The following is a 51,719-nucleotide window of genomic DNA, read 5'->3' as shown; positions in this document are numbered from 1 at the left end:
CAGCCCCGGTGCCGAATGCACGCGGATACGCCCCGATGGCTTCTGGGTGGCGTTGCGCGCTTCGTCCGTCGCGTTGTCGAGTTCGCCGAGGATCGCCTTTGCGCGCTCGTAAAACCGTGCGCCCACGTCGGTCACGGAAAGGTGGCGCGTCGTGCGATGCAATACGACCGCCTGCAATTCCTCTTCCAGCGAAGACACGGCGCGGGAAATCTGGGCAGCGGTGGAGTCGTTCTCTTTTGCGACCGCGGTAAACGACCCTGCCTCAACGACACGAACGAATATGCGAAGGTGATTCAGGAAGTCGGCCATACTGGAGGACCCATTTTATTGCTCGACTAGCCAAAGAGAGCGTCACCTGGCTGGTCACGCAACCAAGCCGCTAATCTAAAGCGTTGTGGAGTTAACACAACGCAGAGTCAGGACCGATTCTCCTTACGAGCCAGAATTCTCTGCGTCATCGGGCGAGCGTTGATCCTCATTCCGTATGCGCGACGGCGTCATGCCGTAGCGGCCCGATATGACGCGGCTGAAATGCGACGGATCGGCGAATCCAGCGCGCCGGCCTATCTCCGCAAGGCTTAGGCGACGGCCGACGCTCGAGCGAATCATCCGCACAGCGACCGCCGCCCGGCGGTCGATCAGGAGCTTGCCGAACGTCTCGTTGTGTGCCGCGAGCGTCCGGTGCAAACTACGCACTGAAATATTGAGTTCCCTGGCGATGTCGGCGGCGCAGACACCCTGCTCGGCGCTGCGCTGGGCGATGCAGTCGCGAATGCGCCGAAGCAGCGAGTCGTCGCGGCGCTGCGCAACAGCGGCTGGTAGATCGCGCTCAGCGGCGATCAGCGCCAGCAGGGCGCCAATGTGATCGGTCAGGACTGACACGGGCAACGGCGCTGCCTCGATCACCTCGGGCGAAAGCTCGGTCAGATAGACACCCAGCGCACGCCCCCATCCCGAAGTCGAAGCAATACGGCGCCCAACCAGCGCTTCAGGCGCCGGTATCCACTGGCGCAGCCAGGCCGGCGAAAATTTGAAATGGGCGACGTCGTAACGACCGGCAATCTCGACCATAAAATCCAGGCGCGAGTCCACAATCATCATCTCACCGGGCAGCAGGCGCACGAGTTCACGATGGCGTGTATTCCATGCGGACGACAGATTGACTATCAAATGCCACGAGTGCTCGAGAGCGCGGTCAGCGTGGAACGGGTCCCGGCGAACACTGTGCGAAGACCCGCTTTGCCGGATCACGGAGACGGGGCCTACTGATGCCGCGGTCATGTGTGATTCGAATGTGCGCGGGTCTCCGGCAATCAGCCGCATCGGCGTAAGTGCAGTGGATAGTGCGTTCGCATAGTACTCAAACCGCATGGCTGGTTCGACTTCGCTGGTCGACCAATGGCAAAGAGAAGTGTTTGTCGTGATTGTCATCTCGGGCCCCAAGGCTACTCACGCTACACGAATATCATGCGGAATCGAGTATAGAGCGTCTTCGCACTTCGATGGGACATGTGCGCATCATTTGTCGGACAATATCTGCCACCTCCGTGGCACGTTCAGTCAACCGTTGCCCGCCTAAATGGCACCCAGCGACCAGAAATGCCGCTGGCCAGCCGATACGATGAACTCGCATCACTGCTTTTCCGCTATCAAGTCACGAACGCACCTGCGAGCTGGATGGTGTCGCGCCCGTTCGCTGTGTCCGACTCATTCGACGGGCTGCAGCCGAACTTCTGCGTGGACTTCTGCCGACCATATCATCGTTGCTTCCGACCATGGCAGGCAACTACTTCATGGTCGCGATAGTCCGACTTCACCAACGTCAGACAGCAGGGTTCGCACCGATCTTGAGTTATGCCAGGTTATCTCCAGAGACCCGAGGATCGAACTGCAGGACACGTCGAACACCCCGGGGCTTCGAGCTAACTCACCGCCAGTTGCCTGAGACCAGCCATGAATGAACGGTTACCTGCCGATGCCTGGGGTTACGCGCTTGCCCTTTTGGCGCAAATGTTGGAAGTCTCCGGGGGTTGCCAAGGCGCACGGCGTGCGGCCGCAGGACATCGGCCGATGGCTCAGACTCCGACAAAGACCGCACCAGCGACCAGCAATGTAACCGTTGTAGGACGCCACTCGGACGTCCTGATCGCGGTCTGCCTGAAGGATTCCACTGCAGGTTGTTACGGAGAGCAGCCCTGGCGCTTGACGCGGGCCCGAGGGCGCGGCGTGTGCGCTTTAACAAGCGCACCAATCAGACGTGGGGATCTCGTCTACCGACCTTCCGTGCGTGGTCACGTTCCCGTAAACGCAGCGTGGATGTTGCTCGCATCTGCGATCCCATGCGTCGCAAATGATTGACAGGCAGCAGGCGCCGCAAAGCTCGTTGAACCGCACCGGATTTTGTGGAGGCTCCAACCCTTGAGACAATGGAGCCATGAACAGAACAAGAAGGCAATCAAGTTTTCCCCTGAGGTTCGCGAGCGTGCAGTACGTCTGGTGCGCGAGCAGCGTAGCGAACATCCATCGATGTGGGCAGCGGTCGAATCGATTGCACCGATGATCGACTGCACGCCGCAGACGCTACATGATTGGGTCAAGCGCGACCAGGTTGACCACGGTGAGCGCGAGGTTAAAACGGCACTGCTAGCCGAAGGTTTGCTTGATGGCCGCGGCGATTGTTGATGATCCACCCGGCCACCTTGAGTGGCCGTTCATGGCCGATTGGGTGAGGTCGACAACGACCGCTTACTGGCACTCCGGTTCGCAAAACCTGAATCTGCTGATTGACCGTTATGGAGGAAGTTATCTGACCGGTGTGGGTCGGCTACGGAAGTTCAATGTCACGGCGCCCCGATACTCGGATCGTCGCCCCCTACTTCCGGGTACCGCCATCTACGGTTGTTGATGCCCCCTTCACGCCGCCATTCAAAAGTCGGATTCACTCTTCGTAACGGACGTATACATACCGATGGTTTCAGTCGCATCTTCGGGCATGCCATGCGTTCGATCTCAAACCGGAACTCCCCCTGCCGAATGGCAGCGTTCGACCAGATCGAACGAGTGATATCGGCCAAGCTCCAAGGCGCCGACGAGACGACCGTACGCTCGATTGTGGCCGACTAGTGATACCGTTCTCAGTATCGGCACAAAGATAGCCCCAAACACCAACGAAGCGAGAGCGCATCGAGATCATGCCCTACGGAAAATGTCGCTTGTGCGAAGCGGAAGCCAATTTACAGCTTAGCCACATCCTGCCAAGTTTTGTATTTCGTTGGCTTAGAGAGTCCGGCGGAGGCAGTCCACTCAGAAATTCCCGGGAGCCGAATCAGCGAACGCAAGACGGCGAAAAAGAATACTGGCTGTGTCAAACGTGCGAAGGACTGCTCAGTCGCTCGGAACGAACCTTTTCTAATAAGCTCTTCCATCCGTATTTTTCAGACCCGACGAGGCGATTTTCCTACGGCCCGTGGCTACTGCATTTTTGCACCTCGGTTTCCTGGCGCGCACTTTTGTATTTCATGGAGAAAACCGCCCATAGGGATTCACCCCTAGGCCAAGATGCAAATGTACGCGCAGCCGAAGCGGTTTGGCGCGAATACCTTCTTGGCTCGCGCCAGCATCCTATGCATTTCCGCCAGTATATCTATCCACTTGATCAGATCGCCACAGCGCGGGGCGAACTCGCCCCTAACATAAATCGCTATCTTATGCGGGCGATTGATATGGATTTGTGCGGAAGCACCTCGTCGACGTTTGTCTACTCGAAACTAGGTCGGTTCATCATCCTCGGTTTCATTTCGCAGTCGAATGCAGATCGTTGGCGTGGTGGAAAGGTTCATGCGAAGGAGGGAGTAGTCGAGTCGCGTAGGTATGTGATGCCTTCTGCCTTCGGCAGCTATCTAAATTCCCGAGCGAAAAAGATGGACGAGGCCTTGGCTTCAGTATCCGACCGTCAATATCAGAAGATGGAGGAAGGCCTGAAAGCGAACGCTCACAACTATGTCACAAGCGATGCGTTTGTTGCTATGCAGGCCGATGTCGAAATGTTCGGCGATGACGCGTTTCTTGTTCGAAACCCAAGAACCGATACGAAGAAATAGCGAAACGATCCGGCGATACCGGAGTTAAGCCAATTAATTTGCAAGTTGACACAGGCAAACAACATGGAAACGATCCGATTTCACGGAAGAGTAATTCCGGAGACAATGCAAGTCTCCATCGGTTTCTCGCCACTGATAAGGTGGAAGGCCGAAGAGATCGGGGTCGAAATGGAGTTCGTCTGTCGGATTGAAAAGTCGAAAATTGAGGTTGAATGCCGCGCGGTGAAATGGCGCCCGGAGCACTTTGCAGAAGTTTATAGGCGAGCATTGGACATCTGTCGAGCGAAAGTGGATCTCGTAGCCTTCAAATTGGGTTGGGGCCTCACCGTGATTTTCGATACATATGTTGTGCCCGCCGGTGAAACGGTCCCGATAATCCACACGATGCATGAGCTTGATGGTATCTGCACAGCATATTCGCTGGACTGCCACTTCGATGAAGTATGTGCGCAGGTTCTTCAACGTCCTTTGTTGTTCATGGCGCTTCGAGAACTGATTTCTGCTATCTCGTTGCCGCATGTATCGCCTGTTGAGTGCGCCCGCGCGATGGACCGGTTGAAACACTTGATTGCGCGCCCCGGATCTACAGACAAATCCGCGTGGCATCAAATGCGTGAAGCACTTCACGTTGAAGAAGCCTACCTGAGGTTCATCACCGACCACTCCGCAAACCCCCGTCACGGTCAGCCTGGGCATACTTCTGGGGCGGTGACAACGGAGGTCACCCGGCGTGCATGGGTCGTCATGAATCGATACCTTGAATACCTGCGGCGTGGCGCTCTTGAGCTTGATCCAATTGCTTTTCCGCTTATAGCGTCTTGATTTCAGTGGCGATTCTGGCCAGTGATTTGTCTAGCACCTGGGAGTCTGAAGGACAGTAGTACCGCAGGAAGCGGCCGATTAGATAACAGATGGTCGCCGTCCCTTGTGCGGTCACGGCCTGTCGCAGGTGGCGTGAGTCGGCCATGCGTGGCAACTCCGCCCAGCCAATCTAACAGCAGCCATGCTTGCCAACGGCCGTCGCCTGCCCAATCCCGGGTAGCTATCGTTGGTTGCTCCCTGAGAGACGGCCTCCTCACCAAAGAGCTGTGGACATTGGTAGTGCTAGTTCGCTCCTTCTCTGACAAGCCTTTGACTAGTGTCCATGGGTGTCCAATTCGCGGTTGTAAGGACGACATCGAAGCTCTCGGGCTGCTCAAAATCGACGTCCTCGCACTCGGCATGCTCTCGGCGGTACGCCGCGCGCTCGACCTGATCTCGGAAAAGCGCGGCGAGGTGTTCGAACTGCAGGACATTCCTGCAGAAGACGCTTCGACATACGAGATGATCTGCCGCGCGGATACGGTGGGCGTGTTCCAGATCGAGTCGCGTGCACAGATGAGCATGCTGCCGAGACTGCAGCCACGCCAGTTCTATGACCTTGTGATCGAAGTGGCAATCGTGCGTCCCGGTCCGGTTCAGGGTGGCATGGTTCACCCGTATCTGCGCAGGCGTCAGGGTATCGAGCCGGTGACGTTCCCGAGTCCGCAGATGGAGCAGGCCCTCGCCCGTACGCTGGGCGTGCCGATCTTCCAGGAGCAGGTGATGCAGGTCGCGATGCTTGCTGCGGGCTTCTCTGCAGGCGAAGCTGACCAGTTACGCCGTGCGATGGCTGCGTGGCGTCGCAAGGGAGGTCTCGGCGTCTACTACGACCGCATCGTCAACGGCATGCTCGAACGCGGTTACGAGCGCGAGTTTGCTGAACAGATCTTCGCGCAGATCCAGGGCTTCGGCGAATATGGATTTCCGGAAAGCCACGCGGCCAGTTTCGCCCTGATGGTCTACGCGAGCGCCTGGCTGAAGTGCCACGAGCCAACGGTGTTCGCGTGCGCGCTGCTCAACTCCCAGCCGATGGGGTTCTATTCGCCGTCGCAGCTTGTCCAGGATGCAAAACGGCATGGAGTGCGTGTTCTGCCCGTCGACGTCACCGTGAGCAACTGGGATTGCGCGATTGAAGGTCCCGTGACGCGCGATCCATTGCGGTTAGGCATGTCGCTTGTTCGGGGCATGAAGGCGGAAGCGGCAGCGCGCATCGAGATGGCTCGTGCGGTCCGGCCATTCCGCGACGTCTCCGATCTCGCACGCCGCGCACAACTTGATCGACGCGACCTTGAGGTGCTCGCCGCCGCGAACGCCCTGCTCTCTCTGGCGGGCGAGCGGCGCGCAGCGCTCTGGCAGGCCGTTGCGGCAGTCCCCGATCGTGACCTGTTGCGCGGCGCCACTGACGACGACGAGACGCCGGAGCTTGCCCCAATGAGCGAAGGTCAGGAGATCGTGAGCGACTACCGCGCGACGGGTCTCACGCTTGGCCGTCATCCGCTCGCCCTGCTCCGCCCTCGCCTCGCAAAGATGCGGCTCGTGCCTTCAAATGTACTCATGCGCTATCGCAATGGTCAGCTGGCGCGCGCATGCGGCATCGTCACTGTCCGGCAACGCCCAGGCACGGCGAAAGGCGTGATGTTCATGACGCTGGAAGACGAGGCCGGCAGCGTGAATATCATCGTCTGGCAGTCAGTGCTGGAGAAGTTCCGCCGCGAGGCGCTCGGCTCGTCGTTGCTAGCGGTCTATGGCGTTTGGCAGCGTGAGGGTGAAGTACGGCATCTCGTGGCAAACCGCCTCGTTGACGTTACCCAGCTGCTTGGCGAGCTTCCAACCGTGAGTCGTGACTTCTGCTAGCGGAGAACACTCGATGAACATCCATGTGGGCATCGCGCCATATCAGGGAACTGGATGCCGCGCGAGGTAGCGTCGGCTAAGATGAACGCTTAGCAAGGGTACGGAGTGACCCATGTGCACAATGACGCGGCCGCGCGCCGCGCCGTCGCAATAGTCACGACCATGCAAGTGACTAGTACCTTCATGATCCTATCCCTATTTTTGACATTAGCGTAGACGCAAATCTCGTGCGCAAGGAATGCGTCACCGCGCGGTTCGACAATTACCCGGTGAAATGCATTTTCAGTTCCGCTGGCAAGACGGCTATTGAAGCAGCACACATCGACTAGAAAGCCGTATCTGTTTGTCCCGGCAATAGTCAACCACCCGTGCGGCAGACGCACTCTTTTCGTCGCGCCTCTCACGGCTCGCTGGTTGCCAGTTTCAACTTACCCGCAGTCAGGCTGCTTTACACGGTGACGACTGCCTCTGGTAGCAGAGAAGCTACAGCATGAAGGGTCAGTGTCCCGACGGGAGCAGGCTGTCGCCTGCGCTGGGGTTTCAAAGGGGCTCGCCCCTTTTGGCACGTGATATTTTGCGCAGCGCGTAGCGTTGCGTAAACATATCCGACGTGCCTCGCCGCCGAATCATCCCTGCCTTGCATTGCGCCGACCGTAGTCCAAAGTGCGCAAAACCACGCCAAACGACTCGACACCACGCCATGCGAACGCACGGCCCACACCAAACCGGTTGAACTGTGCGCCAAACCACGCTAATCTCAAACCAAGTCTAGAAAGGCTAGGAAAAGCAAAGCTAGGAAAATCCACTGTGAATGCCAAGGAATACCTCTCGCGCATCACGCCTGCCGCGCAACGCTCCTCGCTTTCGCCGTTTCACGCAGACATTCTCGAACTGCGCGCAGCTGGCTGCACTCTCGCCCAGATCACCGAATTCCTGCGTCTCAACAACCTCGCCGTCACGTTCTCCACAGTGGGCCGCTATCTGCGCAAGTACGCGAGTCCGACCCCCGCCTCTGACGCGCCAGGCACCTCGCCCCCATGCCCAGCCAATGCGCACGGCAGCGTCGTGCCATCCGGTGTGCCCTCGGTATCCGTCACCCTCCCGTCCCCCGTCGATGGCATCAAATCCATCGAGCAGTTGCGAGCTGAGCATCCGACTACGCCTCCAATGCAACTCTCGAAACTCTACGCCCAGCAGTACGACCGCCCAGCGCTCACAGCCGAAATCATCGATGACCTGAAACGCCGGTTTCCCCACCATACAAAGGCTTGACCGTATCGTTCCGCCACGCTAGATCGGGTCTGGATGTACCGCACGACTCCACAGCAATCCGCGCAGGCCCAAAACCGCGCCGGGAAAATGGGGCGCGGCATGTCTGCTTGATTCAACCCCATCTGGTTGCGCGCACAACAAAAACCGCCCGGACCTGCGCCCGGGCGGGTGTGGGGGATTGCCTGTGATGGCCCGTATGCCCGTCAATCGATGCCGACTTCCTCCTCGCCACATGCCGACTGCGCGTCGGACACCTCGTTTGAAGCGGCTTCTGCATTATCGTTTCCTTCATCGTCCTCGCGCCATCCGTACGTCATGCGGTCCGGGACCGCGCGATTGCGCAACACTTCCGGCAACCACCCCGAATCGATCATGCGCCGTTCTGCCGCCGCAGCAGCTTCCCCCTTCTTCAACCCGCGTAGTTCGCCCGCTACCTGCGGCGATACGCTTTCTCCGACCACCGCCACAATCCGGCCTTTCGGCACGTGCTCGAAGTAGCCCGCGCGTGTTGGCTTCCAGTAACGCGTGAAATCCACAGCCAACGTATTGGCGACTTCGTTCACCGGATGCGGACGATCCGCCACACAGATCCCATCCACGGTGGCCGCGACGCAAAAAGCAAAGAGATTCGACATCACGTCCGTGTCCTGTTGCAGCAACCAAGACAGCAGTTCGTCTGCACGTCGGGGCAACATCCGCGCCCACTTTGTGCGGTCCGCTTCCAGTTCCTTCCAGGCCACGCTCTCGGCCATGTCGTCGGCACTGGACACCAGCGCATCCCGCGTCGAGCGCACATCGATCTGTACCGCATGGTCAATGTGCGTCCGTGTGTACAGGTCATCGAACACAACAGGAATCATGCGCTGCATCAGCACGGCCAGCGCTACGCCGGGTTGCAGCGCAAGCTCTACCTGAACGGCGGCAGTGCGATGCGCTGTCAACCGCTTGCACAGCTTTTCGCCGTGCAGGGGCCGCTCTTTTGGCGCACGCACCGCCCTCGCAATCGCACTGCCCGAATACGATGCAGCCGACCGCGTATCGCCCGGCGTCGCCTCACGCCGGACAAGTCCGCGCTCGATGCACACACGTCCATCTTCATCAAGATAGACATACGCCCCTGCCTCCTTCATATCCTCCGCGTCGAAAGTTTCTAGGCGCTCGGCGTACTGGTCAACTGCATACGTCGCGGTGGTGGCCGCCGCTTCCAGGCGCTCCTGCCGCGCCTCGTCGGGCTCGCCCTCATCGTCGTAATACGCGTCGAGATCAGCCTGCGCGGTGTCGCGCGTCGCGCTGAGTTCCGCGAGTTCCGCTTTCTCCTTTTTCGTGGGTTTGCGCGTGGTCGACGCGATGCGTCCATGACGCATGACTTCCGTGGGCTCGTAGCGCGTACGCGTTTCCACCCACGCCCAACCCTCGGCGGCCACCGTCTGCGATAGCTCGATAAGCCGTTCCGACGCAAGGCGGTGTAGCAGTGGAGCGTCTTCTATGTATCCAGCGTGCTCGTCGTCACTGAACAGGTCGCGGCGAACGCGACCGCCGGCCGCCTCGTAGGCATTGATGCCGACGAACTGCGCCAAGGCGCTGGTGCGCACGTCGATTTCCTCATGCGTGATCGCCGCGCGAAGTTCGCCGGGGCGGCGTTGCCAAGCATTTACGGCATCGTTCCAGATGCGCTCTTGTGTTGCGTGATCGTCGGCCAGTACGAGTGATTTGGCCTGCTCGTAGTCGAGCCGGTCTTCGCGCAGCATGTCCAGCAGTGCGGGCGCAAGGTTCGCGATTTTCAGAGCACGCCGCACGGCGAGTTCCGGGACCGCAAACAGGGCCGCGATATGCGCAACGCTCCTACCTTCCTCTGCCAGTAGCCGGAATGCCACACATTCATCAGCGATATGCATCGCTTCGCGCTCACGATTTTCGATGAGGGACGCGGACAGCGCTTCGCCCTCGCTCAGGATCAGGACTGGAACCTGATATTCGTTGTCGATCCGTCCTTGCGCGAACAACAGATCAAGGGCCGCCAGACGGCGCTGGCCCGCACATACGCCAAGCCTGACCTCCTGTGTGCGCCCTTTCATTTCGTGCGCTACCAGATTCTGCATGAGGCCGGTCTCGGCAATGGTAGCCGCGAGCGTTTCCACGCCGGTCGGCGCCTTCTTGCGGACGTTCAGTGGTGAGAGGGTCAACTTCGAATAGGCGACGTACTGTATTTGCACTGTATCGGCGCAAATGGCAACGACTTCAGACGCTTGCTTTCCCATGAGATTAATCTCCGGTGTGAGCCACAGCAGAATGCCGGGCAACGCTTAAAATATAGGTGCTAAACACCTATTAATCAAGCATACCCCATTAAATAAATATCATATCGCCTTGAAATAAAGGTTTTTTAGACCTATTATTGAATCGTTGCCCGGCGCTCTGCTGTGGCTCAAACCCGGAGATAAACCGTGAGTACTCCTGATTTAAAGATTACGTCCACTATCATTCCCGAAGAACTACGCCTTAACGTCTTGCCTCGCTACCTCGGTGGCCACTACCTGAGCGGCGAAATGATGGTCTATGACTGGGCCGCTCGGCTGTGCCGCAGATATCAAGGCGGCTATTGGAATTTCTTCGCCCTTTCCAACGGCGGCTTCTACATGGCTCCAGAGGGAATGGAGCGCATCCATGTGCGCTGGCATCTGAACGGATACAGCGACACGATGGGTGCCGATGCCTTCGGCATCACCGTCACGCTCTTCGCACTTTGTCACCTCGCAGAAAAGACGCTCGACGACGCAATCATCGAACGCTTCCAACAGTTGCGCGAGTTTGCGACGCACCACGTGGAAGCCGCCAATATCCTGCGCGCAATCGACTAACTGATCGGCCCCGGCCTTGGGGGCCGGGGCTGCTCTCCTCTTTTGGGGAACACTATGAACACTCTAGCCAGCCGCTTCAGCCGCAACGCTGTTGTGCTTCACTCGAACAGTCCGCTCACGAATGACCAGATCGCGGAGGTCGCACCTTCCATCCTCGCCAACTCCGCGCACGAGAGCCGTTCGACTCGCTACAGCTACATCCCCACCATTGATGTGCTCGATGCGTTGAGAAAGGAAGGCTTCCAGCCCTTTATGGTTTGCCAGACACGCGTTCGCAACGAGGAGATGCGGACCTACACGAAGCACATGCTCCGCCTGCGCCACGCGGAGCAGATCAACGGTCCTGAGGCACACGAAGTCATCCTCCTGAACAGCCACAACGGAAGCAGCAGCTATCAGATGATCGCCGGAATGTTCCGCTGGGCGTGCCAGAACGGCATCGTGTGCGGCAACGTGCTGAACGATATCCGCGTCCCTCACAAGGGCGACGTTATTCGTGATGTCATTGAAGGGGCATTCACGGTGCTGAAAGGATTCGAGGAACCGACCAGGCAACGCGAAGCCATGGCAGCGACCGTACTGGATGACGGCGAACAGGTTGCTTTTGCCCGCGCAGCGCTTGCGCTGCGCTACGAGGCAGACAAGCCTGCGCCAGTCACGGAGCAACAGCTTCTTACGCCGCGCCGTGTTGAGGATCGTGCACCCGACCTCTGGACCACTTTCAACCGGCTCCAGGAAAACATGATTCGCGGCGGGTTGCACGGTCGTAATGAAAACGGCAGAGCCACGACGACCCGTGCCGTCACCGGGATCGACCAGAACATTCGGCTGAATCGGGCGTTGTGGGTACTGGCTGACGAACTGCGACGCCTGCGCGGCTAACCGGCTCGCCCTGACCCACGAGTCGGGGCCGCTCCTCCAACTGGGGATATCGAATGGACACGCTGAATATGCGCCCTACCTGGCTCACCGCTCTACTTCCACTGCTGGCTGTCTGGCAGTACGGAGACCGTGACAGCGTTCGCGGTGAACTCTACCGGATGGCCATGTCGGCCGATGCAGCAGCGCATTCCGCCGAAGCGCTTAGGCGCATCGCCAACATGCTGGACCGGGATGGGAGCGCAACCGAAATGCAGTGCGACGAGTTGCGCGCGATTGCCCGCGTCGCACTTGCTAACTTCGATCGCGTTCCGCCGTCCGCACCCGTCGCGATGCTCATGGAACATTGTAGCCAGCTTCACTGACCGCGAACCAGAACGCTCTTCTATGCCCGCGCCAGGGTCGCCCGGGCCGGCGAGGCAAACATGACGAGGATTTTGACCGTTGGTGAAAATAGAACGTGCTATCAACTACAGGCGTGCGCGAGAAGTCTCCAGCAATGACGGCGCGCTCTGTGCAAGGGCGCGCATTCTCGCTGATGTATACGGTCTGATGATCCATCTGCGCGCGGAATCGGTTCATGTCTCGCGGCTGAATCCCAAACAGTTCGAGGCAATCTGTATTGCGCTCGACTATATGCGCCCGCCCTCCTGAGCACAGGGAATGTCCGGCGGCGGAATTACTTGTCCACATCAGCGTGGCTGCGCTGTCCACCCTCCTGCAAGCCACAAGGACGGATAATCATGGCGGTATCGCGCGCGCCGCGCGCCCGGATCGAGGCGCACGGGGACCCACGCAGGATGCGTGGGGAGAGCGCCGACGCGCCGCGGATCGCGGCGTGACGAGCCGGCTTGGGCCAGTGTGGGCCACCGGCCGGGGTCGTCAAGCGCCTGCAGGGCGCGTGTATCCCCCGCGGCGAAGCCGTGGGGGGTGGATAACAACCGGAAAATCTGATGAGTGAAGAACCGTTTATCAAGGTGCGCAGCGAGTGCCTGCGTCCCGCCGTCTATTGGAAAAGACCGACGGGTGCCGAGATACAGGAGGTTGTCAGGCTGGCAGGTTTTACGGGGCGACTTGCTGCCGATTACCTTGATCTCGCCGATAAGAGCGGGCGCCAGATTCGCAAGTGGATCAGCGAGGAAGCCAGGATCCCGTATGCAACGTGGGCGCTGCTATGCCACGCCGCTGGCCTTGGCAACATCTGGGAGATCGATGTCGACGAGCTTCGCCGTGCCCGCAACGATCATCCGGACGAATAGCGCCGCGACAACGCCCGCTCGAATAGTGATGCCTAACACTGGCGAGGCGCACGGCCTAACAAAAGCGAATGGCAATCCCATCTGTCCGTCGAGGAAAGTCGGGACTTCGTCGCGTTCGACAGCAGCGTGGGCACCGTCAGTCAGTCACAATCCATCTCGCCATGGTCACTGGCGAGCACGGTTCTCACGACACCCCATAGGCGGATACCATACGTTCTCGCACAAGCGTCGTACCGGCGGCGTCCCGCTCAAAGATGGTCAGCCCGACCGAAACGTTTGCGGGTAAGCAACTACCGCAGGCTTTTGACGCAACCGTCGTGGTTAGAGCCGAGCACCGAGCTTTGGGGCCGGCCACGTCGAACCAACGCGCATCGCGTGGCCTCACATTCGAGGCAGTTCGGGTGAACCTGACTGTATGCCTTGCATTCCTCATCGCGGCAATCATCGCGATTTAGTACAAAAGCCAACTGGGCGGGGCATAAGCACGCGGGTGCCGACGATTGCCAGTTGCTACAAATTACGTAATGTTCAATACACTCCATCCAACACCAGCGAGTAGGAGCCGCCGAGGCGGCCTTTCGGCCGAATTTCGTCACGCAGTGATTGATTCTCCTGTGAAACAATTGACCGAAAATCCGCTGAAAGCCCCGCTGCGTATTGCTTACCGCCGGATTCAAACCTTTACGTAGATGTTTCACGAAGCCGAATTAAGGGATCACTCGTCCATCAGTACATTTCAGGGATTCGCTTCCGCCGCCATACATCTGAGACAACATTCATAGTAGTCCGAAGTAAAATACCGTCCGCGTACGGCCTTCACCGGAATCGATTTGTCGGCCATGAGCTGTCTTACTATCGCTTTAGCCGACTGCCGAAGATTGACCCGAAGAATCCCGACGCACTGATGGGCGAACTGTTCGACCAAGACGAATGGGTCGAGAACCAGTTTCGCGTGCACCTAGGGCGCGCATCCACGAACTGTCCGAAGTCACGCCCGCGTCTGCTGTCATCGTTTAATGCCACTCAACGGCGGCGCTAGTATGTCGGAAGCGGTCCGCCACGCATTTGTGGGCCCCGCGCTGATCACGCCTGCTCGATGATCTACTGGCATCGACGAAGCTCCTGAGTGTGTGCCAGCCAGCGGCAGCCAGACCCGGCAGATTATCGCGGGCATCGTCATCTCCGTTCTCTGTTCAACTTAAGCACCCGTCGTCCTCAGGAGGGAGATGAAAAAAGAGCGTCGTCGCGTAGGCGCTCAACCGTGGCTTGACGGCCCGCCCAACGAGGCGCTGCATCGCGCCTATGAAGGGTGGCGCGTCCTTGCTCACCCGGCGCCGATCGCAACGATACGCGGCAGGCGCGCCGCGCCCGAAACCATTAGACGGCGCACCTGCCGAGCCTCAGACTCGGCGGCATTTCGCGGTGCGAGCTGCACGGGCGTGACGACACGCGGACCCTCGAGGACTACCGGGCGCGGTTTGGCCCGGAGGGCGTCTACGGTGAGGCAGAGCTGCCGGAACGCTACCCCGCAAGCGTCCCGCAGCAGGCATCACTGCGTTGACCTGACGTTTGCCCCGGAACTGCCGCCTGCTTGCCCGTCAGGGGGCAGCACTTAAGCGCTTGGAGCGCACTCGCAGAGGACCCGACGCAGGACCATCCCGTCGGGGGTGGGTTCGAACTGGGCATTGCCCCGGAGCTACAGGCGGCGTGCGTCGCGACGCCAACCGACCCGCTGATGCTGATTAAGCAACGCCGGCAGCGCTGGTACACCGACGCCGCGTTTCGCGCTAAGGGGCAGCACCTCACCGACTGGCCGGATCTGGATGCGGACTCACAGCGCGCAATCCTGTCGCGGCACGGAGTTTCCGACCGCAGTCGGCACCCGGCCCCCCTGCCCTGATGCGCCCGATGATCCTGTCCGACGTCGCACCGCTGTAGGCGTTCGCCGTCCCGCCAGAACTTGACGTCAGCGCTGGCGCCAGAAGGCGCCGAACTCACTTCCGACGTCGAGGCGATCCGCGGCTGTATACGCGTTGGGGGCGATTGCTGCAGGCACACACCACGCGGCCTTACAGGCGAGTACTAGAACGGTTGCTAGCGCGGACCGTGGTCGCAACGGGCAAGCTCGTTTCGTCGCTCCCCGGCAGCGACATTGACGCAGCTATCAACGGGTTCCCCAGCCGGGTGAGTGCCGGATCGGGCACATCAAAGTGAGCGGTTCGACCCAGCGGGCTGCCCGTTAGCCGGTTCAGTGCCAAAGGCAAACGACGAGACCTCCCGAAAAATACGGTCGGCCCCGTCCGCCTAGCTGGTGAAAATGCGCTGCCCGCTGGCCGATCCGTTCGACGCACGGCGGCACGATCTGAAGTGGATACGCATGGTCGCACGCTCACCCGCGCCCACTAGGCTCCAGGCTGCAAGCGTTCAGTGTTGGATACCGCTCATGCGCAGCATGGCGACTGCTCCGTTCTGCGCTTCGCCTACGTAACGAGCGCGCGTCACGCGGAACTGGCTTGCGCCACACTCGACTCATTCAACAGCAAGGGGCTCGGCGGGGTGCGGGAAGACACCTTCTCACCCAGGTTCGAAGGAGCGAGTACGACAGCCCGCTAGGTGCCGATACCGGAGCGGCTCAGGTGCGCGCTGCGCGGCCCTATGCCGTTTAACGTCGAAGCCGACCGCGCAACACGTCGTTACTGGCCTGCGCGACCACCGCGCGCGCCATCACAGCCCTGGGGTCGGCTATTACTTGCGGGGCTTCGCGCAGGCGGACTTGCAGGTCGAACGCAGCTATTTCGGAGCAGCTGCAGACCTATGGCGGGCCTGCACCCACTAGTTGCGCAATAGCCACGCAAACTATTCGCTCAATTCGAGTAGTGACCTGTGCGACCTTAAAAAGCCGGTTGAGCCAAGCAAGTCTTGGAACGACTCAACTTTTAGTTCAGAGTCGGCGCGATCAACCGTGTCAACATCACGAGGGCAGACGCCATCGAAGAAGTGTGCCTTTTAGGCACACTCGCAACTCCGATTTCAGATGGGCTCCTCGATTCGACCAGTTATCGCGCACGACTAGTGGGGTGTGCCTAAAAGGCACACCCCACTTCCCGTCGCTGAGCGGGCACCCGTGCGAATGGGCCCCAACCAGAGTGATTTTTACGCGCGCCCCCAAAAAAAGAAAAGCCCGCTTAGCGGGCTCTCATTTTTTTGTTCGCTTGAACGTCAGCTCGGATCGCCAGTGAACAATTCGCTAATCACCTGACGAATTCTCGCCTCTTGGACATCGGAAAGAATCCCTGCCTTGATCTTCACAGTAAATCCATTCACGTCCTTCGTAATACTCCCAGCTTGTGCGCTGCCGGAGAAAAACTTCTCGATTTTTCGGTCGGTGGCCGTTGCACGCGAGCCTCGACGCGCTACCAGCGCACCAACTGCTCCGGCGAACTTGGACTGATCAAGACTTCCGGCGACGAGATCGGACCACAGATCCTGGGCCGCCTTGATGCCTTCGTCACCGTGCTTCTTTAGCGAGGTTACGATCGCATCTGCAGCATTGCTTCCGAGCAACGTCGGGTTCAAATCCAGGTCACGCGTTATGAAGTCGGGGAGGCCCCCGAAAGCCATGTACTTATAAAGACCTCGACGGCTCAGCCCCACAGCCTCGGCGAGCCGGGTACGGTTTGGAAACTCCTGTTCCGAAGCCCGGAGGGAAACCGAAATCTCGTAGTCGGTCAAATCGTCCCGGCTGATGTTCTCGACCAAGGCCAAAACCGACATGTCCTGATCCGAGCACTCGACTACGACGGTCTTGATGGTCTCCATGTTCAACAGTTTGTGGGCGCGCCAGCGGCGCTCACCTGCAATAATCTGATAGCCGGACTCTGCACGACGGACCACAATCGGTTGAAGCAAGCCGGACTCTCTGATTGACTCGGCTAACTCTGTCAACTTTTCTTCGCTGAAGATCCGCCGCGGTTGCCACGGATTCGGCACGATCTCAGAAATAGGGAGCTCCGAGTTAGCGCCGCTGGCTTCCAGCTCTTGCACGCGCAGTTGAGCAACAGCCAACGCGCCTGCCATCCCCGGCGCGGTCTCGGTACGGGCGGCTCTGCGGCTCGCGTCCGGCGTCCGCTCAGCGGTTGAACGAACCCCTGCAGTCTTGGCCAATAGTTCTTCTCGGAGTTTACTCATGATGCTTGCTTCCATTGTTTGATGAACTGTTCGTCGACCCATCGGCAGTAGTCGATAAGCGGCTGACGAACACGTTGCAATGACTTCGCCTGGCTGTGCGTGCTGCTAATGTCAAATACCGTTGTGAACGCTAGGGCCCCCGAACTCATCACAGAACTCGCCGGAACCTCAAAGGGATCAAGCCACTGACGGTAGGCTCCTTGCGCCCAAGTTCGGACGACCGGCGCTGAAGAGGTTGGGCCGTAGTTGACACGCGTCAGCAGTACCGAAACAAAGTCGTACTTCTTATCAGCCTCGAATCGAATGAACGATTTCGCAACGTCCGAAAACAAACGCCAGAATGACAACGAGCTAAAGAAGTCGAGGTTCTCCGGCACCATCGGCATGACCATTGCATCGGCCGCCATGAGAGCGTTGAGATTCAGGTACGAGAGAGACGGCGACGTGTCGAGAATGATGTAGTCGTAGTGCTTGCGCAATGGCGCTAGGCCATCGCGCAGCACCCGCCAGAACTTAAATCCTGGCGTCCGCATTTGCATCGCTGGCAAGTGATACTCAGCCCCAACCAGCTCCGTGTGTGCAGGAATAATGTCGAGGCCATCCCAATACGTCGACTGCACTCGACTGAGCAGCCCACCTTCCACATTCTGGTCGTATATGTAGGGCAGTACGGTGGCCTCAGGGAAGACCTCTTTTTCGGCGTAGAGGCCACACAACTCAGAAAGCGATGCCTGCGGATCGAGGTCGACCACCAATACCTTTCGGCCCCGCAACGTCAAGCCTTGCGCCAAGCACATGGTAGTGGTCGTTTTTGCGCTACCGCCTTTGAGCTGGGAGGTGATAATGACCTTCCCTTGAAAATCGTCGCTTGGTCCGGCTACGAGCGGCGTCTGGTAGATGTCGGAGATACGCTGAACCCAAGCCCGCGCCTCCGCCAGAGTAAACTGACGACTCCGGCTTCGGCCTGTCCCAGTACTTTGCCCTTCCGGCAGAACACCGTCGCCTTTCGAGATCTGGTATTGCACTTGATTGCGCGTCAGCCCACACATCTCGGCAATCTCACCGGTCGTAAAGACTGGCGGGTTTTTTCGAGGCCGAGGGGCCAAAATCTGATCACGCAGTTCGCTTGCGTAATCCGTCACGACCTCAGCGAAATCGCTGATCTCTTCAAGAGTGACCGTGCGGTCGATTGGAAGTGGTTGACTTACATTGGCCATTTTCAGAGTTTTCCAGCAAAAATTTGGCTAAACGCAGAATACAGCAATTGACGGAAAAACTGGTGCATTCACCGCACCTTCCGCGAAATATCGCTTCTCCGACTGCTTGATTCCATTCCTTTTAGGCTTCCCGCACGGTAGTCCACTGCAAAAATGTAGAACCAGAGTACAAACCGTCTCACCCTCGGGAAGGGCAACCTGAACCTAAGGTGAGAGATTTTGTACAATTTTTGGGCGCGCAGGGGAGCACTGTAAGCAATTCATCCACCGAATCTGCTTCAGCACCCTGCGTGGAGCAGGCTTGTGCCCGGAAGGTGAGACAATTTGTACCCCGACGCGCCCAAATACGCGCCGAGGAGGCCCCTTGCGGCCTCTTGTCATCAGAAACACGCGGTCAAGCACGTATTTTGTTAGCGAACGCGTGAAACTGCGACGCCCTGACCCTGATGTCTTGCGTTGTTCGTTAGTCGTTTTTATATAAAACAACACACAGACAAACATACAGCGTTCCATGTATTTCTTTTAAATTCATATACTTACAATTAAAAGGTGAGATCTGTTGTACCTTGGGTGAGAGATTCTGTCCCTCAATGGTGAGAATTGATGTTCCCCGCGGTGAGAAAGTCTGTCCCAGAGCGGTGAGAGATGTTGTGCCGAGTCCGAGAAGTGTCCTGGACGACCATCATTCCCTGTGGAAAACTGAAAAAAGATAACTAAATCCAGCGACTTAGCCCACGTAGCAAGGCCCGAAGGTGAGAGATTTTGGGCTCTACGGTGAGAGTTCCTGTTCGGCGTAGCAGATCAGAAGCTTCAGGTGAGACGCTTTCTTGGCTATCTCACCATGCCGTGCTAGAGTGCGCTCATTCGGGGCGAGAACAACTGGAGTGAGGGGATAGGCGATGGCGAGCAGCATTGAGAGAAGTGTGACACCACTCCAGTATGCGCTCGACCTTTTTGTCGAAAGCGCTCCGGCTCGTCGTGGCATCCACGAGCTTGAAGCGAATTCGGATATCGGCTACCAGAAAAATCAGGTTTTCGCGCGGATCGTTGGCCTAGGTTTATCCGCGAGGCGGTTCGTTGATGCTGCCTATTTCATTGTCGCTCAAGAGGCAGAGATCAAGGAGGCTTACGACGTGACCTTGAGCTTCTTTAAGTGGCTCATGCGCTACGACAGCAAGAATCGAGAGCACTTTTCAAACGTCATACGAAGCGTCAAATCATCAATGCTTGAAGTCACCAGCGCTCCGGTCATCTCCGTTGACCAGAAGGGTCGACTTATCGAGGACGCGAAAGATGACGTGGATCTTGATGATGATTCCGTTCCCCCCGAGCGGAACGGCGAGAGTGCGGTCACGTCAACCGAGGATGGGGACTGGCTGGAGCTGATTGGCCGTGTGAGCGTGCGTAACGGCCGCATCCGATTCAGGGTGCCGATTGAGCTTCAGCGGCTCATAAAGGACCCTCAAAACTCGTATTGGACCAGCCTCCTGGTAACCTCCAGGTTCACCGTCATTTACGCGCGCGCCATCTACGATCACGTTTTGCCGACGTTGTCATCCGGCACCACCGGCTGGCTACCGATCGAAGTGGTCCGAAACCTGCCCGGTCGCTCGTGGGCGAATCATGCAGAGTTCAAGTATTTCAAGCGGGACTATCTGGAGCCCGCAGTGAAGCAAATCAATGAGCTTTCGGACATTGATCTGTTGTACGAGACAAGGGCGGGCACGCCCGGTTCACGCAAGCAAGACCAGATTCGACTGCGTTTCAAACGCAAAGAGGGCGCCTTGGCAGTAAAGGCGGCGATGCTCAATTCCGTAGCACTTTTCCAAACGCTTCAAAACGAGTTCGGACTGAGCGACAAGCAATTCGAGCGAATTGAGAGTAACCGCGCGACATGGACGGACGATCGCATTCAGCAGGCGATCGAATACACCCGCTGGACAATCAGGCAAGGCACTAAGGTCAAGCGAGCGTCCGCCTATCTTATGAAGTCGCTTGCAGAGAATTATCGGGTAGCGGATGCTGACAAACAGGTGGAAGCAATTCAGCAGCAACTAGCCGTACAGTCGGTTGCAGAGAACGACGCGAAGGAAGCGGCACGCAATGCTGCGGTAGCGAGTGTTGTCGCCGCCGATAAAGCCGCCGACCAACGTCGTTCCGAAGAAATCCGCAATGCGCGGGAGACCTTCGCCGCTCTTAGCGGCAAGGAGCGCGAAGGGTTTGTACGAAAATTTACTGCTCATAACAACAGTCTCGGCATTCGCAGTATCGAACGCCAGGGGCTAAAGCCCGCGGAGATCAACGAGGCAAACGTCTTGCAATGGCCCAGCATCGCGGATACGTTCTGTCTGTTCGTGGCTGGCGAACTGCGCAAGGCGAAGCGGACAAAGGCGCCTGCTGCCTAAGTTCCAGTCTCCTACCGAACACGAAGATCAAGTTCGCAGATTTGCAATTCGCGGTTCGAGTGATCGTCTCTGTCATCCTCTTCCCGCGAGCGGCGCTTTGTAATTGAAGCGCTCCGTCGACGCAGGTTGATGACGTCGGCACACTCTCAACTCGAAGGGCGGGCGCCCATGTATCGATTCGAAGAGTACGACCTGATCATCGACGCGCGCTGCGAGCGGGAATTTGCGGAGGATCATATTCCCGGCGCAATCAACCTGCCGGTCGTCAACAACGACGAATACGCGGAAGTGGGAACCTTGCATCGGACCGACAAGATGCAGGCGTACCTGATCGGTGTGGCGTATTCGCTCAAAAATATTGCGCGCCACCTCGAAGGCGTGATCGCGAAGCGTCCTCGCCGCGACAGAATCCTCGTGTACTGCTTTCGCGGTGGAAAGCGGAGCCGTCTATGGTTCGACGCTCTCGATACGATCGGTTACAAGGTACAGCGGTTGCCAGGAGGCTGGAAGGGCTATCGTCGTTGGGTCAACGAACAACTGGAAACTTACCCGCGCGAGTTCTCCTATGTCGTGCTTTCTGGTCCGACCGGCTGCGGGAAAACGCGTCTGCTAAACCAGCTCGAGACCGAAGGCGCACAGGTGCTCGACCTCGAAGCGATTGCCGCTCATCGTGGCTCGGTGATCGGAGCGATACCTGGAGTTTCACAACCGACCCAGAAGTACTTTGATAGCTTGCTTCTTCAGAAGCTTTCGACGTATTCCAGGGACCGTACTGTTTGGGTCGAAGCCGAAAGCAAGAAGATAGGTGATGTTCAGCTACCGCCGGCGCTGCTCGAAACGATGCACTCGAAAGGGATTCTCCTGCAGGTCAGTGCTCCCATGGCCGAACGCGTACGGCTTTGGCGCGAAGACTACGCGCATTTCGAAAGCGATCCGGATGCGCTGGTTGAGCGGCTTGCTTATCTACGTAGCCTCGTGGGCGGGAAGGAATTTGACCTTTGGCGTGGTTTGGCTGGAAGCCGAAAGATTCCCGAATTATTCGAACGACTAATGATCGCACACTATGATCCTTCGTACTCGCGCTCGATGAAGCGAAACTATCAAATGCACGCCGACGTACCTCGAATCGAACTCTGTGACCTGAGACCGGCCGCGTTGAATCAGTGCGCTCGGATTCTGATCGGTCGTCTTGGTTGATTTGTGGAATATAGCCAAGTTGGCTGGACGAATGCACCTTACCTGTTCAGTAATTGTTTCCGATTTTATTGATTCCGCATATACGAGTAATTTTTCTTCTCTGAAAAATGCCGCGTGAATTCACTATGCTCGGGAGACTATTTCGGAATGTAACAGAGGTAGTGCGCCGCAATATCGGAGCGGTATTTTCATATCAATGCGTCTCGCTCCTACCATCCTGGATAAGGGTGCGTGTCGAAGAAGCGCTTCGGCTTTCCGTTCGCGAGCTAGGACTGTTATGGGCATGCGCCGGTTGCGCCCACGCCACGCTGCGCAGGGCTTCGGGGACGCAGATACCAGTTCGTGAACTCGCGGGCCGGCGTCGTTCGTCATAAGGAGCGCTGCCCGTACATCGCTAGCCGGATGTGATGCGTGCTCACTGCTGCCTTATCGGCACCAAACTGATGGGTGAGAAACTATGAGTCAGCCAATCAGCATCGTTTGTCCGGCCTGCGGAAACATATTCGGCGATGACCCGTGGGACTGTTTGCCAGAAGACGAGGTTCATCAATTGACGTGTCAGGCATGTCGGGCCCAATTTTTCATGAGCCTGTTCGAATGCGAAGCCTGCGTCTCGGACAATGTAATTACCTCCATGTTGTCGAATGACTGCGTCGATCGCACGTGCAGAAAGTGTGGTTTTCACCCAGGCGCCATTGGTGAGGACTATGAGGAATCTCTTGTTTGAACGTTATATTGCCGCGTCGACCGAACAAGTCGGCATTAGGCTGTACCGCGTCGAAACCGGGTTCATCGCCGAGCGGTTTGTCGTTCAAGGGAAGCAGATGGTCGCCGTGCAGGTACTTCCGATGTTTGAACTGGCTGACTTCGAAGGCTTCGCGTCGTCCGATCCTCACTATTCGATGATGCGAGCCATTTATAGCGAAGTGCGGCAGTTGGTGTGGGGAAGGTAAGGATAGTGCAGCGCATGGAGTAGGGTGGCTGTCATGGAATTTAGCGTTGATGATCTCCAGAATGCGGCTGACGAGATGGAATTGATTCCACTCGTTAAACGCACCGTCCAGACCTACGGTGCAGACTGGTTTGTATTCGTCACCTTGCATCCTTCCGACTATTCCGACAGTCGGTCAACCTACCGATTCCTGATCGGTTGTCGCCCCGAGTGGTGCCAGCTGTATAACGCAAACCGTTGGTATCTGACAGACCCGTGCCTGGAATATGCGCGCTCTAACACAGCACCCGTGCTAGGTTCCGCGCTGCCGGTCCAGACCGCTGGGCAGCGGCGCATGCTCGTTGTTGCTGCGGAATACGGATTCCGGAGTTTCTATATCGTTCCTGTCCACACGAGTGAGAGAGGGCGCATCGGCATTCTTTATCTTGGGTCCGAGCAGGCACCCGAACAGATGGAGCCACGATTCCACGACGCACGCCCTTTCTATCGCGCGCTGGCAATGGAACTCCTGGATTGGTCCTCGGGTGCCGTGAGGGAAGAAGCTCTACAGACAACTGGCCTGACGCACGAAGAACTTCGGATCTTGCGGCTGGTAAAGGCCGGATTCACCGCCACAGACATTGCCGCGGAGCTGAAGGTATCGTCCATGACGGTCTATCGTCAGTTCCAGCGCATCAATGAGAAGCTCGGCGTTGCACGCATCACTGCGGCAGTGAAATTCGCGGACGAGCATGATCTCCTGGCGTGAAAAACCTGGGTGGTACTGGTTGTCGTCGACACTGCCAGCTTCAGCCATCGTCGCTTTTCAGTACGATCACCCATGGGTGTACCTCGGTTGCATGATCGCTGCAATTCTTGTCTTCGATACGATGCTCGGTGAGCATGTCGCCGTGGAAAATCAACAATGCGATGTTGCATCGGCGCGGATCGCTGTTCCCATCGGTTTCATTTGCTTGTGGTTGCTCGCGGTCCTGGATTCGACTTCCCGAATCAAGCAGGTCGCAGTGCCGGAATTTGTGGGCCTTACTGTTGTATGCGGCGTTCTAGGCGCGTTTGTAATGGCGCACATTCACGAGGTGATGCACCGCGATAGCCGCTGGGCAAGAAGAGCTTCCGATGTAGCGATGACACTCGCAGGCTATCCACACTATCGATTGGTACACGAACTGCATCACGCACATGTAGGCAATCCCCAGTTCGGGTCAACTGCACCCATCGGACTGTCGCTTTGGAGGCATGTGGGGCGTTCCTTCGGCAACTCACTGATTGCGGTTCTTGCCGACGATCGCCGACGACTAGCTCAAGGGCGAAAGCGCAGGCTTTGGTTTCCTGTCTCTGTGTGGCTCGGAATGGCGGTGCTATTCGTGTCCTTTTGTGGGCCCCGCGGCATACTGTTCTACGTGGGGCAATGTGCGATCTCTATTTTCGTTGTCGAAACGATCGGCTACATACAGCACTACGGGCTCGTTGATGTCGGTGATCCTGTCGCCTGGAACTGCCATTCGTGGCTGTCAAATCGACTGTTTGTGAATAACGGTCTTCACGCCCATCACCACCTCGAACAAACACTTTCCTATGAGCACCTCAAGCGCGGCGCTGCAATGCTGCCTGCAGGTTACATTCACATGTTCTTCCTCGCGCTCATTCCACCGCTTTGGTTCTCGGTCATGAAACGCCACGCCATCAGAAGCGCTGGCGAATCGCCATAGCATCAACGAGTGCAGAAAACAAGAATAAACACGCCTCTTGAACTTATCAGGGTGTTTCAACGAGAGTGTCAGTGCGGTGTCGATTGAGTGTTGCCTTCGACGATCGATGTGACAGGTAGCACGACGAAAGTACGTAAGGGGAGGTGGGAATGAGTGACGTCGTTCGCTCGCAGTGTCGATTACCCAAGGAATTAAACGATTGGTTGGCCGAGCGCGCAAAGCGTGAGTCACGCTCGAAGAACGCGCAGCTGATCGTTGAGCTTCGTGCCCGGCACGCCGAAGTGGAGGGAAAGCGGCTGGTGTGCTTTCGCGCCGTCTGCACACGGTAACGTTCGCACAGGCGCTTAATCCGCGAGAGTGATATGACCTCGCGAGGGCACTTACTTGTCACTAGCGAGCAGTGCCTGTAGTCGCTTAGCGACCGTATCTAATTCTTTTGGGGTCAGCAGGTTCCGCAGGCCGATATGCCCTAGAACCTGGGAGAGTTGGTCGGTTGTCAAGGGAGAGGGAGCAACCTTCCCCAATGCGACCTCGTCGCTTGGTGTTAACAGGGCGTTGCTGAGCTGTGCCACCAATTCGCCGTTTAGAGACCGCCCGCTCGCCGCCGCCGCCGCTTTAAGTTGGAGGTAGACCGGCCACGGCAGCCGGAACTGGGAGCGAAATGTGTCATCCATAGGTGCAACATTTGACACTACGTAGACACTAACGTATAGTGACGCGTAGTGTCACTCGGAGTGTCACTATTGAGTGACATATTAAGGCAGGCCGCGTTCACGTACGGAAACGAGTGCTTGATGTCCCTGTTGGAATCCTGCACGGTAGCCAGTGAGGAAAATGGGCATGACTAATGGTTCGCGTCAATCGCCGAAGTTTTCGAGGTTGCCATGATGTCGATAGATTTCGATACTCTCGCACAACAGTGTGCTCCGGCTGTTCATCCGATCACACTCCAGGCGATCGTCCGTACGGAATCCGATTTCAACCCTTATGCGATTGGCATTGTCGGTGGCCATCTGGTGCATCAGCCCCGCAATCGCGCGGAAGCTTTTGCGACGGCAAAAGCACTGGATGCACGCGGCATCAACTTCAGCTTGGGGCTAGGCCAGATCAACAAGGTCAATTTGACCCGCTACGGCCTGACGTACGAAACCGTATTCGACATGTGTGCGAATTTGAGCGCTAGCGCGGACATCCTGCGTCGCTGCTACGAACGTGCAATTGAGACCATCGGTTCCGAAGGGCGGGCGATGGGCGCCGCAATCAGCTGCTACTACAGCGGAAACTTCAAGCGTGGATTTGTCACTGAGCTCGATGGTGCGAGCTACGTTTCCCGCGTGTCGGCGAACGCTCAGTACGCGGAAGGTCCAGTAAACGTTGTGCCGGCGATTCCGGTCGTTATGAATCGGCCGGCGGTAATGAAAGCATCTTTGCCGCGGCCGAATCACGTGCGCCGGGCGACAACATCAGGGGACGAAGTGGGAAGTGACCCCGCCTCACGCACACATCCGTCCTGGGATGCATTTGGGGATTACCCGTGCGACGGTAACTCGTGCAAATGAATTTGACCCCGCCGCTGCGCGGCAGTTGATCGATTGCGAACAGATGGAGGAATCATGTGTAGCCGGATCAAGCTCAAATCTTCGAAATCAGTACTGCAGAGGAAATATGTGGCATACGTTGCTGGCTGCCGTGCCACAGGCTATATGCGGATGGCGTTCGTTCTGACCAGCATCACCGGAACTCAACTGGCCTTCGCCAGCGGTCTGGACTCGGCGACGCAGGGCGCGAATACGTTCAAGATCTGGCTCTACACAATCTTGGGAATTATCGCGTCATGTGTGTTGCTCTGGAAGGGCGCGGAATGCTGGGCGGACCGCGCGCACTGGGCAGAATTCGTTACGCTGGGCGGCAAGGTCGCGGTGGTAGGCGCCGTGGTCGGTACTCTCGCCCCGTACCTGTGGAACCTTTTTACCTGAGAGCGCGCCATGTCAGATGAGAAGGCCCACTATCCAGGCTTCAACGGACTGGGCCGTACGCCGAACATCTGGGGTGTACCCTACATGGCTATGCTCGTGGTCGTTGTGTCTTCCATGCTGCTCGCGATGTTCGTTGGATTCTTCCTCGGACCGGGGGGGCTTGCCTTTGTCTTTCTGGGAGGCCCCGTACTTCTTTATTTCAAGAAGGTGTGCGAAACCGACGATCAGGGACTGCGCATCATGTGGCTTGAGATGCGCTGTCGCTTTTACTTTCTGATGCAGAAGCTCCGCGCGTCCGTCAGAGCGAGCCGCGCCGCTCCACGCTTTGGTAACACGCTGACACTGGCGCCGCTTCGTTACGGACGCCAGCGAAGGGTCTATCGCCACTTTCTCAGCCCATTGCCCCGCGGCACGCACCGTCTGCGCGAGCTCGATCCGGAAGAGTCATGACACAGAAGCCCGAAATTTCGAGTGAGATACTTGGCGGCCTCGGCGCCGTCGAGGACTGGCTGCCAAGGTTCGGTCATCCGGTCACGAAGCACGTCCAGCATCTTGACGGCAACCGGTTCATGGTGACGCTCGCGATGAGCGGTGTGCCATTTGAGGTGCACGACAATCCGGCGCTCGAACGCATCTTCGACCGTGACACAGAAACCTACAGCAAGCTTGGGCGCGATCTGGGAGGCCGGCTCGGCTACTGCACGACATTCGCACGGCGCAGGGTGAATTTTGACCGCGTCTATCGGTTTAAACAGCGCTTCATGCAGTGGTTCGCGCATGAATACATTGGGCACTTCAACGACGACCGCTTTTACGAAAACCGCTACTACTTCTCGCTAATCCTGAAGTACGAGGATTTCGACGATGGCCTGAAGGAGATCGAATCGCTCGCGAAGCAGGCGGTGCTGCAGTTCGCCGACTACGAGGCAGGGCCGCTTGAGGTGTATCCGCGCACGCACATGAACGGCATGCAGATGCTCTTCTCGAAACAGTACGGCTTTGTCAGCGACCTCATCAATGCGGTATGGACTGACGTGCCGGTCGCGGCGGAGCCAGGTAACGACGTCATCCCGTCAAGCTATCTGCATTTCGGCTACAACACGGTGGCGATTCGTGGGCCCGGGGTTGCGGCTGGTCGGCAGTTTGCAACCTGCCTTGACTTGCGGGGATTTCCAGACAAGCCGGGCTGGGGCCAGTTGAATCCGCTGCTGACGCTGCCAATGGAGTTCACGATAACCCAATCGTTCAACTGCCTCACCGGGTTCGATGCGAACCGGGCGATCGATTCGGCTGTCAACAAGCTGGAGTCCGCTGGCGACAAGGCGGAGCATCAGCGCAAGGAGCTGAGACAGGCCCAGGGATATGTCAACACAGGCGAGCTCAGCTTCGGGGAGTATCACGGCGCGGCAGTCATTTATGGCGAGACGGCGAAGGAGGCGATCACAAACGGCGATCTGTTTGTTTCACGTTCGCGCAATGAATGCGGCGTCGAATGGATGACCGCTACCGGCTCGGCGCCGTTCACGTACTTTTCTCAGGTGCCAGGCGCAAGGGTCAAGCCGCGGCCCAAGGTACAGTCCTCGCGCAATTTCGCTTCGATGAATGCGTGTCACGACTACTCCACAGGCAAGGCGGAGGGCAATCCCGTCGGTGATGGGTCGGCGATCGTTCCGTTTCGCACGAAGGCTAACAACGTCTATAACTTCAATTTTCACGCGACACGTCTGGGTGATGTCAACGTGGCCGAGAGACTAGCCGGTCATACCGAGGTGAAGGGGACGACAGGTACTGGCAAGACAACCCTCGTTGCCTCGGCAATATCCCTGCTCATGCGGTTCGAACCGTTGCTGTTTGTGCTCGACAAGGGACGGGGCTGGGAGCCGACTGTTCGCATGCTGGGCGGGGCGTATGTCTACGTGGAGAAGGGCGCACCTACTGGCTGGGCGCCGTTCCAGTTAGCTGATACCGCAGAAAACCGCGAATTTCTCTACGGCCTCGTTGAATTGTGCTGCCGCAAGAGCGGCCCCGATCATCAAGGCAAACCCGTCAAGCTTGACCTGACTGCAACCGAGAAAGCCCATTGCCGTACCGCCGTCGACGCAGTCATGGATATTGAAGATGTGCGGCTGCGTCGCTTCAGCATTCTTTTGGACAGCATCCCGGACGAGGGCGACGACTGCCTGCGTGCGCGCCTGTCGATCTGGTGCAAGTCGGAGAGCGGCCGGTTCTGGTGGGTGTTCGACAACCCGCCAAACCTTTCGCTGAACCTCACCGAGCAGCGGTGCATCGGCTTTGATGTCGAGGCATTCCTCGTAGAGAACTATGAGCCGTCAGAGGCGGTGTTCGCGTGGCTCTTTCACCTGAAGAATCTCATGCGGAAGAAGGGTGCGCTGATGGCGACCGTTATTGAAGAATACTGGTTGCCCATCCGCTTCCGCACGATCCGGGAGCAGATCGAGGAAACACTCGCGAGCGGTCGCAAGGAAGGCGAATTCATGATTGTGCTCACGCAGCAGCCGGAGCAGGCACAGAAGGCGGCCGACCTGTATCCGGCGCTGCGCAGCCTTATCGCGACGAAGCTGTACCTTGCCGACCCTGCTGCCGAAGAGGCACCGTATTTGCGCGATGGCCAGACAAAGAAGGAATTTCAGGAGTTCAGGAAACTGACGCCGCAATCACGCGGTGTCCTGATCAAGCAGGGCAATCAGTCGGCCTTCGCCAGTTTCGACTTGCGCGGTATGGACGACGCGATCGCCGTGTTTTCAGGCGACCGAGAAAACGCCCTGATTCTCGATGGCGTGCGCGCCGACGTGGGCAATGATCCCGACGTATGGCTGCCCGTCTACCTGTACCGCGTATTCGAACGCAAGCAGCGTACGCGGTTGATCGCGAAGTACGGCGTGGATGAGGCGCTGTGGAGCGATGAACTGACCGTGGCACTGATGCGCAAGCGTGCGGAGCTCGAAGCAGTCTACGGCCATCTCGTGCAGATCATGACCGAAGTGGCAGCGGCCTGACCCTCAAACCGAATGGAGATATCCGTGGAACCTTTGATTGCCGTATCGACCGCATTCCGAGGACTCACGCGCCGCGGCCTTCCGGTCGTCTCTTTTCTTTGCGTTGGGCTGACCGCGCAAGCCCAGGGGGTACCGACCATCTCGCCCGCGGAGCTCGCGCAGCAGATGACGATGGTGCAGAAGCTCGTCCAGCAGATCCAGAATCAGGAGGATCAGATCCGTGCCATCACCGGTAATAGCGGCCTCGGGACGATCGCGAACAACCCGGCACTACGCAGCTATCTACCCGATGAGTGGCAGGACATCTACTCGCAAGTCAGGGCTGGCAGCCTCTCGGGCATTAGTTCATCCATGCAGACCATAGAGCAGCAGGAGGGTATGACCGGGGCGAGCACGCCCGCCCAGCAGCGCTACTACGACACACTCGCCGCCAACAAGGCGATGGACGAACAGGCGTACTCGGCGATCATGGAGCGTTTCAGCAACATCCAGTCGCTCATGCAGCAATCGAATCTGACTCAGGATCCGACCGAGAAGGCCGACCTTCTAAACCGTTTGGCCGCCGAAGAGGCGATGGTGACAAATGACCAGACGCGCCTGCAGCTCACTGCAAACCTGCAGGGCCAAGAACTCAGACTCGCGGAGGAGCAACGTGATCGAGAGTTCGACAACGCTTTCCTGGGGAAAACCAATGGCCAATAAAGCACTTCTCGGAGCAGTTATCTCCCTGCTGGTTGTGATCGCAGGCTATCTCGGATATCTCGCATGGGACCGTTATCAGCACAACTTGGAGGAGGCGCAGCAGCAACAGCAGGATCTTAAGTTCGATGCTTCATTTCTTGGTACGACGCCAGAAAAACTGGCTGCTGAACGCAAGGCGAAAGGTATCAATCCGGCGAGCGACGCTGCCGAAGCGGGCGCGGCAGGACTGAAATAGTTCTACTTGGCCATCCCCTTGATTGAAGCAGGAGGCATCCGTGGCAGCTATCCAGCTTTTCACGTCAATGACGAATTCGTTCGATCAGAACGTGCTGAACACGATCTCGTCCGGTTCGACGCGAATTATTTCGCTGATTTCGCCACTGATGGCCGTGTGCTTCAGTATCTACGTACTCCTCGTATGTTGGGGCTACTGGCAGGGCCGCAATGATGATCCGATCGATGACTTCATGAGGCGGGTGGTGACCTGGACATTCATCCTAACCTGTGGGATGAATATCCAGTTCTACAGCACCTATGTTGTTCCGTTTTTCAATGGGCTGGGAGAGCAGCTTGCAGGCACGTTGACCGATGGCAGCAACCCAGTATCGGGGCTTGATAACCTGCTCAACGCCTATATCAACGCCGCACAGGCCATTTACCTGCAGGCGTCTGGTCTCAAGATCATTGCCGCAATCTGGACGATCGCGCTGATGATCATTCTCGGTGCTCCCTTCATGGCGATTGCGATTGCCTACATCATTCTCGCGAAATTCGCGCTCGGCCTTTTGCTCGCCCTCGGGCCATTGTTCATTTCGGCCGCGCTCTTCCCGCCGGTGCGGCAGTTTTTCTGGAACTGGGTGGGGCAGTGCATGAACTACGTTTTGCTGGTCGCGCTTTTCGCGGCCGCATGTGCACTGCAGGTCAATTTTGCGATGGGTATTGTGCCCCTCGATGGCTCTCCGTCTCTCGCGCAGGTTATTGAGCTCGACGTCATGGGGTTGTCGTTCTGGATCATTTCACTGAATCTGCCTGGCCTCGCCTCGTCTCTCGCCGGCGGGGTCGGAATTTCCACCATGGTGGGCAAGCTCGGGACTGTCGCCAGGCTCGCGACCGAACTCGGAAAGCTTGGTGGTGCTGGCAAGGCGGCGACCGGAGGCAGTCTGCGCGAAGCGGGGTAAGCAATGGCCCGATTCCTTCTACTGATGGCGCGGTGGTGGTTGATCGCCGCCGTGGTAGCAACGATCGGTACGATCGTATCGATCAAGCTGTTCTTTTGAACACCCGAGAGAGAGTGAGGGCCAGGTGAAAGCAAGACATACCTATATCGCGAGAAAGGTGGAGGCGATAGCCGTCGTCCTGGTGGTGGCGATCTTCTCGGGCTGCAGTTCACCCCCGAAGCCGCCGGAGCCCACAGGTCAGTGGGTACCCGTCAACCCGATCACGGCGCAGGTGAGCCGGACACAACAGAAGTGAGGGTGGGATGTCAGCCTTGATCAGGCGGTGGATTGCCGCAGCGATGCCGGCGCGCGGGCGCAAGGCGGAGACTGCATCATTCGTTGCTCCGGCAGAGCACGAGACGCTCGATCTAGCTGGCAACGATGTGGTGGGATGGTACCTGAAACAGGCGCTCACGTTCGAGCGCTCGAAGGTGCAGGCCGCGCAAGAAAAGGCGCGGATTGCCGACCGCAGGTCGGTGCTCTCGGGTGGCGTCGCTCTTGCTGCCGTTTTTGGCATGGGAGCTTTAGGAATACTAAATAGGCCAAATCCACCCGCTGTACTACGAGTGAACGATACGACGGGCACTGTGGATGTCCTGCCGACGACGGCGAACGGCCATGTGACCTTTACGCAAAAGACTGACCGCCATGACCTCCATACCTATGTTGTGCTGCGCGAGAGCTACGACTGGGAAACGATCGAGGACACTCACAAGGCCGTGATGGTGATGAGTGACGATCGCGAGAAACAAATTTACGACACCTTCATGCGGGGAAGTGGCGGTCCCCTCAAGATGCTGAAGGACCAGGCGCGGGTCATTGCCAGTGTCGGCTCGATTACGTTTGTTGGGTCGACCGCGCAGGTCTTCTTTTCCAGGCAACTGATCCCCCTGAACCCGGCGGCACAGCGTCCCGATCCGACGTTCTGGATCGCGACCGTGGCCTTTACTCGTGTGAACGTTCCCGAGAGGACTGACGAACAGGATATCGACCCGGACGGATTTCGCTGCGCGAGCTATGAAGTTTCACGGGACTGGACGCGCGCGCCTGCCGATGCCTCGCCAGGCGGCAGCGCAGCGCCGGCCGCTTCCGCGATGTCGTCGAGCGGAGGTGCCGCATGACGGTGCGCGTGTTTCCCGCCTGTCCCGCTCTGGCGCTCGCGACCGCGCTTGCGGCGGGCACCGCGGCGTTCGCCGTCGAAACACCGCATAGCTGCGGCGGCGATCCGCATGTTCAGTGCGCGACCTATGATCCTAACCAGTCTTATCGCGTCGCGACTGCTGCGGGAACTGCCGTATTCATCCAGTTCGAGCCCGGTGAACATGTGATCGACAATGGCGCCGGAATGGGCGACAGGAGGGCGTGGTCACTCGGCATGAACGATAGCGGTGCGCTACTGAAGCCTCAGGCCCTGCAGCCGCAGACCAACTTCCTCATCGTGACGAACCGTCGTGTCTACGCGATATCGCTGGCCGACGCGACGGCGGTCCAGCCGGCCACATGGATATTGCGCTTCAACTATCCCGATACGCGCGCGAAGGCGAGCGCCGCGCAACTGCGCCGGGAGCAGGAGGTCACAGCGACGCTCGGCGCTGCTTCACACGGGCCGATCCCCGGGACAGCGCCGACGGCGAGTTTGCAGGCGGCGGGTAGTCCGGGCGTGCCGCCATCGGTGCCGGCGGTCTCGACCGCTAATGCGTCGAACATGCAGTACATGATGCGCGGCGATCGGGTGCTTGCGCCGACACTGCTGTGGGACGACGGGCGCTTTACGTATTTCAAGTATTCGACCACGCGCGATCTCCCGACGATCTTTACGAAGCTGCCTGACGACAGTGAGGCGACCGCAAACTACCACATGGAAGGCGATACCGTCGTCGTCCACGAGGTTTCGAAAGCGTTCGTCATTCGGTACGGGCAGTCGGTGCTTGGTATCCGCAATGACGGTTATTCGCCAGACGGGCGCTATGACGCTTCGGGCTCGTCCCTGCCGGGAACGGCGCGGCTCACGCGCCGGCATGAAACGTCTACCCCCACTCCGAATCCGGGCAGCTGAGCTCTGCGCATATACAGATGAAAGAGCGCAACGAAATCGCGAATGGGTCATCTCCCGATGTCGGGCCGCAGCCTTCGCTTGAGCTTCCGGCGCGGCGCAAGACGCGAACCGGCAAGATGCGGATCGCGCTGGTCGCGCTTGCCATGATCGCGCTCGGCGCTTCGGCGCTGACGATCTACCTGCAGCGTGTGTTCCAGCAACATGAGGAATCAAAGGCGGCAGATCTTAGAAAGCCGAAAGATTCGGGCAGTAGCGACACCGGTACAGATATTGAGTCGCAGAAGGACCGCATCAAGCGCGACGAGGCAGCGCAGGCCAAGGCCGCTTCGGACGCAGCTGCCGCAGCGCTCGCCGCATCCGAAGCACGCGCCAGGCTCACACAGCCCTCGGGCGCAGCGTCACAAGCCGGGATGGGGCAAGCGGCTAGCAATCAAGCGCGGCCGCTGACGCCGGCCGAACGGCGTCTGTCGGGTGGTGTGCTTGCGCTTGGGAACGAGCGGGGCGTCGGTGGGACGGGTGACGTTCCCGGCGGCGGATCAATGGATGCGTTCGGGCGCAACGGCCAAGCGAGCACTGAAAATGCTGGTGGTGACAACCAGGGCCTCGCGGGCATGGTGCGCCCGATGGGCCAGTCGGCCTTGCGCGGCGAGGCGGGCGTGAACGGCGCGCCGCGTGCGGAAACCGGAAGCTCTAACAGCGGCGCACTGGAGAGATCTCTGCAGCCGTCGAGGCTGCAACCAATGCAGGCCTCGTTCCGGTCCAACCGTCACTACCTGCTCAGCCGAAACACGATGATCCGCTGTGGGCAGGCGACGGCAATCCGGACCGACCGGCCCGGTCTGATCGGTTGCCCGATAGCTCAGGATGTCTGGTCCGACGACGGCACGACGCTGCTGGTGCGCAAGGGGGCGATTGCCAAGGGTGAAACGCGTGATGCCGTGATGCAGGGGCAGGCCGTAATCGGTGCGATCTGGGACGAGATTGACGACGGCGACGTGCATATCCCGCTCCACTCACCGGCAACCGACACGCTAGGCGCGGCAGGTATCCCCGCCTACGTCGACGAGCACTTCTGGCTACGTTACAAGGGGGCGCTCATGGTGAGCCTGATCGGCGATTTCGGCCAGGCGCTTGCCAACAAGGCGACAGGCGCGGGCCAGACGATCACCTTCACGAACAGTTCGAACGCGACACAGGAAGTGGCGGCCGAAACGTTGCGTTCCACGATCAACATTCCGCCGACCGCGTATTCGAATCAGGGCTCACTGATCAACATTTTTGTGGCCCGGGATATCGATCTGAGAAGTGTGTATGAAAACGTCGACCTGGACGGCAACGAGGTTGGCAATACAGGCCAGCAATGAACAGAGGCCTGGCTCTTGTCGATGAGGATGCGGGTTCAATTTCCGGAAGATTTACCGCTGTGAGGCATCCAGCGCACCGAGTGGATCACGTTGTCGAACGTCGAACAGTTTGATTGTGAGTTAGGGAGGATTGCTGATGATTGACTCTGCGATTATCGACGTGATCGAGAAGGGGACCATCGCCCGGAACTTCCTGAAACAGATGGGCATATCGAACTTCTTCGACGGCTCACTGACCGAAGTGGCGATCAATCGGCCGGGCGAGATCTGGACGGAGGGATCGGACGGCTGGAGGCGGCACTATGCGCCTGCCTGCACGTTCGATGCTTGTTTTAAGCTTGCGAATGCGCTCACCGTGATGAAAGGAGGCAAGTTCTCCATGAATCAGCCTATTCATCCTGTGGTGTTGCCCGATGGTGAGCGTGGACACGTGCTGATGTCGCCCGCCTGTGAGCAGGACACCATCTCGATTACGATCCGCATTCCGTCGAATGTTCGGTATACGGTCTACGAGTACGAGGAGAACGGCTGGTTCAGTGGCTATCGAGATGTGTCGCCGCGGCGTGATAGCGCGCACCACGATCTGCTTCAGCCGTTTGAGCTTGAAATGCTGAGGGCGAGGAGCCAGTGCGACGTCGTACGTATGCTCGAGCTAGCCGTCGCCAACCGGCTGAACATCGCGCTCGCTGGTGGCACCGGCTCCGGTAAGACGACATTGAATAAAGGCCTCTCTGACCTCGTACCGTCGTGTGAGCGAATCGGCACGATTGAAGATACGCCGGAGCTCTCACTGCCAAACCATTCGAATCACGTCCATCTATTTTTCAGCGACACGCTACCCGCGAAGGATCTCGTGCGCTCCACACTGCGTATGAAGTTCGATCGTGTGTTCCTCGCCGAGCTACGAGGCGATGAAGCGTGGGATTACATCACGCTGCTGAACACCGGTACGCCTGGTGGCATTACAACTGTGCATTGCAACGACGCCCGTTCGGCCCACTCGCGCATCGCCACGCTCGTCAAGCAGAGCGCGGTGGGCCAGACACTCGATTGGCGTTTCATTATGGACCAGGTGCGTTCGACGATCGATCTGGTGCTCTTCATGCGCAACAAACGGCTTGCGGAAATCTGGTACGACCCGATCGGCAAATGGCAACTGCTGGGCGGTATCTCGTGAGCTTCGCCGTGGTGAAGGAATCGGCGAACGCTGTTGCAGATTGCGTCGTGTGCAGATGGCGAACGGATGGCGAATTTGCCCTCATGCATCAGACAGGCTGGGCGATAGCACGATACGCCGTTTGCGAGGAATGGCGCTATCTGCTTTGGGAGCCGACGACCCGGTGCGGGTCATCGAACGGGCCTGCGCGCCATGGACGGTTCGATGACGTGCGCGACTGCAATGCAACCGCACCGGCGCCTCGTGCTACATGAAACGGAGTAGGGAAGGAGACGGGGATCGCGATACACGTGAGGCTCCGCATCGACGACGGTTGCATCGTCGTGACCAAGAATTGAGGGAAGCCATGCCTAGATATCTCAGGATCGTTGTCCCCTGCGTCATATTGCTGGTCATCGTGGCCGGTGCGGTGGCCTTGGGCCAGTACATCGGTGGCGTGCTCTTCGCGCGCATACAAAAGCTGCCGCCTGAAACGGCAGGCGTATTCACGCTTCACGATTACTGGCTGGGGTACGGCGATGTGCCCGCGGTTCGGCGTGCGCTGAAGGTCTGCACGCTGCTCTCGGTAGCGATCGGCGGCCTGCCGGTGGCGGTGATCACGATGGCGCTGGTTAAGAGCCGCGGACGCGTCGCCCAGTTTGGCGAAGCCCGCTTCGCTTCGAGGCGCGATATCGAGAAAGCCGGCCTGCTGGATCGGCGGGGTCGCGAGCCATGAGCCAAGTGTACCCCCCGTTTATCGTCGGCAAGTACAAGGGCGAATACCTGAAGTACCACGGCCAGGACTTCCTGATGCTTGCCGCCGGCACGCGCGCCGACAAGGGCGTATCCATGGTCATCCCGAATCTTCTTACGTATCCGCATTCGGTTGTGGTGGAGGATATTAAGGGCGAAAATTTCCTGTACACCTCCGGCTATCGGCGCCAGTGCGGGCAGGAAACGTGGCTGTGGGCACCGTTTGCCGAAGACGGCCGCACGCACGCGTATAACCCATTCACATACATTGAACACCGGTCAGCCTATACGCGTGTAGGTGATGTGATGGCCATCGGCGAACATCTCTATCCGTCGAACGTCGATCCACGGCTGAAATACTGGAACGACAACGCACGCAATCTCTTTATCGGGATCGTGCTGTATCTGCTCGAGACGCCGTCGTTGCTCTGCACGTTTGGTGAGGTGCTGCGGCAGGCCTCTGGAAAGGGGCGCTCGATCCGCGAGCATATTTCTTCGATCGTCAGCACGCGTACGAATGCTGCGGTTGCGCTGCCCGCGCTCAGCTTCGAATGCCTGGACTGTCTGAACCGGTTCCTGTCCCAGTCGAAGGAGGCATTTGGGAACATCGTGTCCACAATGACCGCGCCGCTGAATGTCTTCATCAATCCAATCGTAGACGCAGCAACGTCGCGGTGTGACTTCAATCTCGCAAGTGTGCGCCGGAAGCCCATGTCGATTTACGTGTCGATCAGGCCGAACGAACTCAAGGCCGGCGCGCTGCTCATGAACCTCTTCTACTCACAGTTGATAGATCTGAATACGCGCGAGCAACCCGCCGAGAACCCTGAACTTCAATATCAGTGCGCGCTGATGATGGACGAATTTACGGCCCCCGGAAAAATCGACATCATCGACACCGCCAATGCCTTCATTGCGGGCTACAACCTTCGCCTGATGCTGATTTTCCACAGCATGTCCCAGCTCGAGGACCCGAAGCTGTACGGCAGGCACGGCGCGCAGACGCTCGCTGTGAACTGCAAGATGCGCAATATTTTTGCGCCCCGGACACGAGAGGATTCCGAAGAGTATTCGAAGATGCTGGGAACGTTCACCTATCTCGCGCGTTCGCGCGGGCGCAGCCGAGGTCGCAGTTCGTCCACAAACACGAACGAGACCGAACACGCGCGCCCGCTGATGCTGCCTCAGGAATTGCGTGGCCTGCCCAGACGCAGGCAGATCATCACCATCGAAGGGTGCAATCCGATCTTGTGCGACAAGGCGTACTACTACGAAGACGCCGAGATGGTGGATCGCCTTGTGCAGCAAAGCCCGTATCTGCAGGGCGTCATGGCGGGCCTTCAAAAAGCCAATCGCCGGCGCGAATTCTTTGGATTTGCGCCGAAGTTTCCGGACGAAGCACAGATGAAACACGCGGCCTTCGTGGAACGGGAACTCTGCGCGCCGGTGCCGCAGATCGACGTTGAGCAGTGGTGGCATCGACAGAACGACGTGCGCCGTGCCCAGGCGGCCGAGATGGCGGCGTCGTCCACACTGGTGCGCGAAGTGCGCGAGCACGAAATCGATGTGCTGAAAGCTGTCCACTTTGCCAACCGTACCAGCATTCGCGCTTCGCTTTTCAAGCTGATGCCCTACCTGAGCGAGGTGCTACCTGATGCGACCTCGGGTGACAAGCCCGCGGCCGCGCCTTTCCCCGTATCTGAAGGAGCCAGGCTATGAACGAGATTGAATTCCCGGAGGACCAGCTAGGGTTCCACGAGCGCGACGCCGCCAATTCCGACGACGCGTCGGCTATCCGAGCGCGCCAGACGTTACCGGCAAATGAGCCCGATGTACGTACCGCGTCGAAGGCAACTGAAGCGTCGCTCGACGAAGCAACGCAGAAGCGGATGAAGAAAATACGCGGAACCGACCGGAAGGAGGTTGAAGCTTTGCTCAAGGATAGCCCGCCGGTCAATAACGCTGTCACACCGGCCGCCGGCATTGGGAGGACGCTTGCCGCGAAGGAGACCGACAACGCCATCCAGCCGAAGCCGATCATCGAGAAGACCGGCTACGAGGTCCCGAAGTCGGTTCGCGATCAGTATGTGGCATTCGAGGGCAAGTATCTCGATCGCAAGAGCGAGACCGTGCATTTCGAGGACAAGGGCCGTTCGCTGGCCACGGCGAGCGAAGATCGCGACGTGATCCAGCACATGGTTGCGGTGGCTCAGGCGAAGCACTGGAGCGAGCTCCAACTGAAGGGCAGCGACGAGTTTCGCCGTCAAGCGTGGATCGCCGCCGAACTGGCCGGCGTGCCCTCGCGCGGCTTCCGGCCTAAGGCTCAGGATCGGGCGACACTAGCTGCCGCGCGTGAGGCGATGCGTATTGCTGCCGGCGAACGGTCGACAGCTGGCGAACCGGCACGCACGAATACGATTGAATCAGAGGCCGATGCGAAAAGCCCCGAACAACCCGTTGCGTCGGGCGAAAACAGGGGGGCGCGGAAGGGCGCGCCGCGCACAGCAGGTGAGGCACCTCGCCCAAATAAGGGTAACGGCTTTCCTGGGCCGGAGAGTCCCGCACCCACGCCGGTTCGATCTGGCGCCGGCGCCACCGGCGGCCTAGCACAGGGCGACGCGCGACAGCAGGCACAAGCCACGCTCCAGACCACGACTCCGCCGGGAGTCACGGCGGGTGAGCTACTCGCGCACGGGCCGGCGCCTTTCAATCACGATCCAAAGCACAAGGACAGTTACTACGCGACCGTCCGCACACAGGCAGGAGAGCGCACCGTTTGGGGCCTCGATCTCGAACGGGCGATTGCGGACAGCGGTGTCCAGATCGGGCAGCGCGTCGAGCTTGAAAAAGGTAGCACCCGGCAAGTCACCGCCCTGCAGCGGCAGTTCGACGGTAAGGGGCGGGAAATCGATCCGAAGCCCGTGACGAGCCGGCGCAATGAGTGGCTGGTGTCGTCACCCGACGTGGCAGGCTTGCCGACGCGCGAGCAGCGTCAACAGATGGCGAGTGTGCGCCGGGAAGTCAACGAACAGCGCCGCATTAACGAGGCGCGTGACCGCTTCCTGAATGGCAATTGGCGCTACACGAAGGAGCAACAGGCCACACTCGAAGCGGCGCGCGAGCGCATCAAGGAGCAGGCTGCGCGCGAGGTGCTGGAAGACGAAATCAAAGGATTGCCCGAGCAGCAGAAGGAGCAACTGCGAGGGGAGTTCGAAAGCGCCGTGGCCGAGGCGCGCGCAACTAACCGTCCGCTCGAGGTTCCGATGCCACAGGTCAGTGACGCGACGATCGAGGCGGTGCGCGAGCAGATCGAGCGCGAGCGTGCGACGCAGGAGCCCGGCCAGCAGCACGCGGGGAGCGCCGCTACGGAGAGCGCGTCGGAGCAACCCTCGCTGGAGGCCGGACATGACGCGCCGCCGTTTGAACTTGAACCCTGATCGTTACGTGAAGCCGGACGCTGGCCCCGTGCAGACGACGGCCACTCCTGCCAATTCTTCTCCGGAGCAGCGAAGCATGAAAATAGCAGTGTTAAATCACTCAGGCAACGTCGGCAAGACGACCGTCACGCGTCATGTGCTGGCACCTCGCCTGGAAGGAGCGGTGGTGATTTCTATCGAATCGATCAATTCCGACGGCACCGACACGGCCGCCCTGCGCGGCAGCCAGTTTGACGAGGTGCAGGACCGGCTGATGAGCGTGAGCCGTGCCGTTGTCGACGTCGGCGCGTCGAACGTCGAAGACTTCATTACGCTGATGAACCGCTATGACGGTTCGCACCAGGACTACGACCGCTTCGTCGTGCCAACTGTGGCCGGGGCCAAGCAGCAGGTCGACACCATTTCAACCCTTCAGACGCTCCAGCAAATTGGCGTCCCGCGCGAGAAAATCCGGGTTGTTTTCAACATGGTCGACCCGAAGCAGGATCTCACGAGCGCATTTTCGAGGCTTTTCGAGGCGGTCGGGCGCGACGGCTGGTGTGCCCTTAACCCCAATGCCGTGATCTACGAGAATCCCATCTTCGAAAAGATCAAGGGGATCGGCAAGACCATTGCCGATATCCGGAACGATCCTGCGGACTACCTCGCCATGAACGCCGAGGCAATCGACTCCGGCATGCCCGAGGAGCAACGCGCGCATATCCGGCGCATGGTGGCACTGAAGCGGCTCGCACGCCGGGTCACATCTGAACTCGACGTGGTGTTCGCGGAACTGGTGAGCTGACATGGGCGCAAAGGACGATGCGATCCGCGAGGAGCTGATTGCTGCCGCGCTAGGTGAGGTAACGAATGTGCGCCGCGAGGTGAAGGAGCTCGGCGAGCTGGTCGAGGCGTATCGCAAACAGTTTAAGGACGATGGTGAGCTCCTGATGCTACGGCTCACCGCGCGCCACGAGCAGTTTTTGAAGCAGTTCTCCGAAGCGAGCCTGGACGTGCTGGAGAAGGCCGCCAGTTTCGGCGAGGCACGCGATCAGCTGCTCGCCGAACTGTCGCTGCGCCAATACGACGAAGCGAACGGCCGTAGTCGTGAGCTCCTGCGCGAACTACTCCGGCACGAACGACGTCGTGGCGGTTTCGTCAGTCGCGGGGAGATCGCGAGCTGGGTGCTGGTTGCGGCAATCATCGCAGCGGCGCTGTCTGTGGCACTACCGACCATTCTGGCCGGCCTGCATCTGTTCGGACGATAGGGGGCGACGCAATGAAACGACGATCAGTTGCGGGCGCACTTTGCCGTGCGCTCCTCATATGCGCACTCGCGACGCCGCTGGCGCGCGCGAACGATGACGTGGACGCGTGCGGGGTGGTGCTCTGTCTTGCCGGTGTGATGGGCGGTGGCAGCGGTGGCAAAACGTGCGACGAATACGAAGCGACGTACTTTTCCATCGTGCGATTCCATCACGGGCATTTCGATCCAGGTGGTACGACGAATGCACGCGGCGACTATCTGAACGAGTGCGAGTCGGTCGGAAGCGACTTGAGGGGCTCGGTCAATTCGAGGTATGGCGCCGTCGAAAAAGGACCTTGAATCGCGCGCCGCCTTTTTCATGCCGTGCCGCTTTGCCACGCTTACGTATCACCAGCGATGAGGAGAACCCGCCATGCGCCTGATCGACAGGGATCGTCCCGACCGCATCGAGCGGCCGCTCACCCCGGAAGAAGCCGCCGCGGTGCGCCGCTTCTGTGGAGAGGGACAGCAAGTTCAGCCTGGCGACGTTGGACTCGTGACGGCCGTGCTCGAAGCGATGCACGACGGACGGCGCGTCCGGCAGTGGCTCGAATGCGACTGCTGGCCGGGTTCGCAGAATCAGCCGCGGCTCACCGCCCGTGTGCGCGATGAGGGCGCGCGCCATTTCGTGCGCATGCACCAGTACGGCGGACATCGCTGTGCACTGACCTCGTTCCGGCAGGGTCCGGAGCCGGAAGCCGAACTCGATAGTGCGCTGGCGGTCCCCGGTAAGCATCATCCACTCAGGCCAGTCGGTGATGCGCTCGACTATCTCGACGATCTCCATGAGAGCGTCGCGCCGTCGGGCGGCCCCGGCGAGCCGCCCGTGGGCGGTGGTGAAACTGGCAGGCGTCTGCCGCGCCTTGGGCGCATCATGCATACGCTGCTCGAGGACGCGGGGTTTGCTATCGTCCATGCTGACCTGCTGAAGGATAGGACCCGTTCGTGGGAGCGCCTTGAAAACTGGGCGGGCGCCGAGGCATTGAGTCCGGAGTTGACCCTGGGGCAGGTCCTGTACTACAAACCGTGGATCAGCCCTGCCGAAAAAATGGCTTTCATCGATGGGCTGCCCTGGCCAGGAAAGAAGGTTCGCAGCGCGCTGCTCCTGTTTGTCGCTGATGATGTTCGCGACGGTGCCGCAATCAAGTACACAGCGATGGGCGAACGCCTCGTCCGCCCGATAAAGTTCATCCGTGCCGGCGGCCGCGATCACGCCCTGAAGCGGCCGCCATACTGGGTGCTTGCCGTAGTTGACCGCGACCGGAATGGGTACGCCCGATTTCGCGAGGGGTACGTCCAGCACGCATATTCCGCGGCACATCCGGTTCCGTTGGACAGCCACTACGAGCGTGTGACGCTCGAATCGCTGTTTGCTGTGATGGAGTGGGTCAGGAAGCGTGGTGTCGATGTGACGCTTTGCAAGCCGCTCTTTGACCGGGAGGTGCGCCAGCCTGACGGTTCGAGCCTCTGGTGCCGCCCAGACTTCGAGCTGACGTTCCGCACGCTCGCGGCCGGTCACATGGCAACACGTCTGCATCGCATCGTCGTCGAGACCATGGGCGCAGATGAACCGGAATACCTTGAGCGCAAGTCTCGTACACACGCAATCATGAAACGACGGGGGATTCTCATCGAGCACCATGTCGCAGACGACAGCGGGCAGGCTCAGCGCGACGACGCGTTCTTTCGTCACGTCGGCGCAAAGATTCTGCATCTCGCTGGAGTACGACGGACATCAACGGATCAGGAGGCGCGGCAATGATTCCGCACTCCAAATCGGTCCAGCTTGTACCGCCGCCACGCAGCAGGCAGCAGCGATACCTGCCATGGAGGGGAGCATCGCGAGGGATGGCAGGCGAGCTGGCAATGCCTGCGTCACGAGAGGACGAGGTGCTGTGGTGGGGGACCAGACACCTCGCCCGCGCACGGGCAAGCAATGCTATCCGGTATGACAAGCCAGCGCGGGCGGTGGTTTGGGCCCATCCTGCAGGACGCTAGGCCATGCCGCGGAGGAAAGCTAAGGATGGGGTGGGACTTGGCAAGCCGATCGCATTCAGGCTCCCGGAGGCGGACCGGGAAGTCTGGCTTGCGAAGGTGGCGGCGTCGGGCCTTACGCAATCCGAGTTTTTCCGGCAGGCAGTGCTGACGAATCGTACGCGCGTGATCGCGCGACCTGCGGTCAGTACGGACCGCAAGCGGTTGCTGTACATCTTTAACAAGACCAGCAGGACCCTGAACCAGGTTGCGTATTGGGCCAACTCGGAGCACGTACGGGGCACGCTGTCCGAAGCGACCTACGAGCAGTTGCTCACGCAACTGCAGATGATCTCGCGATATCTGAAAAGCACCCTGGTGAAGGTGGATTAGCCGCAGTGGGATATGCGTAGCAAGGATTGGCACTTTGCCATCCTTGGTGTCATGCAGGCTTGCGTCGTGTCCAACATCGCGAGCAGCGGTTCATAGAACGGGAGCGCTGAACGATGCTGATCCGGGTACGTGGCTATCACGATGGGATCAAGGAATATCTGGAGAAAGGCCAGAAGCAGGACCGGGAGGTGGGGCGCGACGAAATGGACGAACGCGTGATCCTGGCTGGCGACCTTGCACTGACAAACGACATCATCCGGTCGATGGATACTGGAGCGGAGCGCTACCTTCACGTCACGCTGTCGTTCAAGGAGGACGACGTCCCGCGCAACGTGCTCGAGCAAATCGTGAGGGAATTTGAAGCGTTTGCGTTCGCTGCTTACCGGCCTGATGAGTACAACTTCTACGCGGAAGCCCACGTGCCACGGGTCAAGAGCTACGCGAATCGCCGCAGCGGCGAGTTCGTCGAGCGCAAGGTTCACGTGCATGTTGTTATCCCGGAGGTGAACCTGCTGACCGGCCGGAGACTGGAGCCGTTCGGCAAGGTTGACAGGAACCACAGGTTCCTCGAGGCGTTTCAGGAGCACATGAACGCGCAATACGGGCTGGCGAGTCCGAAGGACAACCGTCGCGTACGGTTCACCGACGCGTCGGAGATGATCAGCCGGTACAAGGGTGACATTTTCCGTCCACTGAATCGCGAACTGAAGGCCCGGATCCTTGAGGCGGTGGTCGCGGGCAACGTCACGCGCTACGAGGACTTCCTTACGCTGCTCGCTACCTTCGGTGAGACACGCACACGTAACGCCGGGCGCGACGACGCCTACGAGAACGTCAAGGCACCCGGCGCCGACAAGGGCACCAACCTGAAGGAGTTCGTGTTCTCGCGCGAGTTCATCGAGCTCGATGCAGATGGCAAGTGCGCGGCGCTTGAACAGGATGTTCACGCGGAGTACGTCCAGCCGGGCTCGTCACGCGCCACGCCCCAGGCGTATCTCGATGCCCTCGCGCAGTGGCAGGACATTCGCGCGCGGGAGATGAAGTACCTGAATAGCGGGAGCAGCTTCTACAGGACGTGGCAGGCCGCGTCGCCGACAGAACAGCGGCGCATTCTGGAACACCGCGAGCAGCGGTTCTATGACTCAGCAGGAGGACACGATGGCGGAGAACGACGAAACGACAATGGACGTGGATCCCGGGACCGGCGAGATTCATGGGATGGGCGAGGGCACTGGTGGACAGAGCCGCAAGGACAGCGCGAGCCAAAGTGGCGGCGGCAATGGCAGGAGCACGAAGGCTCGGACCACGAATCCCCAAGGCGCTGGCGACGCGGAGCAGATCACGACTTTGACGCTCGCTTCAATCGACCCGGTGCGCCGACCCAATCCCCACACCGTGTGCGAGGTGTGTCCGGCCGCAGTGTGGATGGCGACGCCGCGCGACGTCAAATGCTTTTGCCGCCTGATGCACTACTGGAGCTGGGAAACCAGCAGGCCGACCGAATTGACGCATTGCGATGGACTGGCGATCGCGAGCGAGCGGGAAGAGAGCAGCTAGCGCCTGGAGCGCGATGGCGCGATGGCGCCGGGCACGATTTCGACGCAGGCATGGATTTTCCGGCACTGCGGGCGGGCGTGCTCTGGTCAGACGCATCGGGCGACCGCGTGCCGGTGCTCGACGCGATCGCTGCCCGGATGTACGCGGCGTGGGATACGGCCGATGACGCAGCGCGGGGCCGCCTTGCCGCGTCTGCCGCTGACAAGTTTATTCGCGCTGGTGGCCCGTTCGGTTCGCGAGAGCCTTTCGGCATGAATCCGGCACTGGGGGGCGGATCGCTACCGGAGGGATTCGGTGCGCGCGAATCGATTCGCAGCCTCGCGGATATCCAGTCGCTCGATGCGATCCGCTCTCTGCCCTTCGCTGAGACACTGCCTGCCAGCGACGTTGCTGACCCGGCATTCAACGCGCGGGCCCGCATCGCCACCGGGCGCGAAGCAGATACCCTGCGTGATCAGCTCGCGCGCGACCACGTGGAATCGCGCGCCGCACGCCGTGCGTGTGATCGCGACGAATTCGCCCAGATCCGCGTCACACTCGATGGGACGCGGTTGCTTGCAGCGCTCGCGCACTCGCATGGCCTGATCGTCGAAAAGTACGGCATCGGAAAGGGCGCGGATGGCGGTGACCGGATCCGGGCCGGCTCGCGAAACCTCAACGTATCGGACTTCCTCACGAAAGAGATGGGCTTGCCATGGGACGAGGCGGCACAACTGCTGCGCGAGATGTACCGTGCGCAGACGGCCCATCGCTCCGAATATGTACCGCGTCGCGCGCCCGAACGCGACCTATGGGGCGAATTCCTGCATTGGCGTGCGGCGTACCGTGACGGACTGCGCCGGGCGTGGGATCAACAGATGCAACACGAAGAAAAGCGGCGGAGCGCGATCAGGGAAGGGTTCGACAAGGTGCGGAGCACATTCGCCGATCGCGCTGACCTTTCCTCCACCGAGCGACGCGAGCAACTGTCGGCCGCCCGCGTGGCGCGTCTTCAGGCCGAGGCGGCGTTGCGCGATCACATCCGCAGGGAACGCGCTGCGCTTAAGGGCGCGGCGCGGCGGCCTATCAGCGAGCATTACCGCGACTTCCTGCAAGAGCGTGCGCAGACCGGGGACGATCGGGCGCTACGCGAGTTGCGACGCATGCAGCAGCTACGCCTCCAGCCGCAGTGCACCGATGGGGACCGTACCATGGCGCTCGCACCCGCCTCGTGTGGGCCAGAGATGCCGCAGCAACAAAACGAGATTTTCTGGCGCGGTCCTTCGATCACATATGAGGTGCGGGCTAGCGGAGAGGTTGATTACCTTAAGGACGGGGCGGTGCTTCTCGTCGATGAAGGCCGCACATTGCGGCTGTGGAACAGCGAGCGCGACGCCATCGAGATCGCACTGCGATTTGCCCAGCAAAAGTTCGGTGCCACGCTGTCGCTGTCGGGCCCGGAAGACTTTCAGGCGGCCGCGGCGCATGTGGCCGCAGACCTGCGCATGCATATCGCGTTCGAGCAACCCGAGACCGAGCACCTGCGCATGATTCGGTTGGCCGAGCTTGATGCGGAAGCGGAGGAGCGGCGCGTGCTGCAGCGCGAGCGTGACGTGCAGGAGAGCAACCAGCTGCGCGACGCCGTGCGCAGTGTGCCACCCGCACACGATCAAGATGTAACGCCACCCACCGAACCGGACGCCCCCGACGACCTCCCAGGGACTCAGAGATAGCGCGGTAATCTGGAGGGCGGAATGAATTGGACACTATGCGGGCCGAATGTCAAACCGCTACCCACCATCGTACGCTGTGTCAGTCCAGTCTGAACTTCATGCCAAGGGCTCTCTTCCGTTGCGCGCTGCCGGCGCTCCGCCGTATTGGCGCAGCGCAGCCATCTCAATATCGTGAGCGTTTGACTCTTCGCACAGGCTGCGCCAGCTCGAGTAGGGACTTTCGTTGGCGCGTAGCACATCGAGAGTGAACTCTTCACAACGGAGAGAGTGAGAACTTCGCTAATTTCTTATACGTCAACTTTGCATCGTAAGATACATCATGGCGTATCTCGCAACTAACCGTCCGACCGGCAGCTTGCAGCAGACATTCAGCTGAACCGCCGCGGACCGCGCGGCAATCAGTACGTCTCGAATCTTGAAGTTAGCGTCACAACTACTTCGATTCGAATACCTAAGCAATTGCGAGGGTATGGCGACTGCCAGAGGATGGAAAGACTCACGGGCACGATTTACATCACTGACCTACTACGGGCGAGATAAGATAAGAAGGCAATTATCTCAATGGCAGAGTTTCACGTCGATTTCCGAAGAAAACTCTATCCGCACGCACAAAAGCAGCGAATGTGTTGCTGGCTCGTCGAGCGCGGGCGAGGCGAACGTCGCCGCATCGAGCGGTGGCTATGGTCAAGGTCGAGGGACGCGCGCAGGCCGCTCTCAAGGAGGATAGGCGCATCGCTTCCCCCAGTGTTGGAGGAAGCGAAGGCTTGAGATCACTCCGCTACGGGCATCGAGAACTCGGCACCCTTTTCGGTGCTTTCCGGCCAGCGCTGCATGATCGACTTCTGCTTCGTATAGAAGCGCACGCCTTCTTCGCCATAAGCGTGCATGTCGCCAAAGAGGCTGCGCTTCCAGCCGCCAAAGCCGTGCCATGCCATTGGCACCGGAATCGGCACGTTGATGCCCACCATCCCCACTTCGATCTGGCGGCCGAATTCACGTGCCACGTGGCCGTCTCGCGTGTAACAGGCCACGCCGTTGCCGAACTCGTGGTCGTTGATCAACTGCACAGCCTCGGCGAAGTCCTTCACGCGGACGCAGGCGAGCACCGGCCCGAAGATCTCTTCCTTGTAGATCCGCATCTCGGGCGTGACATTGTCGAACAGCGTGCCGCCCGTAAAGAAGCCATTCTCATGGCCGGGCACCTTCAGGCCGCGCCCGTCGGCCACGAGCTTCGCGCCTTCCTCCACGCCGGTCGCGATATAGCCTTCGATGCGCTCGAGCGCCTGCTTCGTTACGATCGGGCCCATTTCCGCGTCGGCTTCCATGCCGTTCTTGATGACTAGGCTCTTCGCGCGTTCAGCCAGGCGCGGCACAATCTTGTCAGCCACGTCGCCCACCAGCACAGCCACCGAGATCGCCATGCAGCGCTCGCCCGCTGAGCCGTAGCCTGCTCCGATGAGCGCATCAACGGTCTTGTCGAGGTCCGCATCGGGCATCACGACCATGTGGTTCTTCGCGCCGCCGAGCGCTTGCACGCGCTTGCCGTGCTTTGCACCAGTCCCGTAGATGTAGTTCGCGATCGGCGTGGAGCCCACGAAGCTGACTGCCTTCACGTCGCGGTGTGCGAGGAGGGCGTCAACCACCACCTTGTCGCCCTGTACGACGTTGAACACGCCGTCGGGCAGGCCGGCTTCCTTGAGCAAGCGCGCCATGAAGAGCGAAGCCGAAGGATCGCGTTCGCTAGGCTTGAGGATGAACGTGCAGCCCGCGGCGAGCGCCACCGGGAACATCCAGCAGGGCACCATGCAGGGGAAGTTGAACGGCGTGATGCCGGCCACCACGCCCAGCGGCTGGCGCACGGTCCAGTTATCCATGCCCGTGGAAACCTGTTCGGTGTAGTCGCCCTTGAGTAGTTGCGGAATGCCGCAGGCATATTCGATCACATCGATACCACGCGCCACTTCGCCCCGCGCGTCGGACAACACCTTGCCATGCTCGGCCGTGATGATCGCCGCAAGTTCGTCAGCGTGACGATTCATCAGCCCGAGAAAACGCAGCATGACGCGCGCGCGGCGAATCGGCGGCGTGTCGCGCCACTTCGGGAACGCGGCTTTCGCGCTCGCCACGGCCGCGTCGACATCGGCACCTTCGCCCAGCACGAGGCGGCGTGCGGCGGCGCCGGTCGCGGGGTTGAAGACCGCTTGCGTGCGCTCGCCGGCGCCACGGGCGGTCTTGCCGCCAATGAAGTGAGCCACGTCTGCGGTATCAATAAAAGGTTGCATTTCGTCTCCTCGGCAATGGTTGATGATCACCAGTGTACGAAGCCTGGAAATACATGAAAAGAGACCGCGACTGAAATGATTGTTTACGTATACGAACAATCATCGGTCGAGCACGTAAAAAATAGAAAGGGCAACGAACGTGCCATGATCGGCGATTAACTCGCGTAAGCAGGTCTCAGGCGTATCCGCGCGACGACTGAACGGATGGGATGGACGAGTGGTAGGTGCCGTCGAGCACGTCTTCGGTACGCTCAAGCACTGGATGGGTCCTGCACACTTCCTGACCCGAACGCTCGCACGATGGGCGCGGTAAGAACCCTGAAGGCCGTGAAGTTGGCTGGGAGCTAAAGCCCCGAGGGGTGTTGTTGTGCTCGTGACATTCGACTCTTCAAACTCACCGTAAAAAAGTTTGACCGGTCCGGTCATGAATTGTTCACGCGGTAGAAAAATACGTTTCGACACGCCCTGGACCCACTTCGGCCGTTGAAACTAGCTGGACATGAACGCTGGTTTCAGAGGTCCAGCGTTCATCCACGCGTGCGTGCTGTCCGTCAAGTCATCGGCCCAAACTGCCGCCGCTCGTCGCAGCAAGACGAGATCGTTCGGCGGAGCCTTCGAAAGCCTTCGCGACCCAGCGAGGCGCCCCATGCTGCCTCGCGCGTCACGTCTTTTTGTTGTGCTTGGACTGCCACTGCGTCATAAAGGCAATCTCCTCCTTTTGTGCCTTGATGATTTTTTTCGCCAGCGCCTTCATTTGGGGATCTTTGCCGTACTTGAGCTCGACTTCGGCTTGATCCACCGCTCCCTGATGATGCGGGATCATGTGCGCCACAAAGTCCGCGTCTGTATCTCCGGTGTATCCGGGTGCGCTCATGTTTTTCATCATCTTTGCCGCGTTGTTCTCAAAGGCCGACGTCGGCGCAGACAGCGGCCCACCGGTTTCCGCAGGCGTATCCATTTTTCCAGCAGACATGTTCATCTGCCCATTTGCCATGGCAGTGGCTTGCTGCGCGCTCGCGTTGAGTGCGATGCCACACAACACGATTCCGACGTTGATCGAGAGGACGGTGAGTAAATGGTTGACTTTCATCTGAATGTGCCCAATAGGTGGATAACTGGATCGTTAGCGGGCGACTGCGCTCCTAATCAGGCCCCGCGTATTGATCATCACCCTTCCTATCGTTGGAAGGTCAAGCGTCCAGGGACCAGCGCACACTTTTGCAGAAACCGAGACTTGTAATTGCGCGAAGGGCTGCTTTGCCTGACAACTTATCGGATCGAATCCGTACCTGAATGGCCGGTATTTAGGCGCTCGAGACGTTCGAATGGCAAAGTCGACGCGCCGGCCAGCGTCCGAAAGTGGCCGACCAGCGCCCCGCGACCGGGCTCGGTGATCGCCTAGGGCGCGGCTCTCATGCAAAAGCATGAGCGGAAGTCTGTATTCGAGACTCAGTGCCGCAGAGCGGTCTGTCGAGTTACCACGTGACGTGGAGGCTTCGTTCCTGTGTGCGTGCCCCGACTCACTGCGACTAGGTGCAAGAGGCTTCAGTCTCAACCTCTCGTGACGAACCCGGCCATCGGCGAGCCCGCATCGAGGATGAAGCCTTCGCAAACGGGCCAGTTAACGAACGATGTCGGCCGCATAGAACTAACGAACTCAACCAGCAGCTAGAGGAGGGAGCAAGGTTGCGCGTGAGTGAGCCGAAACATCACTTCCCATTGGAAGACAGTATGGAGCACTCGATACTCGTCGCCGGCGGAATTGGCATCAGGCCAATTATCAGTATGGCTGATAAGCTCGCTGATTCCGGTCGTTCCTTCGAACTCCATTACTGCGTAAGAACTTGCAATAAAGCTGCCTTCCTGGAAGAACTCACAAGGGAGAGATTCTGTTCGGCAGTGAGATTGCACGTTGACGACGAACCGGATCAAAAGTTCGATGCAGAGTCGATTTCCAAACATGCTCCGGGGCGTAACAGACGTGCGCCGCCCATCTGCCAGATGCCGACTTTGTGGTTGACCGCCCCGGCGGGCCGCCAAACGCGTGGCTTTAATTGTTCGTACGGTCTGGTGCGCATCGTGGGGGC

At 59.2% G+C, this 51,719-nt stretch carries 42 protein-coding genes and 3 pseudogenes; 37 read left to right on the top strand and 8 right to left on the bottom strand.

What is annotated here, in order from left to right:
* Positions 1-309: LysR family transcriptional regulator (locus U5A57_RS38485; protein ID WP_321917305.1), on the bottom strand; the 309-nt coding region annotated here is incomplete at its 3' end.
* Positions 310-432: 123 nt separating this feature from the next.
* Positions 433-1,431 carry an AraC family transcriptional regulator gene (locus tag U5A57_RS38480; protein ID WP_321917304.1) on the bottom strand — a complete coding sequence of 333 codons (999 nt, stop codon included), beginning with the start codon at positions 1,429-1,431 and terminating at the stop codon, positions 433-435.
* Between the two features lie 522 nt (positions 1,432-1,953).
* Between U5A57_RS38480 and U5A57_RS41760 the strand changes: the two genes are divergently transcribed.
* The 6 genes and pseudogenes from U5A57_RS41760 (at position 1,954) to U5A57_RS38455 (ending at position 8,087) form a co-directional block, all read left to right on the top strand.
* Positions 1,954-2,358, top strand: a complete 405-nt coding sequence (locus U5A57_RS41760; RefSeq protein ID WP_408602521.1) for a DUF3331 domain-containing protein — start codon at positions 1,954-1,956, stop codon at positions 2,356-2,358.
* Positions 2,359-2,418: 60 nt separating this feature from the next.
* Positions 2,419-2,628, top strand: a pseudogene (locus tag U5A57_RS38475) (hypothetical protein); the annotation flags it as partial.
* A gap of 563 nt (positions 2,629-3,191) precedes the next feature.
* Positions 3,192-4,100, top strand: coding sequence for a hypothetical protein (locus U5A57_RS38470; RefSeq protein ID WP_321917302.1), 909 nt, complete (start codon positions 3,192-3,194; stop codon positions 4,098-4,100).
* Between the two features lie 63 nt (positions 4,101-4,163).
* Positions 4,164-4,922, top strand: coding sequence for a hypothetical protein (locus tag U5A57_RS38465; protein WP_321917300.1), 759 nt, complete (start codon positions 4,164-4,166; stop codon positions 4,920-4,922).
* A 345-nt stretch (positions 4,923-5,267) separates the two neighbouring features.
* A pseudogene (locus U5A57_RS38460) lies at positions 5,268-6,815 on the top strand (error-prone DNA polymerase); the annotation flags it as partial.
* 807 nt (positions 6,816-7,622) lie between these two features.
* Positions 7,623-8,087: a hypothetical protein gene (locus tag U5A57_RS38455; RefSeq protein ID WP_321917299.1), complete on the top strand. Its 465-nt coding sequence runs from the start codon at positions 7,623-7,625 to the stop codon at positions 8,085-8,087.
* Between the two features lie 203 nt (positions 8,088-8,290).
* On the opposite strand, the gene U5A57_RS38450 is transcribed toward U5A57_RS38455, so the two are convergent.
* Positions 8,291-10,345: a ParB/RepB/Spo0J family partition protein gene (locus U5A57_RS38450; RefSeq protein WP_321917297.1), complete on the bottom strand. Its 2,055-nt coding sequence runs from the start codon at positions 10,343-10,345 to the stop codon at positions 8,291-8,293.
* Positions 10,346-10,531: 186 nt separating this feature from the next.
* Between U5A57_RS38450 and U5A57_RS38445 the strand changes: the two genes are divergently transcribed.
* The 5 genes from U5A57_RS38445 (at position 10,532) to U5A57_RS38430 (ending at position 13,083) form a co-directional block, all read left to right on the top strand.
* Entirely contained in the window at positions 10,532-10,945 is a 414-nt protein-coding gene (locus U5A57_RS38445; RefSeq protein ID WP_321917295.1) for an antirestriction protein, read from the top strand.
* Positions 10,946-10,999: 54 nt separating this feature from the next.
* Positions 11,000-11,827 (top strand): DUF932 domain-containing protein, encoded by an 828-nt coding sequence (locus U5A57_RS38440; protein ID WP_321917294.1) that lies wholly within the window; start codon positions 11,000-11,002, stop codon positions 11,825-11,827.
* 53 nt (positions 11,828-11,880) lie between these two features.
* Positions 11,881-12,189: a hypothetical protein gene (locus U5A57_RS38435; RefSeq protein WP_321917292.1), complete on the top strand. Its 309-nt coding sequence runs from the start codon at positions 11,881-11,883 to the stop codon at positions 12,187-12,189.
* An 82-nt stretch (positions 12,190-12,271) separates the two neighbouring features.
* Positions 12,272-12,478, top strand: a complete 207-nt coding sequence (locus U5A57_RS41755; protein ID WP_408602523.1) for a DUF3717 domain-containing protein — start codon at positions 12,272-12,274, stop codon at positions 12,476-12,478.
* Between the two features lie 299 nt (positions 12,479-12,777).
* Positions 12,778-13,083 carry an XRE family transcriptional regulator gene (locus tag U5A57_RS38430; protein WP_321917290.1) on the top strand — a complete coding sequence of 102 codons (306 nt, stop codon included), beginning with the start codon at positions 12,778-12,780 and terminating at the stop codon, positions 13,081-13,083.
* Positions 13,084-16,302: 3,219 nt separating this feature from the next.
* On the opposite strand, the gene U5A57_RS38425 is transcribed toward U5A57_RS38430, so the two are convergent.
* Both U5A57_RS38425 and U5A57_RS38420 read right to left on the bottom strand, forming a co-directional pair.
* Positions 16,303-17,271, bottom strand: coding sequence for a ParB/RepB/Spo0J family partition protein (locus tag U5A57_RS38425; protein WP_321917288.1), 969 nt, complete (start codon positions 17,269-17,271; stop codon positions 16,303-16,305).
* Complete coding sequence (locus U5A57_RS38420) at positions 17,268-18,488, bottom strand: ParA family protein (RefSeq protein WP_321917287.1); 1,221 nt, start codon at positions 18,486-18,488, stop codon at positions 17,268-17,270. The genes U5A57_RS38425 and U5A57_RS38420 overlap by 4 nt, the downstream gene beginning before the upstream one ends.
* 899 nt (positions 18,489-19,387) lie before the next feature.
* On the opposite strand from U5A57_RS38420, the gene U5A57_RS38415 reads away from it, so the two are divergent.
* From U5A57_RS38415 to U5A57_RS38395, 5 genes are all read left to right on the top strand, one after another.
* The gene (locus tag U5A57_RS38415; protein ID WP_321917285.1) at positions 19,388-20,893 is read left to right on the top strand and encodes a replication initiation protein; all 1,506 of its coding nucleotides are present in this window, start codon (positions 19,388-19,390) and stop codon (positions 20,891-20,893) included.
* 168 nt (positions 20,894-21,061) lie between these two features.
* Complete coding sequence (gene mnmH / locus U5A57_RS38410) at positions 21,062-22,090, top strand: tRNA 2-selenouridine(34) synthase MnmH (protein ID WP_321917283.1); 1,029 nt, start codon at positions 21,062-21,064, stop codon at positions 22,088-22,090.
* Between the two features lie 719 nt (positions 22,091-22,809).
* Positions 22,810-23,043 carry a hypothetical protein gene (locus U5A57_RS38405; RefSeq protein ID WP_321917281.1) on the top strand — a complete coding sequence of 78 codons (234 nt, stop codon included), beginning with the start codon at positions 22,810-22,812 and terminating at the stop codon, positions 23,041-23,043.
* 33 nt (positions 23,044-23,076) lie between these two features.
* On the top strand, positions 23,077-23,790 hold the full coding sequence (locus U5A57_RS38400) for a helix-turn-helix transcriptional regulator (RefSeq protein ID WP_321917280.1): 714 nt from the start codon (positions 23,077-23,079) through the stop codon (positions 23,788-23,790).
* Complete coding sequence (locus tag U5A57_RS38395; protein ID WP_321917278.1) at positions 23,774-24,751, top strand: fatty acid desaturase; 978 nt, start codon at positions 23,774-23,776, stop codon at positions 24,749-24,751. Before U5A57_RS38400 ends, U5A57_RS38395 begins: the two co-directional genes overlap by 17 nt.
* A gap of 380 nt (positions 24,752-25,131) precedes the next feature.
* Here the strand turns inward: U5A57_RS38395 and U5A57_RS41750 are convergent, their stop codons facing one another.
* Positions 25,132-25,425 carry an Arc family DNA-binding protein gene (locus U5A57_RS41750; RefSeq protein WP_408602520.1) on the bottom strand — a complete coding sequence of 98 codons (294 nt, stop codon included), beginning with the start codon at positions 25,423-25,425 and terminating at the stop codon, positions 25,132-25,134.
* Between the two features lie 210 nt (positions 25,426-25,635).
* Between U5A57_RS41750 and U5A57_RS38390 the strand changes: the two genes are divergently transcribed.
* The 20 genes from U5A57_RS38390 (at position 25,636) to U5A57_RS38295 (ending at position 47,350) form a co-directional block, all read left to right on the top strand.
* Positions 25,636-26,310, top strand: a complete 675-nt coding sequence (locus U5A57_RS38390; RefSeq protein WP_321917275.1) for a lytic transglycosylase domain-containing protein — start codon at positions 25,636-25,638, stop codon at positions 26,308-26,310.
* 150 nt (positions 26,311-26,460) lie between these two features.
* The gene (locus U5A57_RS38385) at positions 26,461-26,727 is read left to right on the top strand and encodes a hypothetical protein (RefSeq protein ID WP_321917274.1); all 267 of its coding nucleotides are present in this window, start codon (positions 26,461-26,463) and stop codon (positions 26,725-26,727) included.
* 9 nt (positions 26,728-26,736) lie between these two features.
* Positions 26,737-27,177 (top strand): VirB3 family type IV secretion system protein, encoded by a 441-nt coding sequence (locus U5A57_RS38380; protein WP_321917272.1) that lies wholly within the window; start codon positions 26,737-26,739, stop codon positions 27,175-27,177.
* Positions 27,174-29,744, top strand: a complete 2,571-nt coding sequence (locus U5A57_RS38375; RefSeq protein WP_321917270.1) for a transporter — start codon at positions 27,174-27,176, stop codon at positions 29,742-29,744. The genes U5A57_RS38380 and U5A57_RS38375 overlap by 4 nt, the downstream gene beginning before the upstream one ends.
* Positions 29,745-29,768: 24 nt before the next feature.
* Positions 29,769-30,446 carry a type IV secretion system protein gene (locus tag U5A57_RS38370; RefSeq protein WP_321917268.1) on the top strand — a complete coding sequence of 226 codons (678 nt, stop codon included), beginning with the start codon at positions 29,769-29,771 and terminating at the stop codon, positions 30,444-30,446.
* On the top strand, positions 30,436-30,681 hold the full coding sequence (locus U5A57_RS38365) for a hypothetical protein (protein WP_321917267.1): 246 nt from the start codon (positions 30,436-30,438) through the stop codon (positions 30,679-30,681). Before U5A57_RS38370 ends, U5A57_RS38365 begins: the two co-directional genes overlap by 11 nt.
* 67 nt (positions 30,682-30,748) lie before the next feature.
* Complete coding sequence (locus U5A57_RS38360) at positions 30,749-31,624, top strand: type IV secretion system protein (RefSeq protein ID WP_321917307.1); 876 nt, start codon at positions 30,749-30,751, stop codon at positions 31,622-31,624.
* Positions 31,625-31,926: 302 nt separating this feature from the next.
* Positions 31,927-32,784: a type IV secretion system protein gene (locus U5A57_RS38355; RefSeq protein ID WP_321917265.1), complete on the top strand. Its 858-nt coding sequence runs from the start codon at positions 31,927-31,929 to the stop codon at positions 32,782-32,784.
* Positions 32,781-33,719 carry a TrbG/VirB9 family P-type conjugative transfer protein gene (locus tag U5A57_RS38350; RefSeq protein WP_321917264.1) on the top strand — a complete coding sequence of 313 codons (939 nt, stop codon included), beginning with the start codon at positions 32,781-32,783 and terminating at the stop codon, positions 33,717-33,719. The genes U5A57_RS38355 and U5A57_RS38350 overlap by 4 nt, the downstream gene beginning before the upstream one ends.
* A 17-nt stretch (positions 33,720-33,736) precedes the next feature.
* Positions 33,737-35,083, top strand: coding sequence for a TrbI/VirB10 family protein (locus U5A57_RS38345; protein ID WP_321917262.1), 1,347 nt, complete (start codon positions 33,737-33,739; stop codon positions 35,081-35,083).
* A 136-nt stretch (positions 35,084-35,219) separates the two neighbouring features.
* Positions 35,220-36,260, top strand: coding sequence for a P-type DNA transfer ATPase VirB11 (virB11, locus tag U5A57_RS38340; RefSeq protein ID WP_408602519.1), 1,041 nt, complete (start codon positions 35,220-35,222; stop codon positions 36,258-36,260).
* Between the two features lie 346 nt (positions 36,261-36,606).
* Positions 36,607-36,975 (top strand): hypothetical protein, encoded by a 369-nt coding sequence (locus U5A57_RS38335; protein WP_321917261.1) that lies wholly within the window; start codon positions 36,607-36,609, stop codon positions 36,973-36,975.
* Positions 36,972-38,711 (top strand): type IV secretory system conjugative DNA transfer family protein, encoded by a 1,740-nt coding sequence (locus tag U5A57_RS38330; RefSeq protein WP_321917259.1) that lies wholly within the window; start codon positions 36,972-36,974, stop codon positions 38,709-38,711. The genes U5A57_RS38335 and U5A57_RS38330 overlap by 4 nt, the downstream gene beginning before the upstream one ends.
* Positions 38,708-40,429: an LPD7 domain-containing protein gene (locus tag U5A57_RS38325; RefSeq protein WP_321917257.1), complete on the top strand. Its 1,722-nt coding sequence runs from the start codon at positions 38,708-38,710 to the stop codon at positions 40,427-40,429. The genes U5A57_RS38330 and U5A57_RS38325 overlap by 4 nt, the downstream gene beginning before the upstream one ends.
* Positions 40,398-41,213 carry a StbB family protein gene (gene stbB, locus U5A57_RS38320; protein WP_321917255.1) on the top strand — a complete coding sequence of 272 codons (816 nt, stop codon included), beginning with the start codon at positions 40,398-40,400 and terminating at the stop codon, positions 41,211-41,213. Before U5A57_RS38325 ends, stbB begins: the two co-directional genes overlap by 32 nt.
* A gap of 1 nt (position 41,214) precedes the next feature.
* Complete coding sequence (locus U5A57_RS38315; RefSeq protein WP_321917253.1) at positions 41,215-41,676, top strand: hypothetical protein; 462 nt, start codon at positions 41,215-41,217, stop codon at positions 41,674-41,676.
* Between the two features lie 11 nt (positions 41,677-41,687).
* On the top strand, positions 41,688-42,014 hold the full coding sequence (locus U5A57_RS38310; RefSeq protein ID WP_321917251.1) for a killer protein: 327 nt from the start codon (positions 41,688-41,690) through the stop codon (positions 42,012-42,014).
* A 73-nt stretch (positions 42,015-42,087) separates the two neighbouring features.
* Entirely contained in the window at positions 42,088-43,476 is a 1,389-nt protein-coding gene (locus U5A57_RS38305) for a hypothetical protein (RefSeq protein ID WP_321917250.1), read from the top strand.
* A gap of 239 nt (positions 43,477-43,715) precedes the next feature.
* Positions 43,716-44,081, top strand: coding sequence for a plasmid mobilization protein (locus U5A57_RS38300; protein WP_321917248.1), 366 nt, complete (start codon positions 43,716-43,718; stop codon positions 44,079-44,081).
* A 113-nt stretch (positions 44,082-44,194) separates the two neighbouring features.
* Positions 44,195-47,350: an LPD7 domain-containing protein gene (locus U5A57_RS38295; RefSeq protein ID WP_321917246.1), complete on the top strand. Its 3,156-nt coding sequence runs from the start codon at positions 44,195-44,197 to the stop codon at positions 47,348-47,350.
* A gap of 770 nt (positions 47,351-48,120) precedes the next feature.
* On the opposite strand, the gene U5A57_RS38290 is transcribed toward U5A57_RS38295, so the two are convergent.
* Complete coding sequence (locus tag U5A57_RS38290) at positions 48,121-49,632, bottom strand: CoA-acylating methylmalonate-semialdehyde dehydrogenase (RefSeq protein WP_321917244.1); 1,512 nt, start codon at positions 49,630-49,632, stop codon at positions 48,121-48,123.
* A gap of 661 nt (positions 49,633-50,293) precedes the next feature.
* Positions 50,294-50,722: a DUF305 domain-containing protein gene (locus U5A57_RS38285; protein WP_321917242.1), complete on the bottom strand. Its 429-nt coding sequence runs from the start codon at positions 50,720-50,722 to the stop codon at positions 50,294-50,296.
* A 602-nt stretch (positions 50,723-51,324) separates the two neighbouring features.
* Here U5A57_RS38285 and U5A57_RS38280 point away from each other — a divergent pair.
* Positions 51,325-51,719: pseudogene (locus U5A57_RS38280) on the top strand (hypothetical protein); the annotation flags it as partial.

It is taken from the genome of Paraburkholderia sp. J11-2, assembly GCF_905220185.1.
GTDB lineage: Bacteria > Pseudomonadota > Gammaproteobacteria > Burkholderiales > Burkholderiaceae > Paraburkholderia.
Note: the sequence above shows the minus strand (reverse complement) of the source record. Positions and strands in the feature narration are given on the sequence as shown.

What these genes read in the sequence shown, in the direction of transcription:
- U5A57_RS38480 (WP_321917304.1), bottom strand. Translation starts at nt 1,431, where the DNA reads ATGACAATCACGACAAACACTTCTCTTTGCCATTGGTCGACCAGCGAA.
- U5A57_RS41760 (WP_408602521.1), top strand. Translation starts at nt 1,954, where the DNA reads ATGAATGAACGGTTACCTGCCGATGCCTGGGGTTACGCGCTTGCCCTT.
- U5A57_RS38470 (WP_321917302.1), top strand. Translation starts at nt 3,192, where the DNA reads ATGCCCTACGGAAAATGTCGCTTGTGCGAAGCGGAAGCCAATTTACAG.
- U5A57_RS38465 (WP_321917300.1), top strand. Translation starts at nt 4,164, where the DNA reads ATGGAAACGATCCGATTTCACGGAAGAGTAATTCCGGAGACAATGCAA.
- U5A57_RS38450 (WP_321917297.1), bottom strand. Translation starts at nt 10,345, where the DNA reads ATGGGAAAGCAAGCGTCTGAAGTCGTTGCCATTTGCGCCGATACAGTG.
- U5A57_RS38440 (WP_321917294.1), top strand. Translation starts at nt 11,000, where the DNA reads ATGAACACTCTAGCCAGCCGCTTCAGCCGCAACGCTGTTGTGCTTCAC.
- U5A57_RS38435 (WP_321917292.1), top strand. Translation starts at nt 11,881, where the DNA reads ATGGACACGCTGAATATGCGCCCTACCTGGCTCACCGCTCTACTTCCA.
- U5A57_RS38430 (WP_321917290.1), top strand. Translation starts at nt 12,778, where the DNA reads ATGAGTGAAGAACCGTTTATCAAGGTGCGCAGCGAGTGCCTGCGTCCC.
- U5A57_RS38425 (WP_321917288.1), bottom strand. Translation starts at nt 17,271, where the DNA reads ATGAGTAAACTCCGAGAAGAACTATTGGCCAAGACTGCAGGGGTTCGT.
- U5A57_RS38420 (WP_321917287.1), bottom strand. Translation starts at nt 18,488, where the DNA reads ATGGCCAATGTAAGTCAACCACTTCCAATCGACCGCACGGTCACTCTT.
- U5A57_RS38415 (WP_321917285.1), top strand. Translation starts at nt 19,388, where the DNA reads ATGGCGAGCAGCATTGAGAGAAGTGTGACACCACTCCAGTATGCGCTC.
- mnmH (WP_321917283.1), top strand. Translation starts at nt 21,062, where the DNA reads ATGTATCGATTCGAAGAGTACGACCTGATCATCGACGCGCGCTGCGAG.
- U5A57_RS38400 (WP_321917280.1), top strand. Translation starts at nt 23,077, where the DNA reads ATGGAATTTAGCGTTGATGATCTCCAGAATGCGGCTGACGAGATGGAA.
- U5A57_RS38395 (WP_321917278.1), top strand. Translation starts at nt 23,774, where the DNA reads ATGATCTCCTGGCGTGAAAAACCTGGGTGGTACTGGTTGTCGTCGACA.
- U5A57_RS41750 (WP_408602520.1), bottom strand. Translation starts at nt 25,425, where the DNA reads ATGGATGACACATTTCGCTCCCAGTTCCGGCTGCCGTGGCCGGTCTAC.
- U5A57_RS38390 (WP_321917275.1), top strand. Translation starts at nt 25,636, where the DNA reads ATGATGTCGATAGATTTCGATACTCTCGCACAACAGTGTGCTCCGGCT.
- U5A57_RS38385 (WP_321917274.1), top strand. Translation starts at nt 26,461, where the DNA reads ATGGCGTTCGTTCTGACCAGCATCACCGGAACTCAACTGGCCTTCGCC.
- U5A57_RS38380 (WP_321917272.1), top strand. Translation starts at nt 26,737, where the DNA reads ATGTCAGATGAGAAGGCCCACTATCCAGGCTTCAACGGACTGGGCCGT.
- U5A57_RS38375 (WP_321917270.1), top strand. Translation starts at nt 27,174, where the DNA reads ATGACACAGAAGCCCGAAATTTCGAGTGAGATACTTGGCGGCCTCGGC.
- U5A57_RS38365 (WP_321917267.1), top strand. Translation starts at nt 30,436, where the DNA reads ATGGCCAATAAAGCACTTCTCGGAGCAGTTATCTCCCTGCTGGTTGTG.
- U5A57_RS38360 (WP_321917307.1), top strand. Translation starts at nt 30,749, where the DNA reads ATGACGAATTCGTTCGATCAGAACGTGCTGAACACGATCTCGTCCGGT.
- U5A57_RS38355 (WP_321917265.1), top strand. Translation starts at nt 31,927, where the DNA reads ATGTCAGCCTTGATCAGGCGGTGGATTGCCGCAGCGATGCCGGCGCGC.
- U5A57_RS38350 (WP_321917264.1), top strand. Translation starts at nt 32,781, where the DNA reads ATGACGGTGCGCGTGTTTCCCGCCTGTCCCGCTCTGGCGCTCGCGACC.
- U5A57_RS38345 (WP_321917262.1), top strand. Translation starts at nt 33,737, where the DNA reads ATGAAAGAGCGCAACGAAATCGCGAATGGGTCATCTCCCGATGTCGGG.
- virB11 (WP_408602519.1), top strand. Translation starts at nt 35,220, where the DNA reads ATGATTGACTCTGCGATTATCGACGTGATCGAGAAGGGGACCATCGCC.
- U5A57_RS38335 (WP_321917261.1), top strand. Translation starts at nt 36,607, where the DNA reads ATGCCTAGATATCTCAGGATCGTTGTCCCCTGCGTCATATTGCTGGTC.
- U5A57_RS38330 (WP_321917259.1), top strand. Translation starts at nt 36,972, where the DNA reads ATGAGCCAAGTGTACCCCCCGTTTATCGTCGGCAAGTACAAGGGCGAA.
- U5A57_RS38325 (WP_321917257.1), top strand. Translation starts at nt 38,708, where the DNA reads ATGAACGAGATTGAATTCCCGGAGGACCAGCTAGGGTTCCACGAGCGC.
- stbB (WP_321917255.1), top strand. Translation starts at nt 40,398, where the DNA reads ATGACGCGCCGCCGTTTGAACTTGAACCCTGATCGTTACGTGAAGCCG.
- U5A57_RS38315 (WP_321917253.1), top strand. Translation starts at nt 41,215, where the DNA reads ATGGGCGCAAAGGACGATGCGATCCGCGAGGAGCTGATTGCTGCCGCG.
- U5A57_RS38310 (WP_321917251.1), top strand. Translation starts at nt 41,688, where the DNA reads ATGAAACGACGATCAGTTGCGGGCGCACTTTGCCGTGCGCTCCTCATA.
- U5A57_RS38305 (WP_321917250.1), top strand. Translation starts at nt 42,088, where the DNA reads ATGCGCCTGATCGACAGGGATCGTCCCGACCGCATCGAGCGGCCGCTC.
- U5A57_RS38300 (WP_321917248.1), top strand. Translation starts at nt 43,716, where the DNA reads ATGCCGCGGAGGAAAGCTAAGGATGGGGTGGGACTTGGCAAGCCGATC.
- U5A57_RS38295 (WP_321917246.1), top strand. Translation starts at nt 44,195, where the DNA reads ATGCTGATCCGGGTACGTGGCTATCACGATGGGATCAAGGAATATCTG.
- U5A57_RS38290 (WP_321917244.1), bottom strand. Translation starts at nt 49,632, where the DNA reads ATGCAACCTTTTATTGATACCGCAGACGTGGCTCACTTCATTGGCGGC.
- U5A57_RS38285 (WP_321917242.1), bottom strand. Translation starts at nt 50,722, where the DNA reads ATGAAAGTCAACCATTTACTCACCGTCCTCTCGATCAACGTCGGAATC.